Below are 57,671 nucleotides of genomic sequence, written 5' to 3' on the forward strand. Positions count from 1 at the left end.
CTTCCAAGCGTTGTTTGCTACGTTCCGAAAAGGATTTGAACAACATCCCAATATTTAAACCTGCGGCGACCAATTGAATACTCCCAAAAAGTGGTTGGTTCGCGCCAAGGGCCACCAAACCGTTCATTAGGAGTAATAGACCTCCCAAAATAAACCCCACTCTCGACAATCTCTTTTTTCGGTCACTGGTCATAATTAGGATCCTGGATTCATAATCCCCTACAAGATAGTTATTTATAGAATGTGTCCGGGTCTACTTTTATGGTAGTCAGTTCCACGGTATGTCCGTCCGGGTCCTTGGTATAGACGGAGTCAAAGTAATGATGGTCCTGCACATTGTATTCAAGCCCCAATTCCGCGTAGCGTGCTAGGGCCTTTTTAAAATTTTCCCGATTGACGTTAAAGGCAAAGTGGTCTATTTTTACATTCTTGGAACCCTGATCCAATGCTACATCATCTGTATTGGCAGGAAACAGGGCGATACCCGATTTGCCCGATAACAGAAAAATAGGCACCCCGCCCCACTCCGGTAGTTGGTACTTTTTAAGGCCCAAGACCTTTTCATACCATTGGGCGGAAACCACCATATCCTTCACCCGAATGGCCACGTGATCTGGAAAATCGATTTGGATAGCGTTGTTCTCTTCCATGCCCTTTATAATTTTGAATCTTTTTTAAAATTAGACCATGCTATCTGGCGTCCGAGGATAACACGGGTAGGTACAATGTCATTTCCTTGATTTCTACCGAATCCAAGTGCCCCATTTTTTGTGCATCGGCCGTAATCAAATGCATGTGCAAAAAGGAATCGTGGTGGGTGAATACCCCTTGGTGCTCTTTTGAAAAGAACCCGATAATCTCCACATCCACATCCTCCAATGCATAGCTCGTTTGACCTTGATGTGCTTCCGCCGGTGAAGAAACCGGGGTTCCCTCAGGGAGGTTTTGAATATGAATATCGGCCTTTGCAATGGTCCCTTCCAATTTAAACACTTGGGGAATGTCATTTGCCTTGGTGGCCTCCAATATAAATGCTTCCAGGTCTTGGATGCTATTAACTTCGTTGGGAAGGGCTATGGTATGCCAATCCAATACATGGGTGTAGACCAAAAAAGGTGCCGAAAGGTCCGTTCGCTCTTCCACCACCATGGTCGTATCTGAGGTGACCTTGGATACGTAGGTCCTTCCATCATTTATTAGTAACTCCCCGGTCAAATTAATCTCGGCCCCAAGCCGTACAGGCCGTTTTTGCCTGCAATGGTATCCAAGTCTATTTTACTGCCCAATTCCCCGTTCCACATCACATCCCGCATAGCTCCTGCTATCTGCAATGCGGTAGCTTCGGTATTCCTTGCTGGCTGCTTTTTTTTGGGTTGGGGTTGGCAACCAAAAACACATAGACAAGCAAGGCCAATGGCCAATATTCCCAATGTTTGCTGGTGCATGGGCACCCTGCCCCGTATGGTTTCACTGCTCCCTTTAAAAAGCGTTCGGCCTTCATCTTACTCAATTTTTTGGTTCTTTATGGTTCCCCTTTACGGTCGTACCTACGGCCACCCCAATAGCGACGCCTATGGCCAACCAAAGTCCCAGCATTATCGGTGGCCACACCTACCGCGACCCCTATGGCAATCCCTAGGGCGATTCCTTTTACTTGGTTTTTGTTGTTCATGGCATTCTTCGCGCAATTTAAAACTAAATTTTTGCTGTACCTATCCAACAATAGTGTTCAGTTCCCGCACATAGGTATCAATATACGTTTCCTTCTGTTTAAGTTTGTATTGGACGATATACCTGGGATGGTCAAAGACCACAAAGGATTCAAAGAGCTTGGCCTCGTCATTAATCTTCTTGAAAAATTTGGCGTTCTTCTTTCCCAGGATATAGCAAACGGATGTATCAATACCAAAGGCAATTTGTTCCCTGAGTGTGGCAACCATGAATTCCTTGGTGTCTTCAAACAAGGCCGGATAATCATAATAATTGCAATTGACCCAATTCCCTTTTTTATTTTTCTCGATAAAGCCCAATGGGCAAACGGAATTGATATAAAATTGGCTATAAAATTTTTCGCTACCGCCATAGGCATTGATCATATCGTAGACAAAAACGGAGGAAGGCTCGTGTGTTTGGATGGCGGTTGTTTCAATGCCACAATCCTCCGCTAGGCGTTTGGTATCGGTAAAGGGGATACCCGTGGCCCCGGCTCCCAATCGTCCCGGATTAATACCCAGCAGTATCTTTCGTGATTGTTGGTCACTGAAGAATTTGGTATAGAATTGCTCCAAAATGTCAAGTACCGCATCATTGTCCGCAAAGGGATTCATCACTTGGATATTATCTCCCAAGGGTGCGTCAAAGGATAGGTTTTTATGAAAGGAGATGACTTTTTCCGCAAACGTGGCCATACGTGTATTAGATTTAGAGCGACAAACTACAAAAGGAACGCCCCAAACCCAAAGCTAATTGGAATTTGGGATTTGGAAGTATTGATTTACTTATTTTTCCCACCAAGTGTCTCCACCCGCTGCAACCATTTTTCCCGAAAGGTATCCTTTGAAAGCCGTATAGGGCCGATGGCCGTAATTTTCACCGATTTTACGCCGATAAATTTCATGGTCAGCTTTTTCATGGCGGTATGGCTGGGACTTCCATTGACCAATCTGTAATACCAAGGGGGCTGATCCATCGTGCAAATGATTCCGGAAGTCTTGCCAACAAAGAGTTTATCCCACCACAGGGAACCCTCTCGTTTTTGGAAGGCAAACCCGGGCAACAAGACCCTATCCAAAAATCCTTTCAACAGCGCAGGGACGGAACCCCACCATACGGGGTACACCCAAACCGGATGATCGGCCCATTGTAAATATTCTTGTGCCTTCAATAGATCCGGCTCAAGCTCCGTGCGTTTTCTGTAGCCGAATTCCAGATTGGAGTTAAAGTCCAAATCCCTGAGTACAAGTTCCTTCACTTCGGCACCGGAAGCCAAAGCCCCCTTTTTATAGGCTGCCGCTAAGGCGAAATTATAGCTTTCCTTGTCCGGATGACCGTTGATGATCAGTATTTTCTTGGTTGGCATTTTTTGGTTTTAGAGATTCACTTCTCAAAATAAAGCAGAGTACAATTTACACGACTATTCGCTAAAACCAATACCCTTTTTAAACCGATTGTTCATACGCCTCTTTAATCCAGGCTTTGAGTTGGTCATCTACTTGGTACACCTCAGTAAGTTGTACCCGGTGGGTACACATGGTACCAAAAGGGCCGAAGCTTCCAACCGCTCCGTAACAGGTGTGTCCTTTAATTTAAAGCCCAGGTCTATACGGGTTTTGGTTGCGGGTTTGATGAGGATAAACTGCCGTTTTCTGATGACACTCACGCTGGTCTTTTTGGGAGCGATGGTAACCTCCTCGCCCAAACTTTTTACATAGGCGATCAGGGCCTCATAGATGGCGAGTAAATTCTCCTTGCCCTTGTATTGGGTGGTGACCAAATCTTCTGCCGAGTTGTTTTCTTCTTTGGACAGGGCCACGATGGTGTTGGCAAAGCCATGGGTAACCCCATGTTCCTTTTTTAAATAGTTGACGCCCTCCGAATGTTTGGCAAAGGCCTTTTGTTTAAGGAGGACCTTCCATTCCTCCAAGGACTTCCCGGTTTTCTCCGGCATATTGGCGATCATGGTTTGTAGTGCTGGATCCATTTTTTTTATTTTTGGTTTAAAGGTCTCAGCTGTGGAAAGTTGGTGTTTTTAGACTCTAACTTTTCAGTTTTTTGCCGACCCATGCTATTATAAGTTTATACTTTCGTTTTATCAATTAAGCTACTATTACTTTTGCACATTCTTAACTGACTTTATTCAGCTTCATTGTTTTCATAGATAAGGTGATACGGTTTTTTTTTCCACATCTTATCATCAATTATACAATATATGGCAAACAAAATACCAAGCACTGTATAAATCATAGCTGATCTACCGAATACCCCACTAGCATTATTCAACATAGCGTGCATTAACATGACGGCAAGTATAGAATATGAAGATTTATTGTATAACCAAGTAAAAACAATCGTTATTGGAATTTGCCATACAAACCTTGGAAGCAAATCTATAAATCCACTTGTTGAATATAATCCGTTATAATGTAATGGAAGGAACCACATACTCCATAAAAATGATATTATGAAAGTTCCGATTAACGGATTATATTTTTTTTGAAGTTCCTTTTGCAAAAGTCCTCGAAAGCCGAATTCTTCAACGCCACCAAAAAATAATAAATTACTAAAAAACCCAATAAGCCACAGTGAATCAATTTTGATAAGGAAGTCAGTAGTTTTCATTCCTAAGAAACTACCAATGTAGTAACTGCCTAAATTCAAAATAATAAATAATGAAAATCCAATGATATACCACTTTGATTTCCCATTTTCTAAAAACGAAGATCTTAGATAGTTTTCTTTTAATTTAGAATTAGTTGCATTACTTAAGTTAATAGCTAAAATAAAAAAGAGTATTCCAAATAATACATAACCAAAAAAACCAACTTCATTAAGACTCGGCATTATCCCATTGGCATCACTAAGTCCATTGTTAACAAAATACAATCGCAAGAAGAGAACTATAGCGCCTATCAGAAAAACAGTAATAAAAATCGGTTTAGAGTTTATTTTGATTTTCTCCTCTGAAATTATGTGGGTAATAAGAAAACTGGCAATTAATGGACCGCAACCACCAATTAAAATCGCTGCAAATCCAATATCTTTTGGTAGTGAAACTATGACTGGTAAAAACCAAAACATAAAGGTTAAACCAAACGTTAGAAGAATAAAACATAATATGGGTTTAGATTTAAATAGTTGCCTCATAAATTAATTATTAATCAAACAATATTAAGGAAGTACAATTACCCAGCTTGCGGTCAACGGTATCGTATAAGAATAGTAGCGGATTAAAATGCACTAACTTTTCGGTTAAACACAGACCTTTTTTATATTTACTTACTTTCGGCGTAGCGATTAAACCGCTATTATTTTTATACAAGGTTACCTGCTGGATTTTTTCGTTAAACGCTATGCTGCAATTCAATTTCAGGCATTTCGTCATATGTTCTTCCGTTCAAAATTCTGCCATTTTTCTTTTTGTTTTTTCCACCCCATTGTTTGAAGAAAAATGCAACATCTGCTTTTTCACATTGTTCTTGAATGTCGATCACCCAATCCGCATCCATTGGTCTTGGATTATGTCCACTTTCTCCACCAACAATTACCCAATCAATTTTTTTCAAATTCAGATTTGGAAGTGCTCCTATTAGAGGTTCTAATGATAAGAATTTAACCCTTGCGTTTGTCTCTCTCAAAAAGTCAATTCGATTTTCCACTTTTTGATCCTCAACTGAAACACCCATCCAAATATTATGACTCCATTTTAATTCTTTGTGTAATTCTAATAGTCTTTCCGCTCTTTTTGTCAAGACTTGAAAAACGTGTTGCGGATTATCGTTCATTACCTTAAAAACCTTTTTTATAAAATCTAACGGTATTTCTTCGTGAAATAAGTCACTCATAGAGTTTACAAAAACTACTTTTGACTTCTTCCAAGTATAAGGCACTATTAAGGCAGCTTCGTGTGTGCGAACTTTGAAATCATCTTTATATTTTTCAACCCCCATAGCTTGAAGTCTTTTAGACATAATTTCTGCATAACAGAACTTACAACCTTGAGAAACTTTCGTGCAACCTGTCGTAGGATTCCAAGTCATTTCTGTCCATTCTATATTTGATTGAGCCATTTTAGTTGAATTTTATTTTTGCGGTATATGTAATTCTATTTGTCGGATTTCCGTTTTTATCAAATAACGCAATCTTATTGTTTCTTATTAGAATTTCAATTGCATCTTTATAGTTCTGTTTAACATAATTTGTGTTATAGTTATGTTCGCGATATACTTCCTCAATGGTTTTATGATTAAAAGACAAAGGGTCTTGTAGAATATTTTCACTTAATTTTTGTACTGAATATTTACATAAAGAAGGAAAAAACATTGGGTCTTGTTTAATGTTTGCACCAAATAATGGTACTCCGTCATTTTGTGTATCACTATATTTTGTCATTATCTCTTTCGCCCTAGTGATTGCCAAATGAACTTTGGAAATAAAGAATAAATAGTGACTTGTTTGATTTCTATTCGGAAAGTTCACTTTAAACTTTAATATCAAATAACCTCTGTCTTCAAAAATTTTCTGAAATGTTTTAATAATGAATTCTTCTCTTTCGTGAGGTCTTTCTTCTTTTTTGTAGAATTCAAGAATCTGGTCGTAATAAGATGCAAAAATACCCTTCATATTTTGCTTTACCTTTTTGTTTCTAATTGCTGCTCGAATTCTATTAAAGTTAAACAGCATAAATAAATCAGAGCCCCAATTCTTGACAGAATACAAAAGCATATTTTGAGTGTAGTTATAACCAAGTGGATCAATAAACGTTAAACTCGGATTTGAAGATTGAAGATATTCTTCAAGTATTTTTTGGCTTGCTGGCTCGTTAGCTATCACAGGCTTATGTGAAATGTCCTTGTAATATGGAAGGCTCTCAATATTGTTTTTTAAATCATTTGCTAATTTTTCACTTTTATCGTTAAAGAAAGTCTTTACGGCTTTATCAAAGTCGATAAACTGCCCTTTACTTTGATTTATACTATTTAGAATTTTTATAGGGGTTGAAGGCTTTCCATCATCATATAATCCGGAATCAGAAAACAAGTCTACATAAAGAAGAGTTTTAATTGTTCGATATTGTTGGCCCTTAAGTAGAATTGCAGCCCAAGCTTTGAAATATTCATTAAGTATTTCAGATTTAATTTCTGAAGCAGTTCGCTTTTCTTTAAAAAAATCTGACAAACTTATTCCAGGCATATTGTTCTTGTATTTTTTTCAGCTTGTTGCGAACTTATTTAAATAGTTATAAAATAAATCCATGTACCCCCTTAAAAGGAGTATATCAAAATACACTATCTTCTTATTATATGTCTCGGGGGAATTCTTAAATATAGGTTTTTTCCTATAAAAATTTTACGGTTTTACGTAAAACGAGGAAATTTATAAGGGGAGGTGCAGGCATTGGGTATTTTCTACATCCCTTTCTTCAATACCTAAACACTTTTATTCATCCGTCTTGGATTTTTCAATCTCTGTATGTGCGCGTTCTAACTGGTCTTCCGTTGCCGGTCCTTTTCTTGTTTTTCGGCCCCGTTGGGTTCCGGATAGATGGCGGCAAAAAAGGGAAAATGGTCGGAGCCTACTTTTTCGCCCCGGTGCATCTCCCCAAAGCGAAACTCGCTTGAGATAAACAAATGATCCAAGGGCCAGCGCATCAGAAAATTTTCCGCATTGTAGGTATTGTAAAAGCCCCGGCCCTTCCGCATATCCAACAGGCCACTTACCTGTTCAAACAATTGGGTGCTCGGGACCAGGCCACATCGTTAAAATCGCCCAAGACCACTACGGGCAATTGGGAATCCTTGCTTTGGAGGGCCACCTTCATCAACTCCGCATCCCGTGCCGTGGATTTGGGATTTTCCTGGGGCATGGGTGGTGTCGGGTGTATGGCGTGCAACTGTACTAAATCGCCGTTGGGCATTTTCAACAGCCCATGGATGGAGGGAATACTATCGTCCACCATATACTGCACCGTCATATTCTGTAAGGGAAACCTGGAGAACATGATCATGCCATAGGTATTGTCCAACGGTGCGGCCTTCTCATAGCCATACGGGCCGGAAAAGGCATTGCGCAATTGATCGGCCCACCGGACATTGGTTTCGGTAAACACCATAAGATCGGAATCGTATTTTTTGGCCTCGGCCACTACCTTTTCCCATTCCCTGTTTTCTTGGAAGACGTTGGAAGTAAAAATTTTTAATCGGGCCTCCTCACTCGCGGTTTCAGCATCCAATAGTTCCAACGGTGCCAAGGGGGTGTAGGGCCATATCTTTAATAATTGGAATACAAAACAGGCCACGAGGGCCAAGGAAAAGAAATAGTCCCCCGTAGATCGTACATCAAAGCGAATAAAATAGACCAACAGGGCCACAAGGGTCAATAAGGTGAGCTGCAAATGGGGAAAATCGAACATGCGGATCCACCAATAGTTGATGGCCACCAAAGGGATGAGGGTGAGCAGGATCGCTACTACCCCAAAACCTTTTAAAAATACCTTTAGATTCATATCGCTGGTTACTTCGTGGCTACCTCCCTACCCACTCTTTTAAAGATAGGGGTTACCTTCCGTAGCGATTAACCCAAATCGTTTCACTCGTAATGCATATGCCACCAAATGATAGGTTACGAACCCCTTGGCTATGTTAAAAAGGCTATTCGCTGGGGATGGAATCCGTTGCCGGCATGGGCATGGGTACGGAGCTTACCGGGGCATCCCAAAGGACCTTCCAATCATCATCTATTTTTTCCCATAGCACCACATAATTTCCCATGTCCTGCATGGCGGGAATGGGGGAATTTTCGTTCGGACTAAAGGTTAGGGTATAGGAACCGTATTCCGTGGCCGATCGCCGCTGGCCTTTACCTTTTCGGTGTTCAATTCAAAATCCCACGCACCAAATTGGATGTTCTGCTTCCAGGCCGCCTTGTAATTTTCGTTCCCAATGATGGCCGGTTGGTTGGGCGGTAACTGTATACAGTCCTCGGCAAAATGGGTCGCGGCCGAGTCTATCATTCCCTCTGCATACAATTTTTCTATTTCGGCGTTTTTTGCCATGATGATCTGCTTGATCTCCTCCGAATATTCCGCTCCGGAGGTCATTTTCATTTCTTGGGATTGTTTACAACTCCAGGAGAGGGAGACAAGGAAAACTACGATCAATACGAGTGCTAATGGCTTCTTCATAGATAGGATATTTAATATTGGTTATTTATGCAGCGAAAACCTTTTGACCAACATCCACCCTATATGCAAAGCACATACTGGTGGCCGTGCTCATTTCATTCAAAAGGTACAAAACGGGGGTGTCCCTAAATATACTTTTTTTCTCTAAAAACGGAAAGGATTCACCTAAAAGAGAGGTATTTATAGGGCGTGGTGTAGGCCTGTTGTATTCTCCAAAACTACGTCCCTTACCGTGCCGGACCCTTCAAAATGGATGGCGAGGCCCACCACTTTTTTAGGCGAAATGGATACTTCGCTGGTATAGGCTGTTTGGCCATTGACCAATATTTCCAGTTGCCCGTTTTGGGAGTTGCACTGCAAGGTGGCGGCTTCGGTAAAATCCACCCCCAGCCCGGAGAGGTCGGTCGTCTTCCCACTGATATAGTCCCCAAAAACCATAAGGTCCAACTGGGCGGCGCAGCCCATTTTGGCGAGGGGAATGCCTATGGCGCCCCCATCGTACAACACAAACAATTTGGCCCATTGGCAACCGGTACGGCCCTGGGGATAGGTATTTTGTAGCTGTAGGGAGAGTTGAAAATCGTCCGTATCCAGTTCGCCATAGTCCGCCACATGATACAGGCTCGTGACCACCTCAGTGGTACGTGGATCCAGTCCGTACTCGGCCACGGTTTCCGGGGTAATGGCCAAAAACCCGTCTTGTTGGATCTCTTCCGACTCCAAATACATGGGCATCGTATCTCGCTCCACCATACCCAACCACCCTTGGGTGGGAATAAGGACATCGGCCTCCTGTACGATGGTATCGCCCACCACCAACTTGGACTTAAAAAACCCGGGATGGTAGTAAATACTGGTGGCAATGCTATCGGTCGCGGACACGGTCATGCGCTTATTGTTGTCCCAGCTCTGTTGTATTTCTACGGTGGCCCCTTGGGGTGCGGCGGTGGCATCATAGGCGAACACCACGGAGTTGGGCAGGCCTTCGCTTACGGTGCGCCGGCTAAACTGGAAGTCGGACTTCTCCAACGATCCGTTAGGCATCCTTGGCGGTTCCGTTTCGGGCCAGTAAAAGGCCATTAAGAGTCCGATCAGCACCACAAAACCGATAATGGTAGGGATTTTCCAGTCGGTCTTTTCCGTTTGTGTTTCCTCCGCTGCGTACTTGGGCGTTTCGTTTTGGGCCAAAAACTCCCGCCAGTTGGGATAGCCCACAAATTCCGAAAGGATGTTCAGGGTACCGCTACTGGGATTTGCCACCCGTTCGGCACGGCCCCGGATACGTTTTAGGGTGGTGACGCTCAACCGCTTTTTGGTATCGGTAAAGATGCGTTCGCTGAGTTCCTCAAAATCACTGTTGCTCCAATTTTTTCCGTCGCCCCATCCCAATTGGGCCTCGATTCGTGCTACCAGATGATCCACCATATAGAATTTCGATTTGTCCATAAAACTACATCGTGCGGTGCGAAACCGAAGGTTTGAACAGGATTAAATAGGATTGAACAGCTTTTGATCCGCCACAAATAGGAGCGGCCCGCTACTTTTAGTCCAATCAAAAATAACTTTTAATCATAAATCGAACAAGCATGTACATGACAGCAAAAACAGGCCTAGCGGTGCTATTGGGACTCTTCTTGAGCACGGGCATTTTTTCACAACGCAAAAAAACAGAGGACAAAACCCAAGCATTTCCCATGACCGAGAAACATTGGGCCAAACTCTCAGAAAACGCCGAATTTATTTCCTACAAGGGTACCCAAGCGGTACAGAGCAGCGACGGTAATCCCTTTGCGGTCCGGTTGAAGGACCTAGAATTTACCGATGGCACCATTGAGTACGACGTGGAACTGAAGGGGCAGGGATTTCCGAGCCTCTATTACCGCATCAGCCCCGATACCCTGAATTTTGAGACCTTCTACATCCGCTATTTTGGCAAACCCGACCCCAAGTTGCGCTTTGCCACCCAATATACTGCCGTGGTAGACGGCGTTAACCTTTGGGATATGACGGACGATTATCAAGCGGCCGTGAACCTCAACGAAACAGGTTGGAACCATGTAAAACTGGTCGTTCATGGGAAGCAAATGCGAGTTTATGTAAACGATATGGATAAGCCTGCACTTTGGGTGCCCGCCATGGAAGGGATTACGGATACCGGCAGAATCGGCTTTGTGGGGAACGTGATCTATGCCAATGTCACCGTGACCCCCAACGCTACCGAAGACCTACCAGCAATGGCGGGCTACGACCCCACCTATAACGATTCGCGCTACCTACGGAAATGGCAAGTGACCGAACCGGTGGATTATCCTTTTGGCAAGGACCTGTTGGAAGGGATTCCAGTAAACCCCGGCGTGCAAATCGACTCCACGTATTTGCCCAAAGATGTTAGCTGGAAAACCATCACCGCTGACCGACGTGCCTTGGTGAACCTGACCAAGGAACTCGGCGGGACCAAGAATGGAGAACGGCGATTGACCTGGCTCAAAACCAACATCAAAGCCGAAAAGGAGATTGAAAAACTTGTGCGCCTAGGGTTTAGCGACGAAGTTTGGGTCTTTATCAATGGAAAGCCCCTCTACCAAGACCGGAATTTTTATGGTTCCCCGGGGATGAAATTCCCCAAGGGTCGGACGAGTATTGAAAATGCCGCCTTTTCCCTACCCTTGCAGGAAGGGGACAACGAACTTCTGATCGGTCTGTCCAATTACTTTTATGGTTGGGGCATCATCGCCCGCATGGAAGATACGGACGGGGTGTGGTTTGATTAGGAACAATAAGCTTGTCAGCTTAAGGGCCTAGAAAATGAGGGTAAGATCTCACAAAATAAAACGTCGACAAACTCAGTTTGACATTTAAACTGTTGATTTTATTGCTGAGCCAAAAATCATTTTTGTCACTTCGAGTGAAATCGCATTGCGATTCTGTATCGAGAAGTAGGACACGAAAAAAGAAATGTGTTCTCGATACGATTTTCTAACGAAAATCACTCGAACTGACATTCTGTGGCTTTGGGGTGCCTGAGCAGCCTAAACGATCACTCATTTTCCAACCTTTCAATCATTCTTTTCATTTCAGCAATTTCCCTTTCCTGGGCTTTTATGATTTCCTCGGCCAGTTGTTTTACCTCCGGATCCTGTAAATCTGCCCTACGGCTCGTTAACAAGGCAATGGAGTGATGTGGAATCATAGCCTTCATCCATTTGACGTCATTGATAGGTAGTTGCTGCCTGACCAAGAAAGTGGAGAGTATCATCAAGACGACACTGCCAATGACAATGCCCATATTCTTTACTCTGTTTGTGTACATGTTTCGCATAAAAAGAAACATGACTATGGCCATGCCACCAACACCTATAAAGGTCATATACATGCGGATTCAACTGAAAAACACATGATCCAGTTCGTAGGTATTGAAATACATGGTGATGTACATGGATATAGCCGAACAGATTAGCATTAAAACAAAAGTGGTGTATTTTGATGTATTCATTTGTACAGTTTTTTTATTAGGTAAATGGTTCTGCAAGCAACTGGTTGCCGTCATGGCACTCTTGGAGTATCATAAAATGTAACATATAAGTGCGAACCCAATAGTGCACAAATTAGGCTGTTTACATAGATATTCCTTGCCCATTTACTTAAAAGACGTGCTTGGTAACTAGCGTGGCGCTGGTTATCATACAACTGCCATTCTGTAGGTTTGTTCGAGTTCCAGTTATAGTCATTTTTGTCACTTCGAGTGAAATCGCATTGCGATTATGTATCGAGAAGTAGGAAACGGAAAAAGGAATGTGTTCTCGATACAATTTTCTATCGAAAATCACTCGAACTGACAATTTTAAGAATTTGTAATTATCCCAACGCCTGAGAAATATCGGCAATGATATCATCGATATGCTCCAAGCCTACCGAAATACGTACCATACCTTCGGTAATACCACTAGCGGCACGTTCTTCTACGGACAATTTGCTATGGGTCGTCGATGCCGGATGGGTCACAATACTACGGGAATCCCCCAAGTTGGCGGATAGGGACAATAATTTGATGGAGTCAAAGAATTTTCGCCCCGCTTCCAGTCCGCCCTTTACCTCAAAGGCAACGACACAGCCCCCGGCCTTCATCTGCTTTTTCGCCACCTCATATTTTGGGTGCGATTTTAAAAAAGGATATTTTACCCAGGTTACCTTATCGTGGGCTTCCAAAAATTCGGCCAATTGCAAGGCATTGGCACAATGCCGATCTACTCTCACGGCCAAGGTCTCCAAGCTCTTGCTCAACACCCAGGCATTAAAAGGTGAAAGAGCGGGACCCGTAATTCGGAGAACCGATAGACCTTGTCCATCAAATCGCTACTTCCTACCGTGATTCCGGCCAGTACGCGTCCCTGACCGTCCATTAATTTGGTACCGGAATGGATGACCAAATCCGCTCCATATTTAATGGGTTGTTGCAAGTACGGAGAGGCAAAACAGTTGTCGATTACCAACAAAACCCCATGTTTTTTCGCTATCTGCCCTAGCACTTCCAAATCCAGCACATCCACTCCAGGGTTGGTAGGGGTTTCAGCATATATCAATTTGGTATTCGGTTGGATGAGTGCGTCTATGGCATCCAAGTCATTGATGTCAAAATAGCTGTGGGATATATTCCATTTTGGAAAAAAGTTATTGAACAGGGAATGTGTGGAACCAAAGATACTGGCCGCCGAAACCACATGATCACCACTATTTAACAAGGCCGCCAACGTCGAGAAAACCGCCGCCATACCGGAGGCAAAGGCAAAGCCCTGCTCCGCACCTTCCATCCGGCAGACCTTGGCCACAAACTCATTGGTATTGGGGTTGGAATAGCGGGAATAGATATTCCGCTCCTTCTCCTCCGCAAAGGAGGCGCGCATGTCCTCCGCATCCTCAAAGACAAAACTGGAAGTGAGGTACATGGGCACCGAGTGCTCCAAGTTTTCCGTCCTTTTTAACTGATTGCGTATGGCGTTCGTTTCGAATTTGTTGCTCATGATTAACTTTTTTCTGCAATTCGTAATATATCCCCAAAAACTCCGCGGGCGGTTACCGCGGCACCGGCACCGGCACCTTGGATCAGCAAGGGATTTTCTCCATAGGATTCCGTATAGATCTCAATAATGGAATCGGATCCTTTCACCTGACCCAAAGCACTTTCCTTGGGCACGGAAACAAGTTTCACATCCAAGATACCCTTTTCCTTTTGTAAATCCCCATGAAGGTCACCCACATAGCGCAGTACGTGATTCGCCTTTTGGTTCCTTTTGATTTCGTTGAACTTATCATCCAACACCTCCAAATGCTCCATAAAGAAATCCACATCTCCTTTTTCCAAGGTTGATGGAATCAGGTTTTCGATATTGATATCGGAAAATTCGTTGCTCAGATCCAGTTCCCGTGCCAAGATCAACAACTTACGGCCCACATCGTTACCGGAAAGGTCCTCCCGGGGATCCGGTTCCGTAAAGCCCTGCAATTTTGCATCTTTAATGATGGAGGAAAATGGGGCATCCACCTCAGAAAAAGTATTGAAAATATAACTCAAAGAGCCGGAAAACACCCCTTTGATGCGGGTGATATTCTCCCCGGATAAATGCAATAATTTTATGGTGTCTATCAGCGGTAAACCTGCTCCTACATTGGTTTCGTATAAATATTGCTTTTGATTTTTATCCAGTTCTTCCCGTAATAATTGGTAATAATCAAAGCCAAGGGTATTGGCAATCTTGTTGGAGGAAACCACATCGAAACCGCTTTCCACAAAATCGAAATAATGGGCCACAAAATCCTGACTGGCAGTATTATCGATAACGATCAAGTTCTCCAAATGGTTGTTTTTGGCAAATTCGATCACATCCTTGACCTCATAGGATTTCCCCTTACTTTCGATGTTGGTCTTCCATCGACCTGTTACCCCGTTGGCATCCAACAACACCTTTCTAGAATTGGCGATGGCGAAGACCTTTAAATCGATGCCCTTACGATCCTCGATGCTCTTGGCCGATTTTAAGATCTGGTCGATCAAGGTACCTCCTACATTCCCATGACCAAAAACGGCAAGGTTCACCTTTTTGCTCACCCCAAAAATTTGGCCGTGCATCACGTTGATGGCTTTGGTCAAGTCCGATTTCCGTACCACCAAACTTACGTTCTTCCCGGACACCGTATTGTTGAACAACAAGGGAACGATCTGGTTTTTAATGAGAGCGTTAAAAGGCTTGTGGAAGGTGCTCAAATCCTGCCCCACTACGGATATCACGGAAACATCCGATACCACCTTGATCATATTGATATCCTGACTCGGAAGTCGCTCGAAAACTCGTTCTCCAAGGCCCGCTTGGCACGTTCCGCCTTGTCCCGCTTTACGACCAAACCGATACCCCGTTCCGAAGAACCCTGGGAAATAATGCTCACACTGATATTGATAGCCTCCAAGGTCTTAAAAATACGGGCATCTATCCCAACTTTCCCCAACAATCCGCGGCCTTCCGAGATTGATCAGGGCCACATCCTCAATGACCGAAATGGAGCGTATACCTTCCTTGCTGGCCTTGGCACTGATCAAGGTGCCTTCGTTATCGTCGTTATAGGTATTTAAAATCCGCAACGGAATGTTCTTTTCTATCAACGGAATAATCGTCTTTGCATGTAAAATCGTCGCACCAAAATTGGCCATTTCGTTCGCCTCGGCATAGCTTAAATTGCTGATGCGCTTGGCTTCCTTCACATAATCCGGATTGGCCGTAAAAATACCGTCCACGTGGGTGTAGTTCTGTAACTCCTCCGCATCCAAGAAATTGGCCAAAAGGGCCGCGCTATAATTGCTACCATTTCTACCTAACGTGGTCGTTTCCCCTTCTTCGGTAGCGGCAATAAACCCAGTAATGATGGGAACGGCATCGTGGGGCAATTCCGCAAATTTCAACAACACCTTTTCCTTGGAAACATGTTCCAATACCTTGGCATCCCCAAAAGTGGCATCCGTGGTAATCAATTCCCGTGAATCCAAAAATCGGGCATTGATGCCCTTTCCAATCAATAATTTGGTCACCAACTTGGCCGAAATCAATTCCCCATGGGCCAATACCTCATCTTTTATTTTGGCACTGTAGTCACCCAATAGGGAAACTCCTTCGAACAACTTGGCCAAACTCTTAAATTCCTTGGACAGGTTTACATTGCCATAGGAATGCTGTTGATAGCTTTCCAAGGCCTCAAAATCGGCCTTATAGGGTTTGCCCTTGGCGGCTTTATCCAGTATACTTTCCAATTGATCTGTCGCCTTTTCCCTAGCGGACAGGACAACCGCAATATTTTCGCCGGCCTCTACCTTGGAAGCGATAACATCCAACACCCGTTCCAATCCTTCACCATTACTCAAAGACTTTCCACCGAACTTCAGGACTTTTACCTTTCCTGATTTTCCGTTGGTATTAAAAATGGAATGCAACAATTTTTCCATTTGCTCGAACTCGATCAAGAAAGCATCGTGACCATGGAGCGATTGTACTTCCCCATACGTAACATTACTATTGGCCTGGGCCAATTGCTTAAAGGTGTCCTTATTTTCCTGAGCCGTAAAAAACAAGTCGGAGTCCACCCCAACAATATGGATGTTGGTATTGCTATTTTGAAGTTTGACGAAGTTCTCCTCCCCATTGCGGGTCACATCGATGGTCTTCAACAATTGGTTCATCAGTTTATAGGCCGAAAGCTGAAAACGCTCCTGCAATTTTTCCCCGTGGTGCATCAACCAACTTTCCACATTGAACACCTGAAGCTCTTCGTTGGTACTTCGCTTAAAGCGCTCCTTAAAGGATTCCGGTGTCCGGTAGCATAACATGGCGTGCATACGGGCATCGTGTACGGGCTGTTTGGAATTCACCGGAAATTGCTCCTGTATCCGGCAATTGGCGATGAGCCAATCCGTCGATTTCCAGTCGGATGCCACAGGCACCAAATGTTCCGTTAAATGGGGGTTAATAGCCGCCATTTCCCAAGCGATACCTCCTCCAAGAGACCCCCCGATGATGGCAAACAACTTTTGGATGTTCAGCTTTTCCAGCCCCAACAAGAAAATGCGGGCCATATCCCCGGCCACAAAGTCCTTATAATTTTCAATGATGAACTTATCATACCCATTCCCAGGGATATTAAAACACAGAATGGTGTATTTTTTTGTATCGATGCATTTTCCCTCTCCTATCAAAGCGGACCACCAGCCTCCGTCTCCAGTTACATTGGAATTTCCTGTAAGGGCATGATTTACCAAGATGACCGGTGCCGTATGGAGCTTGGCCCCGAACAGCTCATAGGAAAGCTCAATATCTTGGGTCACCCCGGAAAGGGTTTGATAGTCCTTAATATGTAAATGATGTAGCATAAGATGCCAAAATTATTTATTTATCGGCGTTTTGCCGTGTATTGCGTCGTTTCTTTTACCATTAAATATTTGCCACCGCGAACGCCTGTTCCAAATCGGCCTTCAAATCGCTAATATCCTCTAGACCAACAGAAAGGCGAATCAAATCCTGAGATACGCCCGCACCTAATTGTTGTTCTTCCGTCAATTGCTGATGCGTTGTACTTGCCGGGTGGATAATCAAGGATTTTGTATCCCCAATATTCGCCAACAGGGAGAATATTTTGGTGGCATCCGTTACATTTTTGGCCGCTTCAAAGCCGCCCTTGATTCCGAAGGTAACCAAGCCGCTTTGTCCTTTGGGCAAGTATTCCTTCGCCAAATCATAATATTCATCGCCCTTTAATCCGGGGTATTTTACCCAAGCGACCTCGTCCCTGCCCTGTAACCATTCGGCCAATTCCAAAGCGTTGGCGCTATGTTGTTTGATACGTACCGGAAGCGTTTCCAGGCCTTGGATGATTTGAAAGGCATTGAACGGACTCAACGCACCGCCGAAATCCCTAAGTCCTTCCAAAATCAATTTGAAGGTAAAAGCAGCAGCACCCAAGGCTTCGCTATACACCAATCCGTGGTATCCGGCAGAAGGTTCCGTAAATTCCGGGAACTTGCCGTTGGCCCAGTCGAAAGTACCGGCATCGATAATGGCACCGCCCAAGGAGGTTCCCTGACCCCCGATGTATTTTGTTAAGGAATGGATGACCAAATTAGCACCATGTTCAATGGGGTTCAGCAAGGCCGGTGTAGCTACCGTGTTGTCGACAATAAACGGAACCCCGGCTACTTTTGCCTCTTTGGAAATCGCTTTTAAATCGAGAACGTCCAGTTTTGGATTTCCCAGGGATTCCACAAAGATGGCCCTCGTGTTCTCCTTGACGGCCTTACCAAAATTTTCAGGTTCAGAGGCATCCACAAAGGTCGTATGGATTCCCAAACGTGGCAGGGTTACATTTAACAGGTTGAACGTACCCCCATATAAACTACTGGAGGCCACAATATGATCACCTGCCCTTAATAGGGTCAAAAGTCCCGTAGAAATGGCAGCCGTTCCGGATGAAAACACTACGGCACCTATACCCCCTTCCACAGCGGCCAGACGATCCTGTAAAATTTGGTTGGTAGGGTTGTTCAAACGGGTATAGATAAAACCCAGTTCGGCCAAGGAAAATAGATTGGCCGCATGCTCGGTATTATTGAATACGTAGGACGATGTCTGATAGATAGGTACGGCCCTGGTACCCGCAGATTGTGTGGTGTCATGCCCGGCATGAAGGGCGTTCGTTGCTAATTTTTGATTACTCATGATTTAGTCTTTTAATAGTTAAGTCCTTGATCGCTCGCGGACATCATAAATTGATTAAAAAAGCCAAACCCTAGCCGGCCGACAGTGCGGTTAGGTAAAATCAAAAAGTTATAAGAAAGTGAAATCGATGAAATTTCGATGACTGTTATCCTTCCCCGAACGGGGTAGAATGTAGCACCTTCTTGTTTCCGACGATTATCGGGAGAACAAGGGTTGCTAAGGCTTCAAAGGATCCAATCCCTCCACCTTTCTTGATAACTATTCAATACGTGTTTGAACTTAACGGAGCAAATATAAGGTGTGGAAGATTTAAAACATAATGATTTTCAAAAATTCTCTGAACTCCTCCAAAATGCAAACTGTAAATTTCAGCTCCTTCCCTTCGCAAAGGGAGGTAGCGCGATACGGAGTATCAAGGAGGGGCTGAAATAGTTACCTCAACACCGTAAATTCAATTTTGGAATCTGTAAAGACCGTATGGGTCCGGGTTTTAAAGTCGTCTTCATCCGCCTCAAAGATGTTTTCCACATACGTCTGTGGGTTTAAATCGATGAGAGGAAACCAAGTACTCTGAACCTGAATCTGCAACTTATGCCCTTTTTTGATGGTATGAAACACATCCTGTAGTTTAATGTTTACAGCTGTTTTTTGGTTGGGTACAAACGGTTCGGGATCAGAGAAGCTATTCCGAAACCTTCCTCGCAACACCTCACTACGAACCATCAAATGGTAATTGCTCATTTTTAAATGGTCCTGCATGTCTTCATGATTTTCTGCATCGGCAGGGTGTACATCTATCACCTTTACTACCCAATCCGCAGCCGTACCTGTGGTAGCGACGTTCAGATTTGCCATAATGTCACCAGCCAAGGTAAGATCTTCTTCCATTACATCGGTTTCAAAAACCAGTACGTCAGACCTTCTTGAAGCAAATCGTTGATCATCCGTCATATATTTTCTCGGGGTAAAAACGGATTTAATATCCTCTGAGTAAGGCACCGGTTTTTTGACATCACTAATAAATTGGATTCCGGCTTCTCCTTTTTTATCCGTGGTCAATTCCTGATTTTCGGATAGGTACATATCTTGTTTTACGACCTCTGCCGGGGGCCAAGCATCAAACTGCTTCCATTCCTTTCTACCGGAATCAAATACGTAGGCTTCGGCAACCCGCTCTCCTTAGTACCATCACCCTTTAAAAAATGATTAAAAAACTTGGTCTCTATATTTTCCTGAAAAAATTCGGAGATACCATCCCCAAAATAGTAGTTTCCTACCGATTCTTACCTCGGCTCCTGGCCCATCCTCCATGATCCCAAGGTCCGAAAACCAAAGTATTGTAATTACCCTCATTATACCTTTCAATGGTCTTATACGTTTCCAACGGGCCGTACAAATCTTCGGCATCAAACTCACCTGCAACGATCATGGTCGCCACATGGCTTTTTACGTCTTTTAAATGTTGTATCAACCCTCTACTCTGCCACAATTCGTCATAATTTGGGTGTTCTTTCAACTCGTTCCAAAAATAATCATCGGTCTCGGCCGTCCATAGCCATTCTTGGGGTATCGCCTGTTTCATATTCAAAATATCTATCTAAATTTTTAAGCGGTCCGCATCTAGAAAGAATTGATATTGATCTTCCGTTCCCAAATCCGGGAGGTTGTACCAGGCCGTATCAATGGGTTGGTCCCCATTAGGTCTCGGCGTACCAAACAAACTGGTTGCTCTAAAATAACTTAACAAGTAGGCTCCATTATGGTGAAAATCGTCAAAAAAGAAATCCCCGATACTGGCTTGGGGCGAGGCCGCTTTTAATGCCGGGTGTGCATCCACGGTGGCATAGGTGGAATAAAAACCGGGATAGGAAATACCCCGGATACCTACCCTGCCATTGTTATTCTCTACATTGTTTACCAACCATTCAATAGTATCATAGGTATCCGAACTTTCATCCACATCCTGATCGGAGGTCTTATTAGGAATATACGCCCGCATATTTTCATAGTGCCCTTCGCTTAACCACCTGCCCCTGACATCTTGGTATACGACGATATACCCATCTTCCATCATGTGTTTATTCGGCGCAATGGCTTCCTTAAACTGACCCTCGCCATAGGGCCTAGAGCTATAAGGCGTTCGTTGCATGATGATAGGATATTCCACAGAGGTGTCCTTGGGGGAATAGATAGTCGTATGTAAAGTAACCCCGTCGCGCATTTCAATATCCACCTCCTTTTTGGTATAGTTGTCAGCGACATATGTATTGGGTATATAACCAGCTTCTGTAGTCCGGTTTGTCTTTTTGCAAGAATACGCCGAGAGATGCAATGATTAATAGCGACACTAGGTGTTTTAAGGTAGTTTTCAACATAACGGAATTATTTATGCCTAAAGCTAGCAAAGATTGATTATTCCCAAAAATAAAAAGGGAACCTAAATTAGGTTCCCTTAATGTTATCTTGAAAAATAGGTTTACAATCCAAAGGCCTCTTTGACCTCGTCTACCCTGTCCAATTTTTCCCAGGTAAACAATTCTACCTCCATTTCAACGCGACCGTTATAAGGAGATTCGAATACCTTTACCACTTTTTTGGACTCCTTGCCCATATGTCCATAAGCGGCGGTCTCCAAATAAATAGGGTTTCTAAGTTTTAGACGCTCCTCAACTGCAAAAGGTCGTAAGTCGAACAACTGACGAACTTTTTTCGCAATCTCACCATCACTTAGTTGAACGTTTGCCGTGCCATACGTTTCCACAAAGATAGAAGTAGGTTCCACTACCCCAATGGCGTAACTTACCTGCACCAACATCTCATCCGCGACACCCGCAGCCACCAAATTTTTGGCAATATGCCTTGCCGCATATGCTGCACTACGGTCGACCTTACTTGGATCCTTGCCACTGAAAGCTCCTCCCCCATGAGCTCCTTTGCCCCCGTATGTATCCACAATAATCTTTCTACCCGTTAAACCAGTATCCCCATGCGGTCCACCAATTACAAATTTTCCGGTAGGGTTTATATGGTAGGTAATCTGATCATCGAACAGTTTTTGGATATCCTCAGGCAATTGGGACTTGACCTTCGGGATAAGAATGGATATAATATCAGACTTTATTTTTGCCAACATGGCCTCGTCATTACTATCAAAGGCATCATGTTGCGTAGACACCACAATGGTATCGATCCGTTGTGGTACATTCTCATCCGAATATTCTATCGTCACCTGTGCCTTGGCGTCGGGCCTTAAATATTTGATTTCGTTGCCTTCCCTACGTAGCTCGGCCAATGTGTGTAATATCTTATGGGAAATGTCCAAAGCCAATGGCATGTAATTATCCGTTTCCTTGGTGGCATAGCCGAACATCATACCTTGGTCTCCAGCCCCCTGCTCCTCCTTGGAGCCTCTGTCCACACCTTGATTGATGTCTTGGGATTGTTCATGAATCAATGAAATTACTCCACAGGAATCGCCACTGAATTGGTATTCCCCTTTCGTATAACCAATTTTATTAATGACCTCCCTTGCAATGTTCTGCACATCCAAATAGGTATGACTTTTCACTTCTCCAGCCAAAACTACCTGACCGGTTGTGACCAGTGTTTCGCAAGCTACCTTACTTTCTGGATCAAATGCCAAAAAATGATCTAATAGAGCATCACTAATTTGATCTGCCACCTTATCCGGATGTCCTTCACTAACAGATTCCGATGTAAATAAATACGCCATTTCTTTTTTTATTTTAAAAAGGATTTGGTAGATATGAGTACTAAAGGAGGAATTGTTTTCTCTGAAGAACGTCGATAATCCAATATCGACACAAAACTGCTTTAGCATTTTTAACGAGGTTGCAATCAGTCAAATCCTTCCTCTTAATTATGGGAACAAAGTTAGACAAATTGTTTCATTTTCAAATGACGTTTGAATGTTTTACAACCCTTTTTATTCGCCTTTGAACTAAAAAAATTAATGAGGGCATTTCAACCACTATTTTTTCTAAAAGTTAATATACTTCGTATATTGTACGCTACAACTTGTTCAAAACAACTAACCGCTAAATACGACCAAAATGCACATTGCCGTCGCTGGAAACATTGGAGCTGGTAAAACAACACTGACTAGATTATTGGCCAAACATTATAAGTGGGAAGCGCACTTTGAAGACGTTGTGGACAATCCATACCTCGATGATTTTTATACACAAATGGAACGTTGGAGCTTTAATCTCCAAATCTATTTTCTCAATAGTCGTTATAGGCAAATTGTACAAATCAGGGAGACCGGCAAAGATGTAATACAGGACCGCACTATCTACGAAGATGCGCATATATTTGCCCCTAACCTTCACGCCATGGGCCTTATGACCAATAGGGACTTTAAAAACTATTCCAGTCTCTTTGAATTGATGGAGTCTTTAGTGGAGCCTCCCGAATTGCTCATCTATTTAAGAAGTTCCATCCCTAACTTGGTTAAACAAATACACAAACGCGGCAGGGACTATGAAAACAGTATTTCTATAGACTATTTAAGTAGACTCAACGAACGATACGAAGCCTGGGTACACGGTTATGATAAAGGTAACTTATTGATTATTGATGTAGATGAAATGGACTTTGTTGACAACCCTGAAGACCTTGGAAGTGTGATCAATAAAATTGACGCCGAAATAAACGGATTATTTTAGTGGAACGAAATCTTACATAAATCCATGTTTTTGGGCATGGTCAATGGCATCCTCCGTTTTATTCACCATTAAAAATGGAATGTTCTTATAGACCGTGAACAGATTGGAAACCCTGGCCATTCTCCGACCATCCGATACACTTCGTAAATAAATTGCCTTTATCCTATTGGGGAACAGTTTTGAAATTTCAATGTATATATCGGCATCCCTTTCTCCACTATCACCAATTAGAATAAATGAAAGGTTAGGATAGGTATTTAGAATTCCGGTAATCTCCTTTTGTTTTTGAGGCTTGTCATCCATTTTTCTACGTCTTGTAAAACTGGACATACTCCTTAAAAGGATGGGGCCTTTTGGAAAATTGTTAGTGGCAAGGAAAAGCTCCAAATACCGATATAGGTTCCAAGGACTATGGCTCACATAAAAAATAGGGTTCGCTTCATCACCTGCCTTACCCTGATGTAATTGTTGATAAAAATCCGCTGCCCCTTCCGTGAGGTTTCCTGTGGGTGGCCCTCTTAAAAATAGTATTGATGACTACTTTCCATTTTAAGGAAGAGACGACTCCCGTGTGCAAAATGGTATCATCTATATCGCTTATTACACCAAATTTGGACTTATTGCTAGGAATGAGCATTTCTCCTGGAAATCGATTTTGCCTTAAAATTTCTTTTTTAAGGTTTATGTCCTGAAAAGAAATCTCGAATTTCACCCATCCCTCATCGTTCGCATACTGGGATAGATTTTCGACCTTCTCATTTATGAGATAATATCCCTCGTTGTCCGTTTTCCCTTTTAAGGAATGGTTCCCTTCAAATGCAACTCTAATAGGCGTGTTTCTTATTTCATCGGTCTCAAAACGTTTCCAAGTATTTATGAAGAGCTGAAAAGCTCCCTTCTGCCCAAGATCGATACTCTCATCTTCCAATGCTCTTCCACGAACATAAAATCTATCCGTAGTTCCATAACCGTTAAAGGCTATGATTTGTAACTTATCCTTTTTCCGAACCAACCCATCTTAAAAATTCCAATTTTCCGGCCAAAGCCACATGACCAATAATCCAATTACGATAGAAATGCCAAAAGTAATTCCTATCCATTTCATTAACTGTCCGGTTCCCGTAACCGCGGCCATAATTCCTTTGAATAACAAATTGGACAATGAAGCCAGTAAAATCAGCCGCCAACCCGTAGAAGTTGCCAAGCCATCATTCTTAATTAAATTTGAAATGGAAAGTGTAATGGCATCCACATCCGTGAGTCCACTTACAATGGATACTATATAGAGGCCCTCATTTCCAAAGGTATCTTTCGTAAATGCCACAGCCAGCAGAATGAAGCCATACAATAACCCAAAAATAAGCGCACTTTTAAATTGGGCCGGGTTATCCGGCTCGCATCGTATCCGTCGTTTTATCCCGATTGATTACATAAAACAAGACGCCACAGAGGAGGGCCATACAAAATAATTCAAAAATTAACGGTAAAATAAGCTCGTTCAGTTTATCAGGGATTACCACGCCAATTTCTACCATAATCCTAACCAAGGCAATTGCCGATGCCGTTGTAATTATAAAAGCGGCCATTATATCCACATTCTTGGCTTGGGTGGTCTTTTTTGCATAACTAACCGTAGTCGCAGTACTACTAATCATTCCCCCCAAAACTCCATTTGAGATGATCCCTGCCTTTTTTCCCAAAAATTTGTAGATAAAGTAACCGGCTACACTAATACCCACAATAAGCACAACCATCAACCAAATATTATGAGGATTGATTACATCAAAAGGTCCATAGGTCTTGTTTGGCAAAATGGGCAAAACAATCAAGGAAATACCTGCGAAGGTCATGATGGCGGACAAATCCTTTTCCATGAGGTTTTCAATAAAATCGTGTAAATGTTCCTTGGCATAGAGGAGTATGGCCATTACGCCTCCCACGATAATCGCAATAACCTGGTTTCCCAAAACCAAATAAGCCCCAATGGCGAACATTAACAAAGCAGCCACTTCCGTTGTTTGGCCTATATCGGCCTCCTCAAACTTTTTAAGTTTTATCAGGTTTGCAATAATCAGTAACCCGGTCAAACTGATTCCCATTACCGGAACGATATACGGGTTTTCCATATCCCGAGCCAAAAATGCGGACATTACTCCCAAAATAGAAATTAGGGTAAAGGTTCTAACACCTGCCATTTTATTATCGGTGCGCTGCCTTTGAAGGCCCACCAAAAGGCCTAGTCCGAATGCAATTCCTAATGTTGATAAATCACTGTAATCCATAGGACCATGAATATACTATAATTACCGTATAAAAATTGAAGCGGTTACTCCATAAATTAATTCAAGACCATATCCATTTTTTAATCAAGCTACTTCCCTAACCAAAAGGGGTGTTTCACTCATTGCCCCTTTTAATGCGAAGATTATCAACATAGTTTTAAGCATAGAAAAACTTACGTATAACAAGGCTTCTATAATCGAGGCCATAAACTTTAAAAAAAATGAGACCAAAAAAGAATCCAAAAAAAGACCTCAACAAAAAAAGTGGACTGTTCTTTGTCTTAGGATTATTACTCGTACTGGGACTTGCATTTGTTGCCTTGGAATGGAAAACGTATGAACCAAAATCTATCTATGACGTTAGCATGAATGTTTCACCAAACGAAATTGAAGAGGAAATTGTTGATATTTTCAAAATTGAAAAGCCCAAAATTAAACAGGTACTTCCACCGGAAATAAAGGTGGAAGACAACGATGTTAAAATTGAAGAAACTGATATCCTATCCACGGAGGCGGATACAGACACTGAAATTATTGATGTTGAGGACATCGTAGTGGAAGATCCAATAGAGGAAGTAAATGTTAACTGGATAACGATAGAAGAAGTACCCGTATTCCCAGGATGCGAAAATGCCAAGGACAAACGGGAATGTTTTAACGAAATGATGCAAAAGCATATTAAAAAGAACTTTCGGTATCCGAGAGGTTGCCCAAGAGATGGGAATTCAAGGTAGGGTTCATACCCTATTTGAAATCAAAAGCGATGGGTCGATAGGGTCTATACAAAAAAAGGACCCCATGAAATCTTGGAGGAAGAGGCCATTCGTATTCTTTCAAAACTACCCAAAATGACACCGGGTCAGCAACGTGGAAACCCCGTAAAAGTTTCCTTTAGTATACCTATAAATTTTATACTTCAGTAATTGCAGAAGTACCAAAAATAAAACGATCCCACCAAAATGGCGGGATCGTCTCTAGTATAAAAATTTTAAAGTAAAGAAGTTTTACTGAATTTCTTCTTCCACTTCCTCTACTACCTTTTCGATTTGAACTTTTACATTTTCAGAAGATTTGTTGAAAGCCTCGATTTTGGTTTTCACTTCCTCCTCGGTTCCTTCAAAAACTTGTTCAGAAACAGATTCTTCGCCATTATCAGCAATAGTAGTTACTACTGTAGCCTTCACCGTTCCTTCCTCGTTCTTTTCCATTTTTACCTCAACTTTTCTTTCTATCTGCTTTGCAACAACTTCTGTAGCGATTTTTTCTTCATTGTAAGCTGTCATGCTATCCCCACTCAAAGCAATACTTGGTGCAATTACCAAAGCCACTACGGACATTAACTTTAAAAGAATGTTCAAGGAAGGACCTGATGTATCCTTAAAAGGATCTCCTACCGTATCACCAACAACCGCCGCTTTGTGAGCGTCCGTACCCTTACGTCCATCACTTTCAATTGTCTTTTTTGCGTTATCCCAAGCACCACCGGCGTTGGACTGGAAGATAGCCATCAATACCCCACAAGTAGTAACCCCTGCCAATAGACCGCCCAACATTTCGGCGCCACCTATAAATCCAACCGCAACAGGTACCGCAATGGCCAAAAGACCTGGCAATACCATTTCCTTAATGGAAGCTTGTGTAGAAATGGCCACACATTTATCGTATTCGGCAACACCATCGGCAGCATCAAAAGTAGCTCTCTGTGCATCGGTTGCTTTTGACATATCAGAATCAACCGCTCTCATTACTTCCAAGGCCGCTTTCAATTGTGGAATATCCCTGAACTGACGACGTACCTCTTCGATCATCGCCATAGCGGCTCTACCCACAGCATTCATGGACAGGGCGGAAAATACAAATGGCAACATACCACCAACCAATAAACCGGCCATTACCGTAGGTTTGGAAACATCAATCGCCATTACATTAGCCGTTTGCATAAAGGCCGCAAAAAGTGCCAATGCGGTCAATGCAGCAGAAGCGATTGCAAATCCTTTTCCTATGGCCGCTGTAGTATTACCTACTGCATCCAATTTATCGGTACGTTCCCTAACTTCACCAGGCAACTCGGCCATTTCGGCAATTCCACCGGCGTTATCGGAAATTGGCCCGTAAGCATCCACAGCCAACTGAATTCCTGTATTGGCCAACATTCCTACGGCTGCGATGGCAATACCATAAAGTCCTGCAAAATGATGTGAAACTAAAATCGCTGCTGCTATTAAAAGAATAGGGAACATGGTTGACATCATACCAACACCCAATCCGGAGATAATATTTGTAGCGGCACCGGTTTCGGACTGACGCACAATAGAGTTTACAGGTTTTGTACCTGTCCCAGTATAATATTCGGTAACCTTACCTACGGCTAGTCCAGCCACCAGTCCGGCCAATACCGCAATGAAGACACCCAAAGAACCATACTCTACACCACCGAAGGTCCAGCTTTCAGGCAACATATTGGTAATAATAAAATAACATGCAATCAGCATTAAACCAGCAGATCCAAACTCACCTACGTTTAAGGCAGTTTGCGGATTACCACCGTCCTTTACCTTTACAAAGAACGTTCCGATGATGGACATTATAATACCAACAGCAGCTAATACCAATGGAAGATATACCGCACCCAAACCATCGAAGGCACCTTCAAAAGCAGGAATCTGAACAAAAGCGGCCCCCAGTACCATAGTACCGATGATGGAACCTACATATGATTCGAACAAATCTGCACCCATACCGGCAACATCACCAACATTATCCCCTACGTTATCCGCAATGGTAGCAGGGTTTAAAGGGTAGTCCTCCGGGATACCAGCCTCTACCTTACCAACCAAATCCGCTCCTACGTCCGCAGCTTTGGTATAAATACCACCACCAACACGTGCAAAAAGGGCAATGGATGAAGCACCCAAGGAAAATCCTGAAAGTACGTTCAATACTTCGCCTACGACCACCCTTGTCCGCTATAAATCATGAAAAGACCACTTAATCCAAGTACTCCCAATCCTACAACACCAAGTCCCATAACGGCACCTCCGGCAAATGCAACCTCCAAAGCCTTGCCCAAAGAGGTTCTAGCAGCCTGTGTAGTTCTAACATTGGCTTTGGTCGCTACCTTCATCCCAATAAAACCGGCCAAAGCGGAACATATGGCACCTACGATAAATGAAACCGCTACCATCCCATTAGACCCTACCTCATTGGTACCTTTAAAGAACAGAAGAACTGCCACAGCAGCTACGAAAACAGCCAATATTTTATACTCGGCCTTTAAGAAGGACATTGCGCCATCTGCAATGTTTTTGGCTATTCTCGCCATCTTTTCACTACCTACTTCTTGCTTGGATACCCATGCGCTTTTAATGAAAACGTACAATAAGGCCAAGACACCAAAAGCAGGTAAAAACTTTACGATTAATTCCATTTTGATCAGTTATTTTTTTGTGGCTGCTAAAGTAGTAAAATAGAATATAATAAAAAAAGCCCCCTGTTATAATAATAAAGGGGGCTTTTGAATGCTTAAATTAGCTATATCATAAAGGTACGTTTATCCTTATGCTCGCTTTCCTGATACCTTTTTACACACTCCTCGTAAATTTTAATGGCTTCTTCATGATTTCCCCATCCCCCGGTATCGACTTTCTTTTTTTCCAAATCCTTATACACTTGAAAAAAATGTTCAATTTCTTTGAGCCTATGTGGATTTAAGTCGCTAATGTCATCCCTTTTACTCCAAATAGGATCTGATACAGGTACGCAGATAATTTTTTCATCGGGTCCCTTTTCATCGGTCATATGAAATACCCCAATGGGTTTTACCTCCATGACCACCATGGGAAAGGTGGGTTCCGTTCCCAAAACCAAAACATCCAATGGATCCCTATCCAAGGCCAACGTTTCGGAACGAACCCGTAATCCCCGGGATACATCATGGAAGAGAACAAGGTTCTATCAAACCTTATCTTATGAAGGGTGAAATCATACTCATATTTATTCCGACTTCCTTTGGGAATCTCTATCAATACATCAAATGTTACGTCTTTTTTATTGGCCATACGTGTTTTTAAGTTATTTAAGGTTGTTAATGAAACGAAACCTATTTTCGATAATTGTATTTACAAATCAAAAACTAAAACCAAAGGTTCCTGTAACACCGAAGGGTCTCGGCGTTGGGGTTGTCCAAGTAGTTGCCCCTAAAGTTAAAGTCGATTCTGAAAATCCTAAATATATTCCCTATCCCAAAAGAGTATTCATAATATATCTTTTCCGAGGGAGCTCTTAAGGGCGTATTTAGGGTAGCGGGGGTACTTAGGGCAATATTCTCATCCGATAAACTTCCCCAAACACCTCTTAAGCCTACAATTTCCCTCAGGTTCAATTTACGTAAAAAAGGTATCCTAGAAAAGAGCCTTCCATTAAAATTGTGTTCCAAATGAACCGATGCATATGTATCGGTAACGAATTCATAAAAATCCAAATTGGGAAATGTCCCATAATTCGAGAAAAAGGTCTCGGTTTCCCGGAATCACGCTTAACAACCCCAAAGGAACCTCCCCAAAGGTCTTGCCCAATTCCACAGTGCTCATTAATCGGCCAAAACCACCCAATTGCCAAGGTTGGCTATACGAAAATTGTAATTTCTGATAGTTAAAATCACTGTCCAAGACACCTTTTGTTCCTTTTGTATAGTTAAGTAACAGTGTACTATAGGTATCGTTTACATCCCGTCTTTCCACCCCGTACCCAATCGTCCTTTTCCCAGGCGTGTAAATCAAAAGGGTGTTAAAATCGAATTGCCGTATTTCAGATGAAATACCGGTAGGTGAGTCAGGATCGACGTACTCCAAGCTAAAGTCATTCGGCAAGGCCGAACTCAATGTTCTAAAGGTTCCCCCTAAAGACACCCTGAAATTTGTTATGGGCTCCAGCTCAAAACTTAACGCACTCAGGTTTATGTTCGTCAACCTATTATTGGCTCCCACGGTCAAAAGTGAAGAGGATGCAATACTACGTCCCAATACATCACGGGTAGCCGTTAAGCTAACCCCCAATTGTTCAATATCACGCCGGTTTCCACCGGAAATTATCAATCGGGTCTTTGGGTCTATGAGAAATTTTCCGCTAAGACCATGTTTCATTTTTCTATCGGTAAATCCGTATGCCACGTATCCCTCTAATCGCCACAAATCATTTTGGCCCCTGTAGGTCCTAGCTCCCAATCTCACCCGCGGACCTTCCGCAGGATTGTATCCAAACACATCATATACATTGCCAATGTCCAAATCCCATTTATCGATCTCCACATATCCAGATCCCAAAATACTGACCAGATTATAATAGGACTTAAATTTGGGAACGGTTTTTAAAGTATCCAACAAGGTATAAATCCCCGCTTCATCCTTATTAAGTGATTCCAATCTGTTCTTTTCCCAAAAGGCATCGTCCTGAACTATTAAATTGATATCCAATGGATTTAAATCCTTTCGGTAAAACTCCTTTGGTTTTTCCATATCGAATTCATAGTTGTCGTACACCGTCGTACGTTTTCCATACACACCTCCGGATTTTTCCTTTTTCTGAAAACTGAAATCGCTCAACATATAATCCCTCTTTAAAAGAAAAAGGGAATCGTTCACCACTTCAAAATCCTGTTCAATATAAATTTCCTTTACCCAGTTGATATTGGCACTTTTCGTTACTTCCAGATTGATGTTCTTTATGGCCCAAGTAGAATCGTTTACCCAAAAATCACCCTTAAAGGTAAGTTCGTTCTTTCTCCTAGGGTAATAAACAATATTATAACACCACTTGTTATCAATATAGGCACTGTCTCGCAGCGCATAATTATAAGTATCCACGCCCGTTCGGAAAGGGGGCTGGTAAAGCTCTTGTCAAAAAACTTTAAATAATTGTCATAAATATCATAACTCTGATAAAGATCCTGTACAAAGGCAATAATTGCTTGATTATTTTCAAAGCCGAGTTCTTATTCCCCAAAATATCTTCCTTTTCCTCATTTAAAACATTGTCACCATATACTTTAGAAAACGTTTCGTTCAAAAAAATGGGTAGATATGTTTTGCCGGTAATCCTTGAAGTATCCAAGTCCTGAAACACAAACTCCGAGACCTTTAAAGATTTTACGTTTCATCAACGCGCTGTCTATGGTGTTCAAATCAAATTCTACCTTCTCGTATTTATCAAAGGCGTACTGTTTAAATTTTCTAACGCCATTTTCACGTTTCTTGGCCCAAATTTTTCGAAGGATATCCACGGCGGGATTATTCTTTTTGGACTGTTTACCTGAAATCAATACAACCTCATTCAATTGTTCCGTGGCCTCAGCAAGAACCACCTTCATATCATAATTTACCCTTGAGGCAAGTTCAATTTCCTTAGTGTCATACCCTATAAATGAAATCACCAAAACATCATACGTAGTATCAGATTCTAGATAAAACCTTCCGTTATCATTGGTAATAGTACCTTCTGTCGAATTTTTAAAAAGAATATTAGCGAATGCTACAGGCTCCCCACTCTCATCAGTAACAATACCCCCAACCTTGGTTTGACCTAGTACCGTAACCGTTATAAACAACAGAAAATAGAAAAAGAGTTTATTCATGTATATACTGTTCCCTCGTGCCTCAGTGCAAATAGTGTACCAATAAAAAAGCTTCTTCAACATGGGTCGAAGAAGCTAAGATAACTTTACACTATTCAATAGTTACTTATATAATACTTTTTTAACAGCTTTAATAACATCTTCGTGATTGGGCAACCATTCCTCCAACAAAACAGGAGAGTAAGGTGCGGGTGTATCTGCCGTATTGATTTTTACTATAGGAGCATCTAAATAGTCAAATGCATTTGCTTGGATGTGATAGGTGATTTCCGTGGCCACATTGCCAAAAGGCCAAGCCTCTTCCAACACCACCAATCTATTTGTCTTCTTCACGGATTTTACAATGGCCTCATAATCCAATGGTTTTACGGTGCGTAAATCTATGATTTCACAACTAATTCCCTCCTTCTCCAATTCATCGGCCGCTTTGTAGGCCTCCTTGATAATTTTTCCAAAGGAAACAATGGTCACGTCTTTACCCTCTCTTTTTATGTCGGCAACACCGATAGGAATAGTATATTCACCTTCAGGAACCTCCCCTTTATCACCATACATTTGTTCGGATTCCATAAAAATGACCGGATCGTCATCCCTGATAGCTGATTTCAACAAGCCCTTAGCATCGGCAGGGTTTGAAGGAACGATTACCTTTAAACCAGGACAATTGGCATACCAGCTTTCAAAAGCTTGGGAGTGTGTCGCTGCCAATTGACCGGCAGAAGCGGTTCAGTCCCTGAAAACAATAGGGCATGGAAATTGGCCTCCTGACATTTGCCTAATTTTGGCAGCATTGTTAATTATTTGGTCAATACCCACCAACGAAAAGTTGAAGGTCATAAACTCTACTATAGGTCTGTTTCCAGTCATGGTTGATCCCACGGCGACCCCGGCAAATCCCAATTCCGCGATAGGCGTATCGATTACCCTTTTAGGATCAAACTCATCCAGCATACCTTTAGAAGCTTTGTAGGCTCCGTTATATTCCGCAACTTCCTCACCCATAAGATATATGGATTCATCCCTACGCATCTCCTCGGACATTGCCTCCGCAATCGCTTCTCTAAACTGTAGTGTTTTCATGTCAATAAGAAATATTAGTCTTTTAACCTTCAATTGAAAGCAAGCAAAAATAGGAAATTATATATCAATTTAACGGATGGCCGTTTTAAAAAAAGTTATAAAATTTACTATGCATGCATAGTAAATTTACAAATTATTGGTTATCTTCGTTCCCAACACAAAAAAGATTTTATTCAATGAAAGTACTAGTTTGTATAAGTAATGTACCGGATACTACATCCAAGATAAACTTCACCGATGGAGACACCAAATTTGATACTTCCGGTGTGCAATTTGTAATAAACCCCAATGATGAGTTTGGACTTACAAGGGCCATGTGGTTAAAAGAAAAACAAGGCGCCACCGTACATGTGGCTACTGTTGGAGAAGCCAGCGTAGAACCCACAATGAGAAAGGCTTTAGCAATTGGTGCCGATGAGGCCATTAGGGTCAATGCCGTGCCAACAGATGGTTTTTTTGTGGCCCAGCAACTGGCCGAGATCGCAAAGAATGGTGGTTATGATTTGATCATTGGGGGAAGGGAATCTATAGATTATAACGGTGGAATGGTACCAGGAATTCTTGCCTCCTTATTGGATATGAATTTTGTAAATACCTGCATAAAATTGGAGATCGAAGGAGATAATGTAACTGCGGTTCGGGAGATTGATGGCGGAAAGGAAACCTTAAGCACCTCCCTACCTTTGGTTGTTGGGGGTCAAAAAGGCTTGGTAGAGGAAAGCGACCTCAAAATTCCCAACATGCGCGGTATTATGATGGCGAGAAAAAAGCCTTGAATGTAGTGGAACCTATAGAAGGTGTACATGCCACTGATGATGTCAAGTTCGACAAACCAGCACCAAAAGGAGAAATAAAACTGGCCGAAACCGTGGATGAGCTCGTCTCATTACTTCACAACGAGGCCAAGGTGATTTAAAAGCGTTTTAAAGCTGTAAAAATAAAAACAAGAAGAAATGTCAGTTATAGTATATACGGAATCAGAAAACGGAAAATTCAAAAAAAATGCCTTTGAAGTGGCTTCCTATGCAGCGGAAGTAGCCAAACAAATGGGAACTTCGGCATCCGCCGTCTCCCTAAATTGCAAAGAAAACGATGTTTTGGGCACCTATGGTGTCGCCAAAGTATTGAACGTTCAGAATGCCAGCCTTACCCCCTTCAATGCCAAAGCTACGGCAGAAGTAATGGCAAAGGCCATAGAATCTGAGAACGCCACCTTGGTAATTGTCAGCTCAAGTTCAGATGCAAAATATATGGCCCCACTTTTAGCTGCGCAATTAAAGGCAGGTTATGTCCCTAATGTAGTGGCTGCTCCGGAAAGTACTTCACCATTTCAGGTGAAGAGGACTGCTTTCAGTAACAAAGGATTTGCCCATACGGTCATTAAGACCGATATAAAGATTATTGGGGTATCCAATAATGCTTTCGGAACAGTGGAAACACCTACTGATGTATCCATAGAAGATTTCAATGTAGCCCTTGATTCTGAATTTAAAACCAAGTCAACGGATATCGATAAGGTTGTTGGCAAAGCCACCATTGCAGATGCAGATATCGTTGTTTCTGCAGGAAGAGGTTTAAAAGGACCTGAAAACTGGGGAATGATCGAAGAATTGGCAGATGTTCTCGGTGCAGCCACTGCATGCTCAAAACCTGTATCCGATCTAGGTTGGAGACCACACGGTGAACATGTTGGGCAAACCGGTAAACCCGTTGCAAGTAACTTGTACATTGCAATAGGAATTTCGGGTGCTATCCAACATTTGGCCGGTGTCAGTGCCTCAAAAACGAAAGTGGTCATAAACAATGATCCAGAGGCTCCTTTTTTTAAGGCTGCGGACTATGGAATCGTAGGTGATGCATTTGAAGTAGTGCCGGAGTTAATCGAAAAATTAAAGGAATTTAAAGCTCAAAACAGCTAATTTTTGTTAATTTGTGCCCCACAAAGGGCTGTTCGAATAGTTGGAGTCCCAAGTGTTTGAACAGCTTTTTTAGTTTATAATATTTATGAGTTTAGTACGATTGAAAATAAAAGGGATTTCTTATAGCCAAACACAAAATGGTGCGTATGCCCTAATATTGAATGAAGTAGAGGGAGACAGAAAATTACCAATTGTCATAGGGGCTTTTGAAGCTCAGTCCATAGCCATAGCACTTGAAAAGGAAATCAAGCCACCACGGCCACTTACTCATGATCTTTTTAAGAATTTTGCTGACCGCTTTGACATCGTCATAAAGCAGGTGATTATCCATAAATTGGTGGACGGAGTTTTCTATTCCAGTATCATCTGTGAAAGGGACGGTATTGAGGAAATCATTGATGCCAGGACAAGTGATGCCATTGCATTGGCGCTTCGTTTCAACGCTCCCATTTTCACCTACAAAACCATATTGGACAAGGCTGGTATTTTTCTGAAGTTTTCTTCCAAAGAAACAGAAAAAAAGGAAAGCGATGACAGCATTGTTGTGGACGAGATACTTCAAGAAGGAGAAACCGTTGAAATAGACTCAGGCGCTACAGACGGCTATACAGAATTGACCATAGATGAATTGGAGCAGGAACTTAAAAAAGCGGTGGCCAGCGAGGATTACGAAAAGGCCGCAAAGTTAAGGGATGAAATATCCAAGAGAAATTGATTGACAACCTTGGCGCATGAAAAAAAAGATTTGGCTATCCTCCCTCCTATTCATTTTCACTTTCTTATTATTTTCCCAAACCCCTGATACAATCATAAATTCCGTTGATAGCACGGTCTTAAATGACATTGAAGGGGAACAATTGAGCTCGGTTATTCCCAACGAAGGATTTTCTTTCAACAGTTTATGGAGGGGTGTACTTGGGATGCTTATACTGCTTGGGCTTGCCTTTTTATTCAGTTCCAAAAAGAGGGCAATTAACTGGAAGACTGTTGGAATTGGACTTGCCATACAACTGGCATTGGCCATAGGGATTTTAAAGGTTCCTTTCATTAGGGCCATTTTTACGGTATTAGGAAAAATATTCAATGAAATCTTAAATTTCACGGTCGCGGGGAGTCAGTTTTTATTAGGTAATCTGATGAATATAGACAACCCAAATATCGGCTATGTATTCGCGTTTCAAATTCTACCTACCATCATCTTTTTTTCGGCTTTGACCTCAGTCCTTTTTTACTTGGGAATCATTCAAAAAATAGTAAAGGGACTTGCATGGCTTTTGACCAAGTCTCTAGGAATTTCGGATCCTGAGAGTCTTTCAGTGGCCGGAAATATTTTTTTAGGACAGACCGAAGCACCATTGATGATCAAGGCATATTTGGAAAGAATGACAAAATCTGAAATTCTGTTGGTAATGATTGGAGGAATGGCTACCGTTGCTGGTGGTGTTCTCGCAGCCTACATAGGGTTTTTAGGAGGGAACGATGAGGCACTACGACTCGAATTTGCACGTCACCTCATAGCCGCATCCGTTATGGCTGCCCCAGGGGCTATCGTGGTCTCCAAAATATTATGTCCACAAACCGAAGAAGTCGACACTAACATCAAAGTCTCCACAGAAAAAATAGGAACCAATTTGCTCGATGCCATCGCAAATGGTACCACAGAAGGATTAAAGCTCGCGGTAAATGTAGGTGCCATGCTTTTGGTCTTTGTAGCCTTTATTGCTATGTTAAATGGTATTTTTGGGTATGTTGGCAATATTACCAACATAAATCAATTTGTTGCACAACATTCCTCATTTGAAAGGTTATCATTGGAGGCTATACTTGGAACTATTTTCGCTCCATTGATGTGGCTTATTGGAGTGGCCAACGAGGATATTGCCCTTATGGGCCAATTATTGGGAATTAAATTAGCTTCCAGCGAATTTGTTGCTTATACCCAATTGGCGGAGTTAAAGGATTTATCGGTCACTCCCAGTTTGGGATATCAAAAGTCCATTATCATGGCGACATATATGCTTTGTGGGTTTGCCAACTTTGCTTCGATAGGAATCCAAATTGGCGGAATTGGTTCCTTGGCTCCGGGACAACGTAAAACACTGTCCGAGTTTGGAATGAAGGCAGTATTGGGAGGGTCACTTGCCTCGCTATTGTCTGCTACTATAGCGGGGATGATTTTGGGGTAAAAGTTCTTTCTTATTATTAATAAACCCTCCCGCAGCTTTGCTTACCCCGATTAATGCTGCATTTTAGCCCACAAGTACAACCTTCGTATCCTAAATTAACTACCTTGGCAAGAGGTACTTAATCAAAATATTGTACTTCTTTATGTCATTCAAATTCTACATAAGGCTATCCTTGTTTGTCTTTCCCTTATGGTCGACCTTGAGCTTTAGTCAAAATATAGCCGATTTTCAATCCGTTGAACCTACCGTCCGAAATTCGGATTTTGTAATTCCGTCGTCCCATACATTCCAAAAAATAATTACACAAGGAGAAACACTTTCGGATGGAAATCAACTTCCTGGATATGCAGATTTTACCGGTTATGTACCTATTGGAGGGAACAGTGAAAATGGATATTTAAGTATTAACCATGAAACTGTTCCAGGGGGAAATTCAATCTTAGACATTAACTTCAATGCCAGTACAAAATTATGGTCAACCTCTTATTCAAAAGCTGTAGACTTTACACCTGTTGCAGGCACCATAGCCAATTGCTCCGGAACGGTAACTCCATGGAATACCATTATAAGCTGTGAAGAATATACCTCTCAGGAGATTGCCAACCAGTATCCATTTCCTGTGGACAGTAACAATGATGGATACGATGACTTTGGATGGGCAGTGGAAATAGACCCTGTGACCAAGACCGTTATCGAAAAGAGATGGGCTCTTGGAAATTTCAAGCATGAAAATTTGGTAATACATAATAATCAAAGGACTGCCTACCAAGGGGCCGATGCCTCTGTGGGTTATTTGTTCAAATTTGTGGCGGATACCCCACAAAATCTTAGCAGTGGAAAACTGTATGTGTATCGCGGATCTAAAAGCGGCTCCGGTGAATGGGTGCTTTTGGCCAATACGACTCCAAGTGAACGAAATTCCACGAATGCCCGGAGCGCCGATGTGGGAGCTACCGTTTTCAGCGGAATCGAGGACGTTGAAATTGGGCCTGATGGTTATGTGTATTTCGCTGTAAAAAATGAGGACAGGGTGTATAGATTCCTTGACTCCGATCCCATCACTGGAACAACGGTGGTAAATATGGAAACATATGTAGGTAACACCACCTACTCGATATCACACCAAAATGGCACTACTAATGTGAATTGGGGTTATGGAAATGATAATTTGGCTTTTGATGGTGAAGGTAATCTTTGGGTAATGCAGGATGGCGAAAATAATTATATATGGGTCGTAAAAAATGGACATTCGCAAAGCAATCCCAATGTCGAAATATTTGGGATTGCTCCCAATGGAGCTGAACCTACTGGAATAACTTTTTCCCCGGATTATAGGTTTCTATTTATGTCGATTATGCACCCATCCTCTTCCAATAGTGGTAGTACACAGAAAGATGCGGCTGGTTTTGAAATTTCGTTTGACAAAACCACAACCGTAGTGATAGCCTTGAAGGAAAATCCGGGAAATTCAACCACTAATTATAACTGGTACCGTGACGCAGATGGAGATGGATATGCCGTTCTTCCCATTGTTCAAAGTTCCACAAGTCCAGGCCCTGAATATACTCAAAACGTATTGCCCACGACGGACTGTGACGACACGAATCCCGATATCTTCGAAGCAACCACTTGGTACCTCGATGCCGATGGGGACGGTTATGCCGCTTCCACCATGGAAAGCTGTAACTCCCCCGGAACCGGTTATACCCGAATGTGCTGCCAGTTTCGGATTGTGACGACACGAATCCGGACGTTTTTGAGGCAACCACTTGGTACCTCGATGCCGACGGGGACGGTTATGCCGCTTCCACCATGGAAAGCTGCAATTCCCCCGGAACCGGTTATACCGGAATGTATTGCCCGTGTCCGATTGTGACGACTCGGATCCCGATATCTTCGAGGCCGTAACTTGGTACCTCGATGCCGATGGGGACGGTTATGCCGCTTCCACCATGGAAAGCTGTAACTCACCCGGAACGGGATATACCCAAAATGCATTGTCCGTGTCGGATTGTGATGATACCGACCCTAATATCTTCGAGGCAACCACTTGGTACCTCGATGCCGATGGGGACGGTTATGCCGCTTCCACCATGGAAAGCTGCAATTCCCCCGGAACCGGTTATACCCGAATGTATTGCCCGTGTCCGATTGTGATGATACCGACCCTAATATCTTCGAAGCAACCACTTGGTACCTCGATGCCGATGGGGACGGTTATGCCGCTTCCACCATGGAAAGCTGTAACTCCCCCGGAACCGGTTATACCCAAAATGTATTGCCAGTGTCGGATTGTGATGATACCGACCCCGATGTTTTTGAGGCCACCACTTGGTTCCTCGATGCCGATGGGGACGGTTATGCCGCTTCCACCATGGAAAGCTGTAACTCACCCGGAACGGGATATACCCAAAATGCATTGCCCGTGTCGGATTGTGATGATACCGACCCTAATATCTTCGAGGCAACCACTTGGTACCTCGATGCCGATGGGGACGGTTATGCCGCTTCCACCATGGAAAGCTGTAACTCACCCGGAACGGGATATACCCAATATGCATTGCCCGTGTCGGATTGTGATGATACAAATGAAATGATCAACCCCGAAACAGTTTGGTACGATGATGAAAATGGTGATGGTATTGCGGATTCTGATCAGACCATAATAGGCTGTGAAAACCCAGGTTCCGGTTATACCTATGTTGAACCCACTCCCTTCATCAATGAATCGGAAATTATTCTATATCCCAACCCCTCGACTGAAACTATCAAAATAAATCTTGGTAAAATTCAGAATAGAATTGCCATTACCATCATAAATTCAAATAAACAGCTAGTATTCAAGAAACAATTTGAAAACAAAAAAAATATTGAAATAGAGACATCCCTTTATTCATCGGGTATTTATTTTATTTACTTAAGCAATGAGGATGGATATCTTACCTCTAAAAAAATGATTAAACTTTAGTATCGTCTTTCCAGTAGTAGTTGATAATTTTTTATAACCTAATTGTTTGCCGGCTTTCAAGAAGCAGTCTTTCACTATTTTTGTAAAGATTATTACCGTTGTTTATACCAAATAGGAAAAATGAAACAATACCACGACCTAGTGAAGCATGTCTTAAATGAAGGGAACCAAAAAGGCGATAGAACCGGAACCGGAACCAAAAGTGTTTTTGGGTATCAGATGCGATTTGACCTTAGCGAGGGATTTCCCATGGTTACTACTAAAAAATTACATCTTAAATCCATCATTTATGAACTGCTCTGGTTTTTAAAAGGTGATACCAACATTGAATATTTACAGGAAAATGGTGTTCGTATTTGGAACGAATGGGCCGATGACAATGGGAATCTAGGTCCTGTGTACGGACATCAGTGGCGGAACTGGAACAGTGATGAGATTGACCAAATAAAAGAGATTGTTGAAACCCTAAAAAACAATCCTAATAGCAGACGCATGTTGGTGTCGGCTTGGAACCCAAGTGTTCTTCCGGATACTTCCAAATCATTTTCTGAAAATGTGGCCAATGGAAAGGCCGCCCTTCCTCCTTGCCATGCATTTTTTCAATTTTATGTGGCAGACGGCAAATTGTCCTGTCAGCTATACCAACGTAGTGCCGATATTTTCTTGGGAGTTCCCTTCAACATTGCTTCCTATGCCCTATTTACCATGATGATGGCCCAAGTATGCGGTTATGAGCCTGGGGATTTCATTCATACCTTTGGAGATGCTCATATCTACAACAACCATATGGAACAGGTTGAACTTCAATTGAGCAGAGAACCAAGACCGTTACCTAAAATGATATTAAATCCTGATGTCAAGGATATATTCGATTTTAAGTTCGAAGACTTTACGTTGTTGGATTATGATCCGCACCCGCATATTAAAGGGGCTGTTGCCGTTTAAATATCAACCTTAGTTATAAATAAAGATAATTTATCCCAATCCTAATTTTAGTTTCTTTTGAAAAAGGATAAAACCCAACCTCTACAGAGAAAGGTTGGGCTTTTGGCCGTCGGACAGCTTAATACCATCTATTTTTAAAAATTTTCTTTTTCAATCGGCCATTGCCATTACGGTAACTTGGATGGAATTTGAAAAATCGTAGAAACCTTCTAAATCGGCCGTGTTCATGCCAGGCTCCAAGCCCATTAGTCCATCACTATATGTTAGGTGCCAAATAAAGCAAATACCTACGCCAGCACCATCAAAATCGACTCCTTCAACGGCTTCCAAGGTTGGGGGCAAGCCTAATATATTACCACTATCATCCGTAATAACGTAGGTTTGTTTCATACCGTTCAAATCGGTTTCATCCAAGGTAATTCCGGAGACCATATCCGGTGTTCCGTCCACGGTGATCATAAAGGGACCTCCTTCCAAGGCGCCGGCGTTCAGGGCATTTCTGGTTACCATGATGGAATTGGAAAGGGCAAAGTTTCCTTGCAGGTTTCCGGCATTGGCTCCTGCTTCCAATCCCATGATATCGTCTTCGTAGGTGATATGCCGGATGAGACAGATTCCTTCGCCCGCAGCATCAAAATCCACACCTTTAGCAGCTTCCAAGGTTGGAGGCAAACCGAGAATGTTCAAATCGGCATCAGTAATAATAAATCCTTGATTGCTTCCATTTAAGTCAGAGGCATCCAAAGAAAGTCCGGTTACCATATCCGGCGAGCCATCTACGGTAAACTCGTATGGTCCACCTTCCAATTTACCTGCGTTTAGTGCCAAGCGTGTCACTTCAATTGAATTTGAAAGGGCGAAAACACCGTTTAAGGCTGCAGCATTACCACCGGCTTCAAGCCCCATGAGTCCTTCTTGATAGGTTATATGCCAAATGAGGCACACTCCTACTCCTGCACCATCGAAATCTACTCCTTTCACCGCCTCCAATGTTGGAGGTATTCCTAGTATCTTCAAATCTTCGTCCGTAATTACGAAAGTTGAAAATTGACCATTTACGTTAGTACCATCAAAGGACAGGGAAGTCACATTATCAACTTTTCCATCAACCACAAATTCATAGGGACCGCCCGAAAGTAGTCCGGCATCCGGACCCACCCTATTTACCTCTATGGAATTGGATAAATCGAATTCACCCTGAAAGTCGTTGATATTCATACCCGCTTCTAAGCCCATTAAAGTTTCGCTGTACGTCAAATGGTATATAAAACAAGTACCTTCGCCAGCTCCATCAAAATCAATGCCCAATACGGCATCCAACGTTGGGGGCAATCCTAAAATTCCACCCATATCATCGGTAATTACATACGTTTGCGTATCCCCGTTCAACTTTGATTCGTCCAAGGATATCTCCGTAACCATATCCGGGATACCGTCCACTATGAACTGAAATGGCCCACCAACAAGGGTTCCGGCATCCAACCCGCTTCGAATCACCATTAAAAAGTTTGACAGTGCAAAATCACCAGTAAGATTGTCCAGATTCATACCCGGCTCCAAGCCTGACAGACCCTCTTCATAGGTCAGATGATAAATATAGCAAGAGCCGACCCCTGCCACATCAAAATCGACCCCTTCCAAAGCCGCCATATTGGGAGGAAGGCCCAGGATATTCTTGCTATCATCCGTAATCACAAAAGTTTGTAAACTCCCGGAAAGATTGGTGGCGTCCAGGGTAATATTGGTGACCATATCAGGAACACCGTCTACAGTAAATGAAAAAGGGCCTCCGGACAAGGTACCTGGACTTACCTGTGCCGCAATTGGTTCATCATCATCTGTACTACAACCAACCAATACAATGATAATGGAGAGAAATAAAAGTGTTTTTAGTGTTTTCATAATCGATTGTTTTTAGATTCTTGGCAAAGAAATCGACTAGCTATAACAGAAAAATCACGGAAAAATCAATTTTTTTAATAATCTAAGTCTCTCCATTGAGAAATATTATATATAAATGAAAGAAAAAGAGACTTAAAGCGACTTATTCCTTAGTATTCCTGGTTATTACCCTTATTGTGAAGGTTTCGTGATATCTATTTTTTTATTTAGCAAATATGAAAAGAGTTCTAATTATTGAGGATGATATTGAAATAGTTCATCTTCTTGAAATACACTTAAAAGACCTACAATGTGAGGTGATTTCATCCCAAAAAGGTGATGAAGGTTTAAGGATTGCACTTGAAAATGAATTTAGTCTTATTATTCTTGACATCATGTTGCCAGAAATGGACGGGATTGAAATATGTCAAAAACTAAGGGCCAAAAATGTTGAGACCCCTATCATTATGCTTACCTCCAAATCTGAGGAAATAGATAAGGTTCTTGGCTTGGAAATTGGAGCCGACGATTATTTGACCAAACCTTTTAGTGTTAGGGAATTTATCGCCCGGGTAAAGGCTATTTTCAGAAGACAAAAGATGACTGCCCAATATTCTGAAAAGGAAGGTTTTGAAAAAGTAAGCCAGTTTGGTAATCTAACCATCAACATAGAAACCCGAAAAATTATTATAAATGGCCAAAGAGTAGATCTCTCTCCAAAAGAGTTTGAACTATTGATACTATTATCATCTAACCCTGGCAAAAGTTATGACCGTAAAAAGCTTTTGAACTTGGTATGGGGTTATGATTTTGACGGCTATGAACATACGGTAAATTCTCACATTAACAGACTTCGTTCCAAAATAGAGCCGAGATATGGGTAATCCCACCTATATATTAACTACTTGGGGCATAGGGTATAAATTCAATGAAGACTTATGAAAGTCGACAATAAAAATTTCTTAATCAATAATCAAGATTATCAAAAAGTCAAACACCTAATCCATAGGTTTATTATAAGAAAATAGATGAAAAATTCTCTTCTATCCATTTCCATGATACGGAAACTTATCCTATCATTTTTGGCCATATTGGTCGTAGCCGGAATAGCCTACACCATTTCATCGGTATATCTATCCGAAAAATACTATGCAGAAACAACGCAAAGACTACATGCTAATTTGGCTCAAGACCTTATAGATGAAAAATTTACAAATGAAAGTCCATTCCAAATAAATGGGCAAATAAATAAAGCGTTATTTGGTGATATCATGCATGATATGATGGCTGTAAACAGGGCCATTGAGGTATATTTATTAAATACCGAAGGAGTTGTTCAATATTCCGTTGTTTTGGATCACGATGCCCCTCAGACCAATGATATGAAAATTGACCTTAAGCCCATCAACAACTTTATCGAAAACAAGGGCCAGGGATATTTTTTGGGGGAAGATCCCAAGACCTTACCAAAAAACAAGTTTTTTCGGCTGCCAAGTTCCAAAAAGAAAATATGGAAGGGTACATTTATATCTTGTTAGCAGGCAAGGAGTTCCTTAATACTAGAGAATTATTATTTGGAAGTTATATTATGAAAATGGGACTTGGAAATCTATTCCTTACGCTGTTGTTCACTTCGCTCTTGGCCATTATTTCCGTTTGGTACCTAACAAAGAACTTGCGTGAATTGGTACATGCCACTAGACGCTTTCAACAGGGGGACCTTGAGTACAGAATAAAGGATGCAGAAAGGTCCGATTTAGCTTCTGTAACCACTACTTTCAATGAAATGGCCGACACTATTTTGGAGGATATGAACAAACTGCAATCCATTGAAAGTTTACGAAGAGAACTTATCGCTAACATATCACATGACCTACGAACTCCCCTTGCGGTAATTCAGGGATATATTGAGACTTTACAGATGAAAGGTAACAAGTTGACAAAAGAACAACGGGACAACTACCTAAATACCATTGAAAATGGAAGTAAAAGACTTGCCAAATTAATAACGCAACTTTTTGAATATTCAAAATTGGAAGCCAATCAAATCGAGCCAAAAAGAGAGCCTTTTTTAATAAGCGAACTTGCCAATGATATATATAGCAATAATCTGATTTTAGCAAAGAACAAGAATATTCATCTAGATCTGAATATGGATGAAAATCTTCCTTTAGTTTTTGCAGATATATCCTTAGTGGAGCGCGCAATTCAAAACTTAATGGACAATGCATTAAAATTTACCCCAAGTAAAGGAATCGTAACCATTAGTGTTTTGAAAAAGGATGAAAATGTAGAAATCAATATCAAAGATAGCGGATATGGTATAAAAACAGAGAATCAGACTCTAATTTTTGAACGTTATAGGCAAACCAAATCAGGAAAGAAGAATGAAGGCGCTGGGTTGGGACTCGCTATTGTTAGAAAAATTGTTGAACTTCATAACTCATCAATAAGGGTTCATAGTATTCCGAATGACGGCGCCACCTTCACATTTACCCTACCGATACATGGGCTTAATAGGACTATTCAAATTACATAATAAAAAAAGGGAACCTCAAAAGGTTCCCTTTATATAAGTTTAAAAATGTCTACAACTCCAATACAGCATTCTCTGAACCTGCATATTCGTTCCACTGGTAGCGATCCGCTTCAGCTTCATTCACATAAGTACCATCAACTAAATACTTAAATTCAAATGTACTTTCCTTAGGAAGGTCAAACGTACCTTTAAAAGTCCCGTTTTTTAATTTTTTCAATGTACTTCCTTTTGGACTCCAATCATTGAAGTCACCAACTACAGCTACTTTCTTTGCATCTTCTGCAGGAACTGTAAAGGTTACCTTACACACCGGTTTGGTCTTTAGATATTGTTTTGCAATTGCCATGATTTTAGTTTTTAAATTCAGGACAAAGCTAACACATTAACCTCCTCATTGTCAACGGTTAATATCATTTTTATGAAATTGGCAAAAAATTAGCTGAAATTAACTGCTCTCCAAAAATATTGTCTTTTAAATATTGGAAGTAAGTAATTCCTACCTTTATGTTTTTAAGACTTTTATAAGATGTTGCAAATCATCAATTCCGTTATAGAAATTAAAACTTAATCGTACACCATCTCCTCTCTGTGAACATAAAATGTCATTATCCATTAATAACTGAAACATTTTTTGATCAGCCTTTATATTAAAAATTGTACTATGACTTTTACGGTCTATCACATGGTCTTGCAACAATCCCAATTCAATTAATTCATTCTTAACCCTATTGGCCATAGTTTGATTATGCTCCGTAATTCTATCCATTCCTATAGTATTCAAAAAATCCAGGGAAAATTTCAGACTTCCAAAGTTAAGACTTGACAAATGGCCAGGTTCCAATTTTTTGGCAAGTGCAAGCGTATCCTTATTCTTGAAATTCCCATTTGCCGCATTAAAGCCTGTAGAAACTACTTCAAGTTTGTCCTCCGGATTATCAGTAAAGAGCATAAACCCGTTACCATAACCGGACAGCAGCCATTTATAGCCGCTAACGCCCAATACATCGATACCGGAAGCCTTAAAGTCAAAGGACATGGCCCCACAGAATTGCGTGCCATCGGCAATTAACAAAAGATTTGGATTTGCCTTTTTTAATCTTTTGACAAACTCTAAATCAATTAAAAATCCATCCAGCCATTGCACGATGCTAAAGGCGAAAATATCAATATGATTCGCTTTTATAACTTCTTCTATTCTTTCCTCCAAATCAGAAGTGATATCTAAAATCGTTGTATTGAATTTTCTACTTTCAAATGGCCAGTTTACCGATGGATAATCATTACTTAAAAGCAGTACATTCTTATTGGCATCTATACCCTCCAATAGCAGGTTCATTCCCAAGGAATAATTGTATACTAGAGAGACCCTATCTTGGTCGGAATTAAAAAACTGACCAATTTTTTCTCGGGTATCGGATAACGTTTTTAGGGTCTGATCCCACATCTCGCTTCCGTGTAACAAGGCGTCCAAATCATGCTCCTGTCTCCAATCGATCAAGGAATCATATATAGGCCCATAGACCGCCGTATTTAGATAAGTGCACTTTCTGAGGACGGGAAACTCCCTTTTTATTTTGTCCATGGATCATTTATTTTTTGGAAATGAGTTTTCTAGCTGTTTATAGTAAATTTCTCTAAAGTCTAATTCTTAACTTTGATTTCTAAAGATAGCCATAGCAATTTATATGGCTCATTTTTTGCTCCAGTATAAATATGAACAGTAAAAAACAAATAATAATGATTGCCGCAGCAGGGGAAGATAATTCCCTTGGCAAGGATAATGATCTTTTGTGGCACCTCCCTGATGATTTTAAACGGTTTAAACGTTTAACTTACGGGCATAAAATGATTATGGGAAGAAAAACTTTTGAAAGTTTTCCAAAGCCGCTGCCCAACCGAATACATATAATTGTTACAAGAGACCCTGATTATAAAGTAGATCACGACGATTGTCTCGTAGTACATTCCTTAAAGGAAGCACTTGACTTAATCAAAAACGAAAAAGCGTATATAATAGGGGGTGGTGAAATTTACAAACAAGGGGAACAATATGCCGATGCCATTGAACTGACCCGGGTACATAGTACTTTTGAGGCGGACACTTTTTTTCCGTCTATCGATAATCAGATTTGGAAAGTAATTGCTGAGGAATACCATCCAAAAGATGAAAAACACAAATACGATTTTACCTATCTTACGTATGGAAGAAAAAATTAATGATACATAAAGTTCAATTGAAGCTATCTATTAAAAATCCGAGATATTCCGTACTAAGGTTAGGTGCGGCATTTAACACAAACCTTTCAAGAACTTCAATAGTTCCATTCGTATAAAATTGATGGTGACCTATCCCGTCCAAATCATTCATGAGATTTTGTTTAAGTAGAATAGCCTTGGTTTGTCTTGCTACCGCTTCACCGGAATCAATAATTTGCACATTTGAGGGTAAAATTTCCTTTAAAACGGGAATTAAATACGGATAATGTGTACATCCTAATACTAAATAATCTATACCCTTTTCCAACATAGGTTGTATAAACTGATTTAGAAGTGACTTTAAGGATTCACTCTCCAAGTCTCCTTTCTCAATCAATTCGACAAGGCCTTTACCTTGCCTTTCAATTACTTCGATTCCTGCTGCATGGTTTTGGCTCGTACTATGAAACAACGCACTTGTCAAGGTTCCTTTGGTAGCCGGAATACCCACCTTTTTGGACTTTGAATTTAAGGCCGCAGGCTTAATTGCAGGTTCTATTCCAATAAAGGGAATATCATATCGATCTCGCAAATATTCGATAGCATTTGTGGTGGCCGTATTGCAGGCTACTACAATTAACTTACATTTCCTCTCAATTAAAAATCTTGTATTCTTAACACTAAGGTTTAAAATCTCTTCATGGGACTTTTCACCATATGGAGCATTTTTACTATCCGCCAAATAAATACAGTTTTCATTGGGCATCAAGGTCTGGATTTCTTTCCAAATCGAAGTTCCTCCAATACCCGAATCAAAAATTCCAATAGGATTGTTGTCCATAGCTTCCTTACTCCAATACCTTGGAAATCGGTTTTCCTGTAGTCCCACTTGGGAAGGCTATTCCCAATAACGCTGAAATAGTAGGGGCGATATCGGGTATTTCGGTTCGCTCAACCGTACTGCCCTTTTTTATGCCCTTTCCAAAAAAGAGTAGCGGTGCATGAGTATCATAAATCTGAGGAGACCCATGGGTGAATCCTGTTTTGGAATAACTAATGGTACCCGGCTTTAATACTAGCAGAACATCACCGAGATCTTTTTTGGTTATACCCGTTTTGCAAAATATAGGGTATACCGAAGTATAACTATTCTGCCACATTTGATAACCGGTGTAGACCCTGTCTATGTAATCATAGTTTAAGAACTCCTTGGCAATATCTTCCTGCACTTCCTTAATATCCAAATCTAAATTATCTATAATCTTATAGTCAGAAAAAACTGGTAGTTGGAATAGTTCTTCACTATTTCCTCCGTCCCATATTTATATTTCAAAAATTCTGAGAACCTATCATTAGAGGTGTTATAATCCACATAACCAGCTGGAATTTTGGCAGAAATTAAATACGATGGTACATCAATGGCAGCGTGATCCGCAGTTAAAAAAACGGTATACTCTCCTTCTCCTACATTTTTATCCAAAGCCTTGAAAAGTCGGGCTAGGTCCAAATCCAAACGTATATACGTATCTTCCACCTCCTTTGAATTTACCCCAAACATATGCCCAACATAATCTGTACTGGAAAAACTTATCGCTAAAAAGTCCGTTATATCGTCTTGGCCCAATTGCTCTTGTTTTAAGGCTTCGATTGCAAAATCCGCAGTAAGGCTATTACCATACGGAGTACTTTTTATAATTTCAAAATCATTGATCTTATCCAACAAATTCTGTGGGTTGTGAGGAAATGAAGATGCGGTTTCACCCTCAAAAAGTCCTTCAAAAGCATTATCGTCTACCCCGCTTTCAATATATGAGTTTATATCCCTTAAGGTATTCCAACCTTTTTTATAGGATTGGGCTATACGCGAACTATTAAAGTCGTTAACCCATTTTGGCAGGGCATCCATGTAATAACTACTTGTAATCCATTTTCCCTCATTGCCTCCGTAAAACCAATACGCTGCATTCGCAGTATGCCCTCCTGGAAGTACGGCACCTCTATCCTTCAAGGCAATGGCAATGGTTTTCCCTCGCATTTGGGTATTCAGTCGTAGCTCATCGGTTACCGTAGTTACGGTCATTCTGTGTGGGGACATTTGTCCGGCATCAGAAGTGGTGCCCACAGAATCATATCTATCATCCGAGGCACAGTAAACTTCAACGTCGTTTTCTTTGTCATACCAATTATTACCAATAACACCGTGAGTGGCGGGAGTCGTCCCCGTATACACAGACGTATGACCAGGGCCCGTACTTGTAGGGGCGTAATTAAAATGATTGTTCTTACAATTAAAACCTTCCTCCACCATCCTTTTGAACCCACCTTCATCAAACTGATCATAAAACCGTGTCAAGTAATCATAGCGCATCCGATTCACTACAATACCCACGACCAATTTGGGTCTCGACCTTAATAAGACATCATCATCAACCTTATTTTTACGTTGGGAAAAACTATGTTGTGAAAGTAGAAAAGAAATCAAAATAGCAGATAATACTGCTCTTAAACGAATGGCCATCTTAAAAATATTAAGACGTAAAAATAAAGAAAATAGCCCTTAAAAAATTAAATGGAAGTTAAATCAAATCCATTATTGTTATTTTTACGATAAGAAATCTATTTTTAGAGAATGAACTATTTAGCGTCGATTGGCAGCTATTCCATGATGGTAGTAGAGGTTTTTAAAAAGCCAACCAAATGGCGTATAATGAAGTCTTTGATATTAAAGGAAATAGATGAATTGGTATACGGATCTACGGGCATTATTATATTCATTTCCTTTTTTATTGGAGCCGTGGTAGCTATACAAACGGCACTTAACCTTACCAACCCAATAATCCCCGAAGCCTGATTGGCTTTGCTACCGGACAGTCGGTAATATTGGAATTTGCACCAACGTTTGTTTCCATTATAATGGCCGGAAAAGTAGGTTCTTATATTACCTCGAGTATTGGTACCATGAGGGTAACCGAACAAATCGACGCATTGGAAGTGATGGGGGTGAATTCACTTAATTACCTTGTATTTCCGAAAATTATAGCCATGCTATTTTATCCTTTTGCAATAGCTATCTCCATGTATGTGGGTATTTTCGGAGGATGGCTGGCGGGAGTCTTTGGAGGCTTCTTAACAAGTACCGACTTTGTAACCGGATTACAGACCGATTTTATTCCCTTCCATATTGCCTATGCCTTTATTAAAACCTTGATTTTTGCTTTTATTATTGCCACTATTCCCTCATTTCATGGATATTATATGAAAGGTGGGGCACTTGAAGTTGGAAAAGCGAGTACCACATCCTTCGTTTGGACAAGTGTAGTAATCATTATTCTAAACTATTTGCTAACCCAACTTCTGCTTGGCTAATGATCGAAGTGAACAACATACATAAATCATTTGGTGATGCCCATATTCTAAAGGGAATTTCAACCACTTTTGAACATGGCAAAACCAATTTGATAATAGGACAAAGTGGTTCAGGCAAAACAGTGTTTCTCAAGTGCCTCTTGGGTTTATTTTCTCCGGAAGAAGGCTCCATTGTTTACGATGGTAAGATATATTCAAGTCTTACTGAAGATGAAAAAAGAGACCTTAGACAGGAAATGGGTATGGTTTTCCAGGGAAGCGCGTTATTTGATAGTATGACCGTAGAGGGCAACGTTAAATTTCCGTTGGAAATGTTTACCAAGCAATCACAATCAGAAATGGATGACCGTGTAAATACGATCCTAAAACGGGTCAATTTGGTGGATGCCCACAATAAATTTCCAGCAGAAATTTCAGGTGGAATGCAAAAACGCGTAGCTATTGCCAGGGCCATTGTTATGAATCCTAAATACTTGTTTTGTGACGAACCCAATTCCGGGTTGGATCCAAAAACAGCTATCTTAATTGACGACCTAATTAAAGAAATTACCGAAGAATTCAATATTACCACGGTCATAAACACCCATGACATGAATTCGGTTATGCAAATAGGGGAAAAAATCCTTTTTCTTAAAGATGGACTAAAGGAATGGGAAGGAACAAAAAACGAAATATTTAAAACCGATAATGAAGCGGTTACCAATTTCGTTTATTCTTCCGACCTTTTTAAAAAAGTAAGACAGATGTATATCGAGGAGCGGAATTAATCCGCAACTACTTCCTTTACCTGAATTTTAGGATTGTTCAATCGAAGCTTCAACCAATCCAACAACTTTTGCGCATCTTTTACGGTCTCGGTTTCTTCGGCCTCTTTTTTCCAAGTAATCTCAAAAACAGGAATTGTATCGGTCTTTTCGAAATCGGTAGCAATTAAATAAGAATAACCAAGTCGTGCGAGGTTTTCATAATTTGTTTTGGCCTCCGAGACTTACTTCCTTAAAGGGTATCTGTCCCGCAGCACTTTTACTTAATCTAGTTAATTCCCCTTCCAAAAAGGCGATTTTTTCATCCTTGCTATTCAGTTGATTTTTTTGGGTCTCATATAGTTCGTTTACATATTTCAACTGATTAATTTCTTCGTTCTGACCTCCTTGAATGATTTGCAAATCAGTTTCATTTAACCTTGGATTATCTTCCAATTTAGCTCTCCAGGTTGCAATAATATTATCCGGAATAGCCTCATTTCCCATAAACACCAATTCTATGATCGAATTTTCGCCATTATTATATTCCAAATCAGTAAAATCCTCCAAGAATCTTCCCTGACCGGAAAATTGATAGGGCACTACATTTTCATCTATGAAAATATTGGCCTGTTTCCTAAAAAGAGATTCCTGTAATGCATTCCAAAACGTAATACCAGCAGGAATCATTACGGCAATGGCTACTAAAGAAGCCAAACGTGCGATTAATCTGCGCCTTTTGGAATTTACGTAGCGTACCATGGGAAAACGCAATAACTTGATGACCAAAAACGTGGCCAAGGCTATAAATATGGTGTTGATGGTAAATAAATACATTGCACCGCTAGCGTAATCCAAATTGCCAATTGCCGGACCAAAACCTACGGTACATAAAGGGGGCATCAAAGCTGTCGCGATGGCCACCCCAAAAATTACACTGGCAATTGTTCCTTTTTTGGCCCTCGCTATCACCAATGCCAAACCACCGAAAAAAGCGATCAAAACATCACGGATATCCGGGGCGGTTCTCGCCAATAGTTCGGAAGATTCGTCGCGTAAAGGAAAAAACCTAAAAAAGAGAAATGCTGTCAATACACTCAAAACCACCATGACCCCAAAGTTCTTTAAGGACCTTTTCAAAGTATCCAAATCATTGATACCTACGGAAAGACCAATGCCCAAAATTGGGCCCATCAATGGAGAAATTAACATGGCACCAATAACAACCGCCGTGGAATTTGCATTTAAACCAATAGATGCAATAAAAATGGAACAGATAAGAATCCAAGAAGTGTGTCCCTTGAAAGGTATGTCGGCAATAATTGCTTCCTTAGTGGCATCCTGATCAGTATTGGTCCGTATGTCCAATAATTCCGAAAGAAACTTCTTTACACTTCCTAAGAGTCCCTGAAAATCCTTTTTTACCTCATCTCCGCTATCTCGGAGTATTATCTGTTGGGGTAACATTGTCCTGACCAAATTTATCCTGCATAATTAAGCGTACTTATCACCAAAATTTTTCTTAACCGAATTTAACACCTTTTTTATATCCTGCTCTTTTGCTTTTGGATAAATTAAAAGTACTTCTTCCTTATCCACAATGATGTAATCCTTAAGACCGTCAACAACAACTATTTTGTCCTTTGGTGTACGAATCATATTGCCCGTGGCGTCCTCTGCCAAAAGTTTAGAATTCACTACCGCATTCCCCGTATTGTCCTTATTCAACTTATCGAATAATGACCCCCAAGTACCTAAATCATTCCAGTCAAAAGTAGCTTCCAACACATAAATAGCACTGGATTTTTCTAAAATAGCATAATCGATGGATATATTTTCAGCTTTCGGATAATTTTCCGCGATAAAGTCTTTTTCCTTGGAAGTGTTTAAATAAGTAAGCCCCCCATTAAAAAGATTAAATTGAATGGGTTGATATTCACTAAAAGCAGCTACAATCGTTTTTACGCTCCACATAAAAATACCGGCGTTCCACAAAAAATTGCCTTGGAATAAAAATTCCTTTGCTGTTTCATAATCCGGTTTCTCCCTGAATTGATTGACTTTCTTAATTTGACTTTCATCGGATTTATCAAATTCGATATATCCAAAACCTGTATTTGGAAAAGTCGGTTTAATGCCTAAAGTGCATAATACATCTTCCTTATTACATTTTTCAAAGCAAGCGGTAACGTCAGCGGCAAAGGCATCCTCATCCTCAATCCAATGGTCACTGGGAGCGACGATCATTACTCCATCCGGATTCATTTTTTGAATCTTTAATGCGGCATATAAAATACAGGGAGCTGTATTTCGCATGGCAGGTTCCAATACAACTTGTTCTTGGGTTACCATGGGCAGTTGTTCCAGCACCAAGTCATTATATCGTTCATTCGTAAGAATTAAAATATTTTCAGTTGGAACAAATTTGTTCAGTCTTTGGAAGGTTTTTTGAATAAGCGTATCCCCAGTTCCAAGCATATCATGGAACTGCTTGGGATAATCGGATGTACTAATAGGCCAAAACCTTGAACCGACACCACCAGCCATCAAAACGGCATAATAATTTTTGTTCATCTTAACTATTTATAAGTTCTACTTCGGCATTGGGTTGAAAAAGATATACTCTTCCCGTTTTAACCTCAATACATTCAAATCTCTTTATTCTTTTATTCCCTTTTTTGAAAAGCTTGCCATTGTATAATCTAAAAATACTTCCGAAAGGTAATTGAAAAACATAGGTCTTGTCATTTTCCTGCTTATCAAATTGCTGTAATGCAATGGAAAGTCGTGCATCCGTGCTACTACTCGCTTTAGGGTTCTTAAAGTGCATGGCCAATAGTGGTAATAATTTAGAGGGGAAAATTTCCGGTCGTAAAAAAGGTAACATTAAAAACTGAAAAGTTCTTTTCCATTCCAACCCATGTGGTTTGATTCTGCGACCATATTTTTCAAAAGCCACCAAATGCGCAATTTCATGTACTAGTGTAATCAAAAACCGATACTTATTAAGCGTGGCATTAACTGTAATTAAGTGTTTGCCATCCGGTAGTCGTCTGTAATCACCATGTCCGGTAACCCTTTCGTTAACAATTTTAAGGTGCACCCCATTGACCTTTATTAGCTGTAAACAAGGGTCGACTGATCTTTCCGGCAAATATTTACCCAATACCTCTTCCATTAAAACAAAAATACCCGAAAAAATAAGAATTTGTGGACAATGAACTTTATTAATAAAAATGGAAAAAATTACAGATACCCCTTATCAATTGACTAAGGAGTAGAATTGGAAACCTGAATCAACTTACCATTAAAAAGCGTATACCCTGTAAGTGCAAAATTCTTAATGTAGGCCGCCATTTCCAAAGCGGTAACGGGAGCATTATAGCCTGGAAAAGCTTCTTCAAGCATTTCCGTTTGTACAGCTCCCAAGGCCAAGACATTGAAGGAAGGTCCTGTTTCTTTGTATTCCTCGGCCAGCAATTCAGTAAGTGTTATAACAGCACCCTTACTTGAACTATATGCAGAAAGTCCGGGGAACTTCATACTACCCTGAACACCACCCATTGAACTTATTGTTACTACATGACCATTTTTTGGCATATATGGAACTACCATTCCGGTCATGGCCGCTACGCCAAAAACATTAACGTCGTATACCCTTTTAAATTCCGCCAGTGAGGTTTCAGAAAAAGGTTTGTTCAAGAGGGCTCCTGCATTATTGATTAAAATATCAACTTTTTTCCATTCTCTTTTAATAAAGTCTTCCAGTTTTTCAAAGTCAGAAGAGTGTGTCAGATCAAACGGAAAGGTCTTTATAGATGTATTCTTTAAATTTCGAATAGGCTCATCATTTACGGAAAGTGCCAAAACGGTATGCCCTTCATTGGCAAAAAGTTTCGCCAATTCAAAACCTATACCTCGGCTTGAACCCGTAACAATTACGTTTGCCATTAATTATATTTTATTTCCCTGTCAGTTGAATTTGCAATACCTCTTACAATAGGAATCATTTTGTTCACAACATTAGCCATATGCTCAAAATCCATTTCGGCGGGTTCATCGTCCACTTTATGATAATATGGGAAATTTGTAAAATCAAAGGTGCTATAAGTTTGAGAGGGTATATTGAACTCTTGATAGAATGCATAATTATCAGACCTTTTAAAAAGATTGAACTCTTTAGCCTGTGGCAAAAACCCCACTACCTTTTCTCCAGCATAAGAATTACTTACTTCCGCCATATTAGTTAATTCATATCCTGTTAAATACACCAAATGGTCCTTTCCGACCATTGGAACACCAACCATTTCGTAATTAAGCATTGCATACAGGTCCAATCCCTCTTCCTTTAATATTTTGGCCAAATGCCGTGACCCTAAAAGTCCCTTTTCCTCTGCACTGAAAAAAGCAAAAATGAGACTTCTTTTATTGGATTTTTCCTTACCAAAATATCCGGCAAGTTCCAACAAAGTGGAGGTCCACGAAGCATTGTCGTTAGCACCATTGGCAATAGCATCCCCATTCTCCGGGTTGACTATTCCCAAATGATCATAGTGTGCACCAAGAACCAAGTATTCTTTCTTTAGATTAGGATCAGTTCCTTCCAATACTCCCACTACGTTATAGGCAATGCCCTCATAATTTTCCGAGTATCCCTGTAGGATTCAAAATAAGGGTCAATTCCATTATTTTTAAGAATCCCCTCAATAAATTCTGCCGCTTTCGAAATCCCTTCGCTTCCGGAACCTCTTCCCTCCAATTCATCAGAAGCCAAATATTCCATGAGGGACGCCATATTATCTGCCGTAGAGAAAAGGATGTCGCTAGAGTTATCGTTATCCTCAATTTTTGTATCCTCTTTGATATTATCCGAAACCATTCTTCCCTTTAGTCCATCCGGATCATCAGGATTTAAAACGGTTTCATTAGTTATCTTTTTTGAACCGCAAGAAATCAATACAAATACAAGAAGAAAATTTAGGTAGAATTTCATATCATGGAGTTATAATCATAAATATAAAAAAAGCATCTCCTAAAAGAGATGCTTTTATGTGCTTATTTGTAATTATGACTATGCAAGCATAGTTACAGGATTTTCAACATAATACCTAAGAGTTTGTAAAAATTGGGCTCCCACGGCACCGTCTACAGTTCTATGGTCACATGCCAAGGTTAATTTCATGGTGTTCCCTATAACTATTTCACCATTTTTAACTACTGGTTTCTCCACGATGGTACCAACTGATAGAATAGCTGAATTTGGTTGATTGATAATGGATGTAAATTCCTGTATACCGAACATACCCAAGTTGGACACCGTAAAAGTGCTACCTTCCATTTCAGAAGGGGCTATCTTTTTATTTCTTGCCTTGCCGGCCAATTCTTTAACGGCGGAACCTATTTGGGTCAAACCAAGCAAATCTGCATGTTTTATAACAGGTACTACCAATCCCTCATCTACTGCTACGGCAACTCCCATGTGGATATGTTTGTACTGTTTGGTGGTATCACCGTTCCAAGTAGTGTTTACTTGAGGATGTTTTCTTAATGCCATAGAACAAGCCTTTAAAACCATATCGTTAAAAGACACCTTTGTATCTCG

The 57,671-nt window shown here is 41.2% G+C and carries 49 protein-coding genes, 12 pseudogenes and 1 riboswitch (2 of these 62 only partly in view); of the genes and pseudogenes, 17 read left to right on the top strand and 44 right to left on the bottom strand.

What is annotated here, in order from left to right:
- The 17 genes from NYZ99_RS14740 to NYZ99_RS14815 form a co-directional block, all read right to left on the bottom strand.
- Positions 1-193, bottom strand: partial view of a hypothetical protein gene (locus NYZ99_RS14740; RefSeq protein ID WP_260571972.1) — the 5' portion only. The gene continues 158 nt to the left of window position 1, outside the view; the window shows 193 of its 351 coding nt (coding positions 1-193); its start codon is at positions 191-193; its stop codon lies beyond the left edge, outside the window.
- 37 nt (positions 194-230) lie between these two features.
- Positions 231-650: a VOC family protein gene (locus NYZ99_RS14745; RefSeq protein ID WP_260571975.1), complete on the bottom strand. Its 420-nt coding sequence runs from the start codon at positions 648-650 to the stop codon at positions 231-233.
- A 40-nt stretch (positions 651-690) separates the two neighbouring features.
- Positions 691-1,215 (bottom strand): acetolactate decarboxylase, encoded by a 525-nt coding sequence (locus NYZ99_RS14750; RefSeq protein WP_260571978.1) that lies wholly within the window; start codon positions 1,213-1,215, stop codon positions 691-693.
- Positions 1,212-1,445: a hypothetical protein gene (locus NYZ99_RS14755; RefSeq protein ID WP_260571979.1), complete on the bottom strand. Its 234-nt coding sequence runs from the start codon at positions 1,443-1,445 to the stop codon at positions 1,212-1,214. Before NYZ99_RS14755 ends, NYZ99_RS14750 begins: the two co-directional genes overlap by 4 nt.
- A gap of 77 nt (positions 1,446-1,522) precedes the next feature.
- A complete protein-coding gene (locus tag NYZ99_RS14760) occupies positions 1,523-1,672 on the bottom strand; it encodes a hypothetical protein (RefSeq protein WP_260571981.1) in 150 nt (49 codons plus the stop codon).
- A 40-nt stretch (positions 1,673-1,712) separates the two neighbouring features.
- A complete protein-coding gene (locus NYZ99_RS14765; protein WP_260571983.1) occupies positions 1,713-2,408 on the bottom strand; it encodes a uracil-DNA glycosylase family protein in 696 nt (231 codons plus the stop codon).
- Between the two features lie 86 nt (positions 2,409-2,494).
- Positions 2,495-3,079, bottom strand: coding sequence for an NAD(P)H-dependent oxidoreductase (locus NYZ99_RS14770; protein ID WP_260571984.1), 585 nt, complete (start codon positions 3,077-3,079; stop codon positions 2,495-2,497).
- Positions 3,080-3,158: 79 nt separating this feature from the next.
- Complete coding sequence (locus NYZ99_RS22985) at positions 3,159-3,251, bottom strand: DUF5655 domain-containing protein (protein ID WP_420845132.1); 93 nt, start codon at positions 3,249-3,251, stop codon at positions 3,159-3,161.
- Positions 3,209-3,700, bottom strand: a complete 492-nt coding sequence (locus NYZ99_RS14775; RefSeq protein ID WP_260571985.1) for a DUF4287 domain-containing protein — start codon at positions 3,698-3,700, stop codon at positions 3,209-3,211. Before NYZ99_RS14775 ends, NYZ99_RS22985 begins: the two co-directional genes overlap by 43 nt.
- A 152-nt stretch (positions 3,701-3,852) precedes the next feature.
- On the bottom strand, positions 3,853-4,863 hold the full coding sequence (locus tag NYZ99_RS14780; protein WP_260571986.1) for a CPBP family intramembrane glutamic endopeptidase: 1,011 nt from the start codon (positions 4,861-4,863) through the stop codon (positions 3,853-3,855).
- 197 nt (positions 4,864-5,060) lie between these two features.
- Positions 5,061-5,786: a DUF5131 family protein gene (locus NYZ99_RS14785; RefSeq protein ID WP_260571988.1), complete on the bottom strand. Its 726-nt coding sequence runs from the start codon at positions 5,784-5,786 to the stop codon at positions 5,061-5,063.
- A gap of 1 nt (position 5,787) precedes the next feature.
- Positions 5,788-6,909 carry a three-Cys-motif partner protein TcmP gene (gene tcmP / locus NYZ99_RS14790; RefSeq protein WP_260571991.1) on the bottom strand — a complete coding sequence of 374 codons (1,122 nt, stop codon included), beginning with the start codon at positions 6,907-6,909 and terminating at the stop codon, positions 5,788-5,790.
- A gap of 290 nt (positions 6,910-7,199) precedes the next feature.
- A complete protein-coding gene (locus tag NYZ99_RS14795; protein WP_260571993.1) occupies positions 7,200-7,448 on the bottom strand; it encodes a hypothetical protein in 249 nt (82 codons plus the stop codon).
- Positions 7,433-8,221, bottom strand: coding sequence for an endonuclease/exonuclease/phosphatase family protein (locus NYZ99_RS14800; RefSeq protein WP_260571994.1), 789 nt, complete (start codon positions 8,219-8,221; stop codon positions 7,433-7,435). Before NYZ99_RS14800 ends, NYZ99_RS14795 begins: the two co-directional genes overlap by 16 nt.
- Positions 8,222-8,366: 145 nt before the next feature.
- Positions 8,367-8,495 (bottom strand): hypothetical protein, encoded by a 129-nt coding sequence (locus tag NYZ99_RS14805; protein WP_260571996.1) that lies wholly within the window; start codon positions 8,493-8,495, stop codon positions 8,367-8,369.
- 35 nt (positions 8,496-8,530) lie between these two features.
- The gene (locus NYZ99_RS14810; RefSeq protein ID WP_260571998.1) at positions 8,531-8,899 is read right to left on the bottom strand and encodes a YybH family protein; all 369 of its coding nucleotides are present in this window, start codon (positions 8,897-8,899) and stop codon (positions 8,531-8,533) included.
- A 180-nt stretch (positions 8,900-9,079) separates the two neighbouring features.
- Entirely contained in the window at positions 9,080-10,324 is a 1,245-nt protein-coding gene (locus NYZ99_RS14815; RefSeq protein WP_260572000.1) for a hypothetical protein, read from the bottom strand.
- Positions 10,325-10,485: 161 nt separating this feature from the next.
- On the opposite strand from NYZ99_RS14815, the gene NYZ99_RS14820 reads away from it, so the two are divergent.
- Positions 10,486-11,670, top strand: a complete 1,185-nt coding sequence (locus NYZ99_RS14820) for a hypothetical protein (protein ID WP_260572002.1) — start codon at positions 10,486-10,488, stop codon at positions 11,668-11,670.
- A 266-nt stretch (positions 11,671-11,936) separates the two neighbouring features.
- Here NYZ99_RS14820 and NYZ99_RS14825 read toward each other — a convergent pair.
- From NYZ99_RS14825 to metK, 6 genes and pseudogenes are all read right to left on the bottom strand, one after another.
- Positions 11,937-12,392, bottom strand: a pseudogene (locus NYZ99_RS14825) (DUF305 domain-containing protein).
- 362 nt (positions 12,393-12,754) lie between these two features.
- Positions 12,755-13,917, bottom strand: a pseudogene (locus tag NYZ99_RS14830) (trans-sulfuration enzyme family protein).
- 2 nt (positions 13,918-13,919) lie between these two features.
- A pseudogene (gene thrA / locus NYZ99_RS14835) lies at positions 13,920-17,306 on the bottom strand (bifunctional aspartate kinase/homoserine dehydrogenase I).
- Between the two features lie 61 nt (positions 17,307-17,367).
- Entirely contained in the window at positions 17,368-18,648 is a 1,281-nt protein-coding gene (locus NYZ99_RS14840) for an O-acetylhomoserine aminocarboxypropyltransferase/cysteine synthase family protein (protein WP_260572004.1), read from the bottom strand.
- Between the two features lie 142 nt (positions 18,649-18,790).
- Positions 18,791-18,909, bottom strand: a riboswitch (SAM riboswitch).
- A 171-nt stretch (positions 18,910-19,080) separates the two neighbouring features.
- A pseudogene (locus tag NYZ99_RS22990) lies at positions 19,081-20,923 on the bottom strand (CocE/NonD family hydrolase).
- A gap of 201 nt (positions 20,924-21,124) precedes the next feature.
- Positions 21,125-22,381: a methionine adenosyltransferase gene (gene metK, locus NYZ99_RS14850; RefSeq protein ID WP_260572006.1), complete on the bottom strand. Its 1,257-nt coding sequence runs from the start codon at positions 22,379-22,381 to the stop codon at positions 21,125-21,127.
- Positions 22,382-22,721: 340 nt separating this feature from the next.
- Here metK and NYZ99_RS14855 point away from each other — a divergent pair, with 340 nt between their 5' ends.
- A complete protein-coding gene (locus NYZ99_RS14855) occupies positions 22,722-23,336 on the top strand; it encodes a deoxynucleoside kinase (protein ID WP_260572009.1) in 615 nt (204 codons plus the stop codon).
- A 12-nt stretch (positions 23,337-23,348) separates the two neighbouring features.
- Here the strand turns inward: NYZ99_RS14855 and NYZ99_RS22120 are convergent, their stop codons facing one another.
- From NYZ99_RS22120 to NYZ99_RS14870, 4 genes are read right to left on the bottom strand one after another with little or no spacing between them, the layout of a single operon-like run.
- Entirely contained in the window at positions 23,349-23,867 is a 519-nt protein-coding gene (locus tag NYZ99_RS22120) for a phosphatase domain-containing protein (protein ID WP_338039457.1), read from the bottom strand.
- On the bottom strand, positions 23,788-24,348 hold the full coding sequence (locus tag NYZ99_RS22125) for a phosphatase domain-containing protein (protein WP_338039042.1): 561 nt from the start codon (positions 24,346-24,348) through the stop codon (positions 23,788-23,790). Before NYZ99_RS22125 ends, NYZ99_RS22120 begins: the two co-directional genes overlap by 80 nt.
- Positions 24,349-24,354: 6 nt before the next feature.
- The gene (locus NYZ99_RS14865) at positions 24,355-24,684 is read right to left on the bottom strand and encodes a DUF4010 domain-containing protein (RefSeq protein ID WP_260572010.1); all 330 of its coding nucleotides are present in this window, start codon (positions 24,682-24,684) and stop codon (positions 24,355-24,357) included.
- 37 nt (positions 24,685-24,721) lie between these two features.
- Entirely contained in the window at positions 24,722-25,618 is an 897-nt protein-coding gene (locus tag NYZ99_RS14870) for an MgtC/SapB family protein (protein ID WP_260572011.1), read from the bottom strand.
- 221 nt (positions 25,619-25,839) lie between these two features.
- Between NYZ99_RS14870 and NYZ99_RS14875 the strand changes: the two genes are divergently transcribed.
- On the top strand, positions 25,840-26,352 hold the full coding sequence (locus tag NYZ99_RS14875; RefSeq protein WP_338039043.1) for a hypothetical protein: 513 nt from the start codon (positions 25,840-25,842) through the stop codon (positions 26,350-26,352).
- 114 nt (positions 26,353-26,466) lie between these two features.
- Entirely contained in the window at positions 26,467-26,541 is a 75-nt protein-coding gene (locus NYZ99_RS22995; RefSeq protein ID WP_420845229.1) for an energy transducer TonB, read from the top strand.
- Positions 26,542-26,622: 81 nt separating this feature from the next.
- On the opposite strand, the pseudogene NYZ99_RS14880 reads toward NYZ99_RS22995, so the two are convergent.
- From NYZ99_RS14880 to NYZ99_RS14895, 4 pseudogenes are all read right to left on the bottom strand, one after another.
- Positions 26,623-29,045: pseudogene (locus NYZ99_RS14880) on the bottom strand (sodium-translocating pyrophosphatase).
- Between the two features lie 104 nt (positions 29,046-29,149).
- A pseudogene (locus tag NYZ99_RS14885) lies at positions 29,150-29,676 on the bottom strand (inorganic diphosphatase).
- A gap of 67 nt (positions 29,677-29,743) precedes the next feature.
- A pseudogene (locus tag NYZ99_RS14890) lies at positions 29,744-32,246 on the bottom strand (DUF5686 family protein).
- 102 nt (positions 32,247-32,348) lie between these two features.
- A pseudogene (locus NYZ99_RS14895) lies at positions 32,349-33,326 on the bottom strand (pyruvate dehydrogenase complex E1 component subunit beta).
- 176 nt (positions 33,327-33,502) lie between these two features.
- Here NYZ99_RS14895 and NYZ99_RS14900 point away from each other — a divergent pair.
- From NYZ99_RS14900 to NYZ99_RS14930, 7 genes and pseudogenes are all read left to right on the top strand, one after another.
- Positions 33,503-34,242, top strand: a pseudogene (locus NYZ99_RS14900) (electron transfer flavoprotein subunit beta/FixA family protein).
- Positions 34,243-34,279: 37 nt separating this feature from the next.
- Complete coding sequence (locus NYZ99_RS14905) at positions 34,280-35,245, top strand: electron transfer flavoprotein subunit alpha/FixB family protein (protein ID WP_260572012.1); 966 nt, start codon at positions 34,280-34,282, stop codon at positions 35,243-35,245.
- 85 nt (positions 35,246-35,330) lie between these two features.
- Entirely contained in the window at positions 35,331-35,960 is a 630-nt protein-coding gene (locus tag NYZ99_RS14910) for a bifunctional nuclease family protein (RefSeq protein ID WP_260572013.1), read from the top strand.
- 16 nt (positions 35,961-35,976) lie between these two features.
- Complete coding sequence (locus NYZ99_RS14915) at positions 35,977-37,431, top strand: NupC/NupG family nucleoside CNT transporter (RefSeq protein ID WP_260572014.1); 1,455 nt, start codon at positions 35,977-35,979, stop codon at positions 37,429-37,431.
- A gap of 199 nt (positions 37,432-37,630) precedes the next feature.
- Complete coding sequence (locus tag NYZ99_RS14920) at positions 37,631-39,307, top strand: PhoX family protein (protein WP_260572017.1); 1,677 nt, start codon at positions 37,631-37,633, stop codon at positions 39,305-39,307.
- A gap of 267 nt (positions 39,308-39,574) precedes the next feature.
- On the top strand, positions 39,575-40,399 hold the full coding sequence (locus tag NYZ99_RS14925) for a T9SS type A sorting domain-containing protein (protein WP_260572018.1): 825 nt from the start codon (positions 39,575-39,577) through the stop codon (positions 40,397-40,399).
- A 120-nt stretch (positions 40,400-40,519) separates the two neighbouring features.
- Positions 40,520-41,344 carry a thymidylate synthase gene (locus NYZ99_RS14930; protein ID WP_260572020.1) on the top strand — a complete coding sequence of 275 codons (825 nt, stop codon included), beginning with the start codon at positions 40,520-40,522 and terminating at the stop codon, positions 41,342-41,344.
- A 150-nt stretch (positions 41,345-41,494) separates the two neighbouring features.
- Here NYZ99_RS14930 and NYZ99_RS14935 read toward each other — a convergent pair whose 3' ends face one another.
- A complete protein-coding gene (locus tag NYZ99_RS14935) occupies positions 41,495-43,246 on the bottom strand; it encodes a hypothetical protein (protein ID WP_260572021.1) in 1,752 nt (583 codons plus the stop codon).
- A gap of 215 nt (positions 43,247-43,461) precedes the next feature.
- Between NYZ99_RS14935 and NYZ99_RS14940 the strand changes: the two genes are divergently transcribed.
- The 3 genes from NYZ99_RS14940 (at position 43,462) to NYZ99_RS14950 (ending at position 45,764) form a co-directional block, all read left to right on the top strand.
- A complete protein-coding gene (locus NYZ99_RS14940; protein WP_260572023.1) occupies positions 43,462-44,109 on the top strand; it encodes a response regulator transcription factor in 648 nt (215 codons plus the stop codon).
- A 144-nt stretch (positions 44,110-44,253) separates the two neighbouring features.
- Positions 44,254-44,763 carry a hypothetical protein gene (locus NYZ99_RS14945; protein ID WP_260572025.1) on the top strand — a complete coding sequence of 170 codons (510 nt, stop codon included), beginning with the start codon at positions 44,254-44,256 and terminating at the stop codon, positions 44,761-44,763.
- A complete protein-coding gene (locus NYZ99_RS14950; RefSeq protein WP_260572027.1) occupies positions 44,736-45,764 on the top strand; it encodes a sensor histidine kinase in 1,029 nt (342 codons plus the stop codon). The genes NYZ99_RS14945 and NYZ99_RS14950 overlap by 28 nt, the downstream gene beginning before the upstream one ends.
- 49 nt (positions 45,765-45,813) lie before the next feature.
- On the opposite strand, the gene NYZ99_RS14955 is transcribed toward NYZ99_RS14950, so the two are convergent.
- Both NYZ99_RS14955 and NYZ99_RS14960 read right to left on the bottom strand, forming a co-directional pair.
- On the bottom strand, positions 45,814-46,110 hold the full coding sequence (locus NYZ99_RS14955) for an isoamylase early set domain-containing protein (protein WP_260572029.1): 297 nt from the start codon (positions 46,108-46,110) through the stop codon (positions 45,814-45,816).
- Positions 46,111-46,266: 156 nt separating this feature from the next.
- Entirely contained in the window at positions 46,267-47,346 is a 1,080-nt protein-coding gene (locus NYZ99_RS14960) for an aminotransferase class V-fold PLP-dependent enzyme (RefSeq protein WP_260572031.1), read from the bottom strand.
- 131 nt (positions 47,347-47,477) lie between these two features.
- Between NYZ99_RS14960 and NYZ99_RS14965 the strand changes: the two genes are divergently transcribed.
- Positions 47,478-47,981 carry a dihydrofolate reductase gene (locus NYZ99_RS14965; RefSeq protein ID WP_260572033.1) on the top strand — a complete coding sequence of 168 codons (504 nt, stop codon included), beginning with the start codon at positions 47,478-47,480 and terminating at the stop codon, positions 47,979-47,981.
- A gap of 13 nt (positions 47,982-47,994) precedes the next feature.
- Here NYZ99_RS14965 and murI read toward each other — a convergent pair whose 3' ends face one another.
- Genes murI through pafA form a run of 3 tightly spaced genes read right to left on the bottom strand, consistent with a single transcriptional unit; the run spans position 47,995 to position 50,478 of the window.
- Positions 47,995-48,801 (bottom strand): glutamate racemase, encoded by an 807-nt coding sequence (murI, locus tag NYZ99_RS14970; RefSeq protein WP_260575253.1) that lies wholly within the window; start codon positions 48,799-48,801, stop codon positions 47,995-47,997.
- 7 nt (positions 48,802-48,808) lie between these two features.
- A complete protein-coding gene (locus NYZ99_RS14975) occupies positions 48,809-49,204 on the bottom strand; it encodes an alkaline phosphatase family protein (RefSeq protein ID WP_260572035.1) in 396 nt (131 codons plus the stop codon).
- Positions 49,205-49,215: 11 nt separating this feature from the next.
- Positions 49,216-50,478 (bottom strand): alkaline phosphatase PafA, encoded by a 1,263-nt coding sequence (pafA, locus tag NYZ99_RS14980; protein WP_260572037.1) that lies wholly within the window; start codon positions 50,476-50,478, stop codon positions 49,216-49,218.
- A gap of 111 nt (positions 50,479-50,589) precedes the next feature.
- Here pafA and NYZ99_RS14985 point away from each other — a divergent pair.
- Both NYZ99_RS14985 and NYZ99_RS14990 read left to right on the top strand, forming a co-directional pair.
- Positions 50,590-51,326 (top strand): annotated as a pseudogene (locus NYZ99_RS14985) (MlaE family ABC transporter permease).
- Positions 51,326-52,093, top strand: a complete 768-nt coding sequence (locus tag NYZ99_RS14990; RefSeq protein WP_260572039.1) for an ABC transporter ATP-binding protein — start codon at positions 51,326-51,328, stop codon at positions 52,091-52,093. Before NYZ99_RS14985 ends, NYZ99_RS14990 begins: the two are co-directional and overlap by 1 nt.
- Here NYZ99_RS14990 and NYZ99_RS14995 read toward each other — a convergent pair.
- From NYZ99_RS14995 to NYZ99_RS15020, 7 genes and pseudogenes are all read right to left on the bottom strand, one after another.
- Positions 52,090-53,561, bottom strand: a pseudogene (locus tag NYZ99_RS14995) (DUF389 domain-containing protein). The gene NYZ99_RS14990 and the pseudogene NYZ99_RS14995 overlap by 4 nt on opposite strands.
- A gap of 2 nt (positions 53,562-53,563) precedes the next feature.
- Positions 53,564-54,643 carry a mannose-1-phosphate guanylyltransferase gene (locus tag NYZ99_RS15000; protein WP_260572043.1) on the bottom strand — a complete coding sequence of 360 codons (1,080 nt, stop codon included), beginning with the start codon at positions 54,641-54,643 and terminating at the stop codon, positions 53,564-53,566.
- A gap of 1 nt (position 54,644) precedes the next feature.
- Positions 54,645-55,247, bottom strand: a complete 603-nt coding sequence (locus NYZ99_RS15005) for a SprT-like domain-containing protein (protein WP_260572044.1) — start codon at positions 55,245-55,247, stop codon at positions 54,645-54,647.
- 92 nt (positions 55,248-55,339) lie between these two features.
- Positions 55,340-56,020 carry an SDR family oxidoreductase gene (locus NYZ99_RS15010; RefSeq protein ID WP_260572046.1) on the bottom strand — a complete coding sequence of 227 codons (681 nt, stop codon included), beginning with the start codon at positions 56,018-56,020 and terminating at the stop codon, positions 55,340-55,342.
- Positions 56,020-56,685, bottom strand: coding sequence for a M28 family metallopeptidase (locus tag NYZ99_RS22135; protein WP_338039044.1), 666 nt, complete (start codon positions 56,683-56,685; stop codon positions 56,020-56,022). The genes NYZ99_RS15010 and NYZ99_RS22135 overlap by 1 nt, the downstream gene beginning before the upstream one ends.
- A complete protein-coding gene (locus NYZ99_RS22140; RefSeq protein WP_338039045.1) occupies positions 56,685-57,062 on the bottom strand; it encodes a hypothetical protein in 378 nt (125 codons plus the stop codon). Before NYZ99_RS22140 ends, NYZ99_RS22135 begins: the two co-directional genes overlap by 1 nt.
- A gap of 78 nt (positions 57,063-57,140) precedes the next feature.
- Positions 57,141-57,671 (bottom strand): annotated as a pseudogene (locus NYZ99_RS15020) (pyruvate dehydrogenase complex dihydrolipoamide acetyltransferase); it runs 1,135 nt beyond the window's last position.

Source organism: Maribacter litopenaei, from assembly GCF_025244665.1.
Classification (GTDB): domain Bacteria; phylum Bacteroidota; class Bacteroidia; order Flavobacteriales; family Flavobacteriaceae; genus Maribacter; species Maribacter litopenaei.

Bases quoted from the DNA above. Each gene is read 5' to 3' on its own strand.
- NYZ99_RS14965 (WP_260572033.1), top strand. From the start codon at position 47,478: ATGAACAGTAAAAAACAAATAATAATGATTGCCGCAGCAGGGGAAGAT.
- NYZ99_RS14755 (WP_260571979.1), bottom strand. From the start codon at position 1,445: ATGCACCAGCAAACATTGGGAATATTGGCCATTGGCCTTGCTTGTCTA.
- NYZ99_RS14855 (WP_260572009.1), top strand. From the start codon at position 22,722: ATGCACATTGCCGTCGCTGGAAACATTGGAGCTGGTAAAACAACACTG.
- NYZ99_RS14775 (WP_260571985.1), bottom strand. From the start codon at position 3,700: ATGGATCCAGCACTACAAACCATGATCGCCAATATGCCGGAGAAAACC.
- NYZ99_RS14870 (WP_260572011.1), bottom strand. From the start codon at position 25,618: ATGGATTACAGTGATTTATCAACATTAGGAATTGCATTCGGACTAGGC.
- metK (WP_260572006.1), bottom strand. From the start codon at position 22,381: ATGGCGTATTTATTTACATCGGAATCTGTTAGTGAAGGACATCCGGAT.
- NYZ99_RS14765 (WP_260571983.1), bottom strand. From the start codon at position 2,408: ATGGCCACGTTTGCGGAAAAAGTCATCTCCTTTCATAAAAACCTATCC.
- NYZ99_RS14930 (WP_260572020.1), top strand. From the start codon at position 40,520: ATGAAACAATACCACGACCTAGTGAAGCATGTCTTAAATGAAGGGAAC.
- NYZ99_RS14815 (WP_260572000.1), bottom strand. From the start codon at position 10,324: ATGGTGGATCATCTGGTAGCACGAATCGAGGCCCAATTGGGATGGGGC.
- NYZ99_RS15005 (WP_260572044.1), bottom strand. From the start codon at position 55,247: ATGGAAGAGGTATTGGGTAAATATTTGCCGGAAAGATCAGTCGACCCT.
- NYZ99_RS15010 (WP_260572046.1), bottom strand. From the start codon at position 56,020: ATGGCAAACGTAATTGTTACGGGTTCAAGCCGAGGTATAGGTTTTGAA.
- NYZ99_RS14955 (WP_260572029.1), bottom strand. From the start codon at position 46,110: ATGGCAATTGCAAAACAATATCTAAAGACCAAACCGGTGTGTAAGGTA.
- NYZ99_RS22140 (WP_338039045.1), bottom strand. From the start codon at position 57,062: ATGAAATTCTACCTAAATTTTCTTCTTGTATTTGTATTGATTTCTTGC.
- NYZ99_RS14935 (WP_260572021.1), bottom strand. From the start codon at position 43,246: ATGAAAACACTAAAAACACTTTTATTTCTCTCCATTATCATTGTATTG.
- pafA (WP_260572037.1), bottom strand. From the start codon at position 50,478: ATGGCCATTCGTTTAAGAGCAGTATTATCTGCTATTTTGATTTCTTTT.
- NYZ99_RS14770 (WP_260571984.1), bottom strand. From the start codon at position 3,079: ATGCCAACCAAGAAAATACTGATCATCAACGGTCATCCGGACAAGGAA.
- NYZ99_RS14940 (WP_260572023.1), top strand. From the start codon at position 43,462: ATGAAAAGAGTTCTAATTATTGAGGATGATATTGAAATAGTTCATCTT.
- NYZ99_RS14780 (WP_260571986.1), bottom strand. From the start codon at position 4,863: ATGAGGCAACTATTTAAATCTAAACCCATATTATGTTTTATTCTTCTA.
- NYZ99_RS14990 (WP_260572039.1), top strand. From the start codon at position 51,326: ATGATCGAAGTGAACAACATACATAAATCATTTGGTGATGCCCATATT.
- NYZ99_RS14745 (WP_260571975.1), bottom strand. From the start codon at position 650: ATGGAAGAGAACAACGCTATCCAAATCGATTTTCCAGATCACGTGGCC.
- NYZ99_RS14820 (WP_260572002.1), top strand. From the start codon at position 10,486: ATGTACATGACAGCAAAAACAGGCCTAGCGGTGCTATTGGGACTCTTC.
- NYZ99_RS14840 (WP_260572004.1), bottom strand. From the start codon at position 18,648: ATGAGTAATCAAAAATTAGCAACGAACGCCCTTCATGCCGGGCATGAC.
- NYZ99_RS14805 (WP_260571996.1), bottom strand. From the start codon at position 8,495: ATGCAGGACATGGGAAATTATGTGGTGCTATGGGAAAAAATAGATGAT.
- NYZ99_RS14915 (WP_260572014.1), top strand. From the start codon at position 35,977: ATGAAAAAAAAGATTTGGCTATCCTCCCTCCTATTCATTTTCACTTTC.
- NYZ99_RS14760 (WP_260571981.1), bottom strand. From the start codon at position 1,672: ATGAACAACAAAAACCAAGTAAAAGGAATCGCCCTAGGGATTGCCATA.
- murI (WP_260575253.1), bottom strand. From the start codon at position 48,801: ATGGACAACAATCCTATTGGAATTTTTGATTCGGGTATTGGAGGAACT.
- NYZ99_RS14905 (WP_260572012.1), top strand. From the start codon at position 34,280: ATGTCAGTTATAGTATATACGGAATCAGAAAACGGAAAATTCAAAAAA.
- NYZ99_RS14785 (WP_260571988.1), bottom strand. From the start codon at position 5,786: ATGGCTCAATCAAATATAGAATGGACAGAAATGACTTGGAATCCTACG.
- NYZ99_RS14950 (WP_260572027.1), top strand. From the start codon at position 44,736: ATGGAAGGGTACATTTATATCTTGTTAGCAGGCAAGGAGTTCCTTAAT.
- NYZ99_RS15000 (WP_260572043.1), bottom strand. From the start codon at position 54,643: ATGAACAAAAATTATTATGCCGTTTTGATGGCTGGTGGTGTCGGTTCA.
- NYZ99_RS14875 (WP_338039043.1), top strand. From the start codon at position 25,840: ATGAGACCAAAAAAGAATCCAAAAAAAGACCTCAACAAAAAAAGTGGA.
- NYZ99_RS14800 (WP_260571994.1), bottom strand. From the start codon at position 8,221: ATGAATCTAAAGGTATTTTTAAAAGGTTTTGGGGTAGTAGCGATCCTG.
- NYZ99_RS14945 (WP_260572025.1), top strand. From the start codon at position 44,254: ATGAAAAATTCTCTTCTATCCATTTCCATGATACGGAAACTTATCCTA.
- NYZ99_RS14810 (WP_260571998.1), bottom strand. From the start codon at position 8,899: ATGAAGAAGCCATTAGCACTCGTATTGATCGTAGTTTTCCTTGTCTCC.
- NYZ99_RS22985 (WP_420845132.1), bottom strand. From the start codon at position 3,251: ATGTGTACCCACCGGGTACAACTTACTGAGGTGTACCAAGTAGATGAC.
- NYZ99_RS14910 (WP_260572013.1), top strand. From the start codon at position 35,331: ATGAGTTTAGTACGATTGAAAATAAAAGGGATTTCTTATAGCCAAACA.
- NYZ99_RS14960 (WP_260572031.1), bottom strand. From the start codon at position 47,346: ATGGACAAAATAAAAAGGGAGTTTCCCGTCCTCAGAAAGTGCACTTAT.
- tcmP (WP_260571991.1), bottom strand. From the start codon at position 6,909: ATGCCTGGAATAAGTTTGTCAGATTTTTTTAAAGAAAAGCGAACTGCT.